A 57,671-nucleotide genomic window follows, 5' to 3' on the forward strand; every position below is an offset into this window, starting at 1 on the left:
CCGAAAGATTATGACCATCCTCAGCGCCATGCTTCGACACAACCAACCCTGGTATCCAGACAAAGCCTGAAAACACAGTTGCTCATCCGTCGCCTTCGGCGACACCTTCTCCCACAAGGGGAGAAGGGAAAGGGCAGCCTACGCCGCCTTATCTCTCACCTGATAATCCTTGATCGTGGCGAAGCGGATCGCCTTCCAGCGCTCGGCTTCGTAGTTCAGCGAGAAGGCGTGCTGGGCGAGGAACACCGGGTCGTTGTCCAGGTCGCGGGCGATGTCGCCGCGATGCGCTTCGATGAAGCGAAGAACTTCGGCCTTGTCGTCGGCCGAGATCCAGCGGCAGACCGAAAAGCGCGACATTTCGAACTCGACGGGCAGCGTGTATTCGAAGTTCAGCCGCTCTTTCAGCACATCCAGCTGCAGGGCGCCGACGACACCGACGATGGCCGGCGAACCATCTTCCGGCGAAAACAGCTGCACGACGCCTTCCTCGGCCATCTGGTGCAGCGCTTCCTTCAACTTCTTGGCCTTCATCGCGTCGCCGAGGCGCACGCGGCGCAGGATTTCCGGGGCGAAATTCGGCACGCCGCGAAACAGGATTTCCTCACCCTCGGTCAACGTGTCGCCGATGCGCAGCGTGCCGTGGTTGGGGATGCCGACGACATCGCCGGCGAAAGCTTCGTCGGCGGTGACGCGGGTGCGGGCGAAGAAGAATTGCGGCGCCGAGAGTGACATCGGCTTTCCCGTGCGCACCAGCTTGGCCTTCATGCCGCGCTCGAGCTTGCCCGAGCAGACGCGCACGAAAGCGATGCGGTCGCGATGGTTGGGATCCATGTTGGCCTGGATCTTGAAGACGAAGGAGGTCATCTTCTCCTCCGTCGCCTCGATAGTGCGGGTGTCGGCCTCCTGCGCGCGCGGTGGCGGCCCGAAGGCGCCAAGCGCCTCGATCAGGTCGCGCACGCCGTAATTGCGCAGCGCCGAGCCGAAATAGACTGGTGTCAGATGGCCTTCGCGAAAAGCGTCGATGTCGAGCGGACGGCAGGCTTCGCGCGCCAGTTCGAGTTCCTCGATGAAGGCCTCGCGCTCATTTTCCGGCAGAAGGCCGGCAACGCGGTTGGAATCGGGACCGTTGACCGGCGTGCGCTCCTTCTCGTCGTCGCCCTTGCGCACGGCGTTCAGCGCCAGGTGATAGGTGCCGGAGAAGGTCTTGCCACGGCCGATCGGCCAGGTGATGGGCGCGGTGTCCAGCGCCAGCTTCTGCTCGATCTCGTCCAAAATCTCGAACGGATCGCGGCTTTCGCGGTCCATCTTGTTGACGAAGGTGATGATCGGGATGTCGCGCAGCCGGCAGACCTCGAACAGTTTCAGCGTGCGCGGCTCGATGCCCTTGGCGGCATCGATGACCATGACGGCCGAGTCGACCGCCGACAGCGTGCGATAGGTATCGTCGGCGAAGTCCTCGTGGCCGGGCGTGTCGAGCAGGTTGAAGACGTTGTCCTCATATTCGAAGGTCATCACCGAGGTGACGACCGAAATGCCGCGCTCGCGCTCGATCTTCATCCAGTCGGAACGCGTCTGGATACGGTCCTTCTTGGCCTTGACCTCGCCGGCAAGCTGGATGGCGCCGCCGAACAGCAGCAGCTTTTCGGTCAGCGTCGTCTTGCCGGCGTCGGGGTGGGCGATGATCGCGAAAGTGCGGCGGCGCGCCACTTCCTCTGGTATTGTATCGGGCATTCTGTTGGGATTTCCGTGTGACAGGCCGGGCTTCTAGCAGCGCTACGCCGGGCTGTCGACCGTTCCGGCGGCACGGATGCCGCCGGATGCCGTCTCTCTGCTGAAGCCAGCAATGGCCGGGAGCCGTGTATTTCAACATTGGCAAGCGGCCATAGGAATGCCACTTGGATGAACATCCCTTGGAATCAGGAGACAGAGGAGTGACCATGGCTGCGTCGAAACAAGTGATCGTCATCGGCGCCGGCATTATTGGTGCCTCGGTTGCCTGGCATCTGACCAGAGCTGGCGCGCAGGTGACGGTCATTGCCGACAGCGCGCCGGGCGGCGTGGCGACGCCGAACTCGTTTGCCTGGATCAACGCCAGTTGGGGCAATCCGGAAACCTATTTCCGGCTGCGCATCCGTGCCATGGCCGAGTGGAAGCGACTTGCAAATGATTTGCCCGGCCTGCCGCTGGCCTGGTGCGGCGGCCTGAACTGGGACCTGCAGGCGGAGAGGCTCGAAGCCTATGCGGACGAGCATTCGGCCTGGGGCTACGGCATCGAACGGGTTGGCCGAGAGCAGGTGGCACGCATTGAGCCCAATCTCGCCGAGCCTCCAGATTTTGCCTTGCATATCGCTGAGGAAGGTGTCGCCGAGCCCGCGGCCACAGCGAAGGCGCTGCTGGCGGATGCAGCGCGGCAAGGCGCGCGCATCCTCTCCGGCACGGTGACCGCGCTGGCCCAGAGCAACGGCAGGATTACCGGCGTGGACACATCACATGGGCTCGTTGCCGCCGACGAGGTGGTGATCGCCGCTGGCGTCGGCTCTCCGGATATTGCGGCGACGGCCGGCATCACCTTGCCGATCGAGACGCCGCCCGGCCTTATCGTCCATTCGCGGCCTTACAGGAAATTGCTCAACGGACTGGTGCACGCCGAGAGGCTACACATGCGCCAGACCGCCGAGGGCCGCATCATCGCCGGCTCGGATTTCGCCGGCGGCGATCCCGGTATGGACGCCGAAGCGACCGCCCGCGCGCTGTTCGCGGTCACGAAAGCAGCATTGCGTGGCGCCGAGGGGCTGGAACTCGATTTCCACACCATTGGCTACCGCCCCAATCCGATCGACGGCTTTCCGATCATCGGCCGCGCCGAGGGCCTGGATGGGCTCTACGTCGCGGTCATGCATTCCGGCATCACGCTGGCACCAGCCGTCGGCCTGTTTGCCGCGCGGGAGATTCTTGAAGGCGAGCGCGATGCATTGTTGGCGCCTTACGGGCTGGCGCGGTTTGCGCAGTAGCAATGGCTGCTTCCGAGGCGGCACTCTACGGCGCCCCCCTCTGTCCTGCCGGACATCTCCCCTACAAGTGGGAGACGTCAGCTTCGCCGGCGGCTTCGCTCTTCAACGTTCGAGATTGGGAAGGCCATCGCGACATCTGGCCTCCCGCTCTGGGGGAGATGTCCGGCAGGACAGAGAGGGGCGCGGAGGAACTCGACCGAAACGATTTGCTATCCAACCAGCGCCAGCTTCGCCGCGACCGGAACGAATGGACTTATGTCGATGCCATCCCTGGTCATGGTGACGAAGCTCGATGGCGGGATCGCCTGCCAGTCGCCGCCCTCGCGATCGAAGGGCTCGGAGACGATGCAGCGGCCAGCGCCCTTGCGGAAGATGGACGTGTAGAGCGTGGGCGCGTGGGCGTCGGTGGCGTAGCGGACCGCATACAGCGCCTGTCCGTCGGAGAAAGCGGCGGTGAGTTTAAGCGCCGGCTCGAGACCGGCGCGGCGAGAGGCTTCCAGCACGCGGCTGGTGGCACGCGAGACGGCGCCTTGCGGGTCGGCCGAAAGGCCCTCGTCGATCATCAGGAGAAAAAACAGTTCGGAATCGGTGGTGCCTTCGCGCTGGTCGAAGACAGCGTCGGACAGCGAGTTCTCCAGCGCGCGGCGAATTTTCTCGAAACCGCCGATCTGGCCATTGTGCATGAACGACCAGCGGTCGGAGATGAACGGATGGCAGTTCATGCGGCTGGTGGCGCCGCCGGTCGAGGCCCTGACATGGGCGAGGAACAGGCCGGACTTGATCTGCCGGCACAGGCTTTTCAGATTGGGGTCGGACCAGGCCGGCAGGATGTCGCGGTAGAGGCCGGGCTCGGGCCTCTCGCCATACCAGGCAAGGCCGAAACCGTCGCCATTGGTCGGCGACTTGGCTTCCTGGGCGCAGTGGCTCTGGGCGATCAGCGAGTGACAGGGCGCCGTGAGGATATCTTCGAGAACGACCGCTTCACCGAGATAGGCCGCCCATCGGCACATCGCTTTGTCGTCCCCTAGGCACGATCCGCAAGCGCCGCCGGCGCATCGACCGTATGATTGCCTCTGTTGTGCGTCCGCTCGTAGAGCTCGCGAATGATTCGGCTGGCGGTAGTCTCGAAGAGAAATGGCAAGAAAGCGTGAACGAGCGCTGCTCCCGCCGCCATCAGCAGGCGCGACGAGAACCAGGCGGCGAAGGCCATATGGCCGAAATAGGTTTCGCCGACCTTGGCCGGATGAGAGGTGAAAATGCTTGCGAGCGACATGCTGGTTCCCCTTCAGCGCTGGAGCTTCCTGATATGAGTATCCTGACACGTCTCACCGGTTCATTGGTCCCAAAATATCCTTGTATTTTGCCACTTCATGGGACAAACATCCCAAATGACACTGGAAATCGATGAAATCGACCGAAAATTGCTTGCCGAATTGCAACGAGACGGCACGTTGTCGGTCGACCAGCTGTCGGAGCGGGTGGCATTGTCGCGCAATGCCTGCTGGCGTCGCGTCAAGCGGCTGGAGGAAGATCGCGTCATCACCGGCCGCGTGGCGCTGGTCGATGCCGAAAAGCTCGGGCTTGGCCTTTCGGTGTTCATCCTGATCCGCACATCCAACCACGACCCGGACTGGCTGCAGAAATTCCGCGCTGCGGTAAGCGGCTTGCCAGAGATCATCGGCGTCTATCGCATGTCTGGCGATCTCGATTATGTACTGCGCGCCCGTGTCGCCGACGTGAAGGCCTATGACCGGCTCTACCAGCGGCTCATCGCCAAGGTGGCGCTGTCGGATGTTTCCGCCTCCTTCGTCATGGAGGAGATCAAGGAGACGACGGTGGTTCCGATGGAAGTGCGTTGAGCCGCCCTCAGGCCATAGTGATGCCCGAAAGAAAGCCGTTGATAGCCCTGCGGGCGAATTGACCGAATCGGCAATCGCGCCGATAGGATCGATTTTATGCGCGCAGCCCTTCAAACACCCTCCGTCATCGGTCCCACCGTCGGCTTCGTCAGGCTGCCGCATGGCGAGGGACTTCCGCTTCCCGCTTATGAAAGCACCGGCGCCGCCGGCATGGATTTGCGCGCAGCGGTGCCCGAAGACCGGCCGCTTCTGATCCTGCCGGGCAAGCGCGCTCTGGTGCCGACCGGGCTGATCCTGGAAATTCCCGAAGGGATGGAAGGCCAGGTGCGGCCACGCTCGGGCCTTGCCTTCAAACACGGCCTTACCGTCCTCAATTCACCCGGCACGGTCGACAGCGACTATCGCGGCGAAGTGAAGGTGCTGCTGGTCAATCTCGGCGACGAGGACTTTGCCGTTACGCGCGGCATGCGCATTGCCCAGATCGTTTTCGCCGCCGTGACGCAGGTGGCGGTTGAAGAGCGTTCGCTCGCCGGCGGCACGGCGCGCGGCTCGGGCGGATTCGGATCGACCGGCACCGCCTGATAGCGAATCCAATGCCCTTGCCGAAACTTGTCATCTTCGACTGCGACGGGATCCTGGTCGACACGGAGAACCTCGCCAACCGACGCCTGGCCGAATGGCTCAGCGCGAGCGGCTATCCAACGACCTTCGAATATTGCCGCAAGAACTTCTCCGGCCGCAGCATGGTCTCGGTGCAGAAGGAGATCGAGGAGACGACCAGCGCCAGGCTCGGCGCCGATTTCGTCGAGCGCTGGAATGCCGGCCTGCCGGATCTGTTCGCTCATGGCGTCGAGGCGATCCCTTATGTCCGGGAGTTCATCGAGGCGGTCCGCGCCGCCGGCCTCGCCTACTGCGTCGCCACCTCGGCCAGGATCTCGAAGATGCACATAACGCTTGGCCAGACCGGGCTGTTGCCGCTGTTCGAACATGCGATGTTCAGCGCCACCATGGTCTCGCGCGGCAAGCCGTTCCCCGACCTGTTCCTGCATGCGGCCAAAGCCATGGGCTTCGAGCCGGCCGACTGCATCGTCATCGAGGACAGCGTCGCCGGCACGCAGGCAGGCATCGCTGCCGGCATGCGGGTGTTCTCCTATCATGGCGACCCCTATTCCGACCGCGACGGCCTGATCCAGGCCGGCGGCATCCTGTTCGACGACATGCGCGAACTCGCCGGGCTGGTGCCGATCCACTGATTTTGCCGGCCGGATGGGCTAATGCATGTCGCCCGGAAGTGTCAGCTTCGCGGTGCTTGCGGTGAGGGGACGATATCAAGCATGTCGGGATTTTTGCATCGGCTCGTCTTTGCCTGCCTGTTGCTGCTGCCATTGCTGGGCGGCGCGGCCGGCGCCCAGGACGCGGCCAGCCCGGACCTCGGCAAACCCATCGATGGCCACGCCGGCACGACCTATGCCGATCTCATCAGGATGGTCATTCCGGATCTGACGGCGAAGGGCGACTACTATGTCGGCTCCTCGCCGATCGAGATGCGGCACATTGCCGGTCCCGACAATGACAGCTCGCCACCAGAAGCACCGAGCGTTTTCAGCGCCGGCGTGCTTGGCATCAAGGCCGGAGGCAAGGAGCGGCTGGCCATGCTTTTCGATCTCGGCGAATCGCCCGACAGCGCGGAGGGCTATGCGGTGCTGGCGCTTTACGATCTCACCGGCAAACCGAGGTTGCTCGATGCCGTCAATGTGGCGACCGACCGTTTCACCTTCTTTCGCCACCCCGGCAAACTTTCGCTCGGCGCCAGCGACGATGCGCTGATGATCTCCAGCACGCATTTCAACTCGAACCAGGGCTACATGTCGACGCCGCTTATCCTGGTGCGAGACGACCGTTTTGAGCTGATCGACCTCATCAACACGTTCGACGAAAATGTCTGTTCCTATCGGCGCTCCCAGGACCTGACCTTCCAGGCCGTGAGCGATGGCCAGCCCTACGCCGCGATCAAGGCGACGATAACCGACAAGACGGCACCTGGCGAAGAGACGTGCGACGAACCCGCCCCCAAAGCCGTCTCGAACGACATTTCCGTAACCTACCGCTGGGACAAGAAAACAGCGGGCTACGTCGCCGATTCCGATGCCTTCGAAAAATTGGCAGCAGACAACGAGAAACGCTTCTGAACCAACCGCATTCGTTTGCCCGGCCGGAAACGGCGCGCTAGCATCCGCTCCGACACTCGTCATGGGGAACATTCATGGACAAGGGCAAGATCTTTCGCGACCTGCATGCCTCGACCTTCGTCATGCCCAATCCCTGGGACCCGGGCACGACGAAGCTGCTTGGCTCCTTCGGCTTCAAGGCGCTGGCCACGACCAGCGCCGGCTTTGCCTTTTCGCGCGGCCTGCCGGACGGGGCCGTGAGCTTCGACCAGATGATCCATCATTGCCGCGAGGTGACGGCCGCGACCGAACTGCCGGTCTCGGCGGATCTCGAAAAAGGCAAGGGCGACAGCCCCGAGCAGGCCGCCGAGACCATTTTCGCAGCGGAGGCCGCCGGGCTTGCCGGCTGCTCGATCGAAGACCATACCGGCGATCCGGAAAAGCCCATCTACGAGTTTTCGCATGCGGTCGAGCGCGTCGCCGCCGCGGTGGAGGCGGCGCGGGCGCTGAAGCGCGATTTTGTCTTCACCGCGCGGGCCGAGAACTTCCTGTGGGGCAAGTCCGACCTCGACGATACGATCAAGCGGCTGCAGGCCTTCGAAAAGGCCGGCGCCGACGTGCTCTATGCGCCGGGCATCGGCGACGTCGAGATGGTGCGCACGCTCTGCTCGGCGGTGACCAAGCCGGTCAACGTCATGGCGAGACCCGGCTTCACCATCGCCGACCTTGCCATGGCCGGCGTCAAGCGGATTTCGCTCGGGCCGTGGCTGACCAATTTCGCCTACGGCATGCTGGAGACGGCGGCGCGCGAGATCCAGCAGGACGGAACGTTCGGCTTCACCCGCGCTGCCATGCCGTTCGGCAAGTTGCAGGCGCTGTACGGCAAATCCCAGGGTTAGACGCCGCATGAACCTTACCGTCGTCGACATGCATACGGGCGGCGAGCCGCTGCGGATCGTCACCGGGGGTTATCCCGCTATCCCCAAGGGCACCATCCTGGGGAAGCGCGCCTATGTGCGGGACAACCTCGACCATTTGCGCAAACTGCTGATCTTCGAGCCGCGCGGCCATTACGACATGTATGGCGCCTTGCTGGTCGAGCCCGATTTGCCCGGCGCCGACCTTGCCGTGCTGTTCATGCACAATGAGGGCTATTCCACCATGTGCGGCCACGCCATCGTCGCGCTCGGCCGTTATGCCATCGATGAAGGCCTGGTGGCGAAACAGGAGCCGTTCACCACCGTCAACATCGAGGCGCCTTGTGGCCTGGTCGTCGCCTCGGTCGAGGTCAGCGACGGCAAGGCCGGTGCGGTGTCGTTCGAGAGCGTGCCTGCCTTCCTGTTCGCCCGCGACCAACAGATCGAGCTGACAGAGTATGGCAAGATCGGTTTCGATATCGCCTATGGCGGGGCTTTCTACGCGCTGGCCGACTGCCATCAGTTCGGGCTGGAATTCGGCCGCGACCGCGTGCGCGATTTCGTCGATGCGGCAACGGCGCTGACGAACCGGCTCAAGGCCGAGTTTGCGCTGTCGCATCCCGATCATGACGACCTCGCCTTCCTCTACGGCACCATCCTGACCGACGGAAAGGACGCCTTTTCCGGGGAAGTCACCAGAAATGTCTGCGTCTTCGCCGAGGCGGAAGTCGACCGATCGCCGACCGGTTCCGGCGTGACCGCCCGGCTGGCGGCCATGCATGCCAAGGGTGAGATCGCCATCGGGCAGACGCGCAGTTTCGAGAGCATCGCCGGCTCGCGCTTTTCCGGGGCGGTCGTGCGAACGGCACAGGCCGGCCCGCACGAAGCGATCGTCGCCCGCGTCGGCGGCCGCGCCTATTATTCCGGACGAGCCGAATTCATTGTCGAACCGGACGACGAGCTGGGGCGTGGTTTCCTCTTGCGCTGAAGGCTCAACCGTTTGCGGAACGGACCGCTTCCCGCGCCGAGACCGCCTTGTGCAGATGCACCATCATGGCGGCGGCGAAGAGCGGCGTCAGCAGGTTGAGCAGCGGCACGGCAAGGAATGCCGCGATCACCAGCCCGGACAGAAACACCGTACCGGCATAGCGCCGGCGCAGGGCCCTCGCATCTTCCTCGGGGCGAAAGCGCATGGCGGCGAATTCGAAGAATTCGCGCCCCAGCAGGTAGCCGTTGACAATGAAGAAGGCTGCGATGTTGATGCCCGGCACCAGCAGAAGCATGAGCGCCACGATGTTGCCCAGGATGACGACGCCGAAAAACTTTATCGCCAGCACCATCGAGCGCAATGCCGGCATGGCCCGTCCGGCCGGGTGGCTTGGGTAATCGGTGCGCTCGACCACTTCGGCGACATCGTCGAGGAACAGGCCGGCGATGACGGCCGTGACCGGCGCAACAAGCAGCGCCATGCCGAAGGCCAGCGCGATGGCCGCGACAATGCCGCGCAGCCAGCCGGCCCAGGACGGTATGCCGGGCAACACGGTCTGGAGCCACGGCAGGGCCAGCCATTCGACAAGGCTGGTCAGGCCGAACCACAGGGCGACCAGCGCCAGCAGGGTTAGGCCGAGCGTCTTGATGAACACGGCGCGGAACGGAGGCGAGAGCAGCTCCAGGGCCGCGGTGCGGGCAGCGTCGAAAATCACCGTGCTTCAACCCCAGGTCAGCGGACACAACCACAGAGCAATTCCAGGAAAAGTGCGTAGCGGTTTTCCGCCCGGGATTGCGTAAAAACGAGAAATTACAGCGGGTCAGAGATTCCATCAAACACTGAACCGCTCAAGGCAGGACGTCTCCGAGATAGGCAGTGCGGCCCGCGAGCACAAGCGCGGGCCTTTGCTTGTCTTTGGACGCTGCCGAAATCTGGCTACCGGGCGAAGGCCGGTTTGCGGACCGGTATGGTCATGGCCGCCACGCCTGCAACGACAAAGCCCATGCCGAGCCATGCCGTCGGACCCAGGCTTTCGCCGAGGAAGATGGCGCCGATGCCGACACCGATCGGCACCCGCAGATAGGCCTGCGACGTCGTGCCGACCGAACCCAGCGAGTGGATGAGGCGAAAATAGATGACGAACGCCAGTGCCGTCGAAAACACGGACAGGCCGAGCAAAGCGAGGATGGAAGCTGCCGAAGGCGTCAGCGTCCATGGCTGGTCGACCACCAGGCTGAGCGGCACCAGCATGACGGCGCCGCACAGCATGGAGCCAGCGGCGGGAAGCATCGGATCGAGGCCCTTGAAGCCACGGCCGAAGATGGCGGCGCCGGCATAGCACACGGTTGCCGCGACGATGGCGATCTGTGCCCAGAGCTGGTGGCCGATGCCGCCAAGCGCCTGCGTGCCGACGATGAGGCAGATGCCGGCAATGCCGGCGCCGACGCCGACCAGCTTGCGTGGGGTGACCGGCTCATGGCGGGTGATCAGCGCGGTGAGCAGGAAGGTGAAGATCGGCGAGGTGGCGTTGAGGATGGTGGCAAGGCCGGCGTCGACCGAGCGCTCGGCCGCGGCGATCAGCGTGAACGGGACGACGCTGTTGAGGCAGGCCTGGAAGGCGAAGCGGCGCCAGCTAGCCGCGTCTCCCGGCAAGGCAAGCCCACGCCAGCGGATGATGGCGAACAGGATGGCGCCGGCGATCAGGGTGCGGGCGGCGATGAAGGTGATGGGCGGGATGGTCTCGACGCCGATCTTGATGAAGGTGTAGGAGGCGCCCCAAAGGACAGCCAGTACGCCAAGCAGCGCCAGGTCGGTAGCCGTGTCGTTTTTGGCAGGCATGGGCTCGCGCCTTCGGACCGTGATCTCAGGAGCGCAGATGTAGGCGACATCGCGACGAAATGTTTCGGCCACGGTCGAATTGTCGTAGCGCCTGGCTGGCGCGGCAAGGACAGAAAATCGGTTGCCTGTTTTCAGCGTCATGCTGTAGACCCGCGCGGGCATGGCAAGAAGCCGGCTCGGGTTTTTGGCGGAGACATTGATGCCGGATTATGACGTGCTTTGCATCGGCAATGCGATTGTCGACATCATCGCCCAGTGCGAAGAGGACTTCCTCCAGACCAACGGCATCATCAAGGGCGCGATGAATCTCATCGACACCCATCGCGCCGAATTGCTCTACAGCCGCATGGGTCCGGCAATCGAGGCCTCCGGCGGCAGCGCCGGCAACACGGCGGCCGGGGTCGCCTCCTTCGGCGGACGCGCCGCCTTCTTCGGCAAGGTTTCCAACGATGCGCTGGGCGAAATCTACGCGCACGATATCCACGCGCAAGGTGTCGCCTTTGACACCAAGCCGCTCGAGGGCGAGCCGCCGACGGCGCGCTCGATGATCTTCGTCACCCCCGATGGCGAGCGCTCGATGAACACCTATCTCGGCGCCTGCGTCGAACTCGGGCCGGAAGATGTCGAGGCCGACAAGGCGTCGGGCGCCAAGGTGACCTATTTCGAAGGCTATCTGTGGGACCCGCCGCGCGCCAAGGAAGCCATCCGGCAGACGGCCAGGCTGGCGCACGCTGCCGGCCGCGAAGTGTCCATGACCTTGTCGGATTCGTTCTGCGTCGACCGCTACCGTGACGAGTTCCTCGACCTGATGCGCTCGGGCACGGTCGATATCGTCTTTGCCAACAGCCACGAGATCAAGTCGCTTTACCAGACTTCGTCGTTCGACGAGGCGCTGGCGCAGATCCGCAAGGATTGCAAGATCGCGGCGGTGACCCGCTCCGAAAAGGGCTCGGTCATCGTGCGCGGCGACGAGACCGTGGTCATAAAGGCGACCGCCATCAAGGAACTGGTCGACACGACGGGCGCCGGCGACCTCTACGCCGCCGGTTTCCTGCATGGTTATACACAGGGACGCGACCTCCAGACCTGCGGCGACCTTGGCTCACTGGCAGCCGGATTGGTGATCCAGCAGATCGGCCCGAGGCCACAGCAGAATCTGCGCAAGGAAGCCAAGCAAGCGGGGTTGTTGTAGGGGGGCTTTTCCCTTCTCCCCCTGTGGGAGAAGGTGGATCGGCGCGCAGCGCCGAGACGGTTGAGGGGTGGGTGACGGATCGCCGTTTTTGCCAAGCTGGAACACCCCTCATCCGACCTCGCTTCGCGAGGCCACCTTCTCCCACAAGGGGAGAAGGAAAAGACCGTCGCGCGGTTGTCACACACCGCTCCTACAGGAAATTGCGAGCGTCCCGTGACTGGCATTTCGGGATGCTCGCAGTCAGTTGGGGTGTCGTAAATGCAAGACAGCAACCTGTCGGGTTCGCTGCATCTGTTGCCGTTCGGAGTCCCGCTTTTCCCTTAGCCGTTGACAAACGGCCGCAGTCGGGGAGGAGCGCGGCCAGAAGACAGATGCATGACCAGATTTCCAATCCAGGCGACCGGCATAAACCAGGACGACTTCGCGGAGTTGGTCGCCGACAAGGTCGAGCGCGCGCTCGCCCATTATGACGAGGCGATCAACCAGTCCACCATGGTCTCGGTCGGCAAGATCGCCGGCAGCATAGCGTCCGCCGTTACCTTGCTGTCGCCCAAGCACCAGCGCGCCATCGACGCCATCCATGCCGACCTTCCCGGCCTTGCCTCGAAATTCGTGCGTGCGCTCGCGGCCGAAGCGGCGCGCCGCAGCGAAGCCGGCACCACCGGCACGACGACGCTGTCCGCAGAGGCCGAAACGCTGGCCGGGCTCCCCCAGTCCGACGACCTCGAATCGATGCTGATCGAGGACTGGGCCGGCCGCGTCGCCGGCTCGACCTATCTGGAAGAGAACCTGCGCATCGCCCGCTCCACCTTGCACCGCTGGCAACAGCGCGGCGACGTCATCGCGTTGCGCAAGGGCGGCCGCAAGCACGTCTTCCCGCTGGCGCAATTCGTCGACGGGAGGCCGGTGGCGGGCATAAGCGACGTGCTGGAGCTGATCGGCAACCCGAGGCTCGCATGGCTATGGTTGACCCGCCCAGCGGCACAGCTCGACGGCCGCATCCCGATTGACCTGCTGCGGCAGGACCAGGCGGAAGAGGTGGTCGAGGCGGCGCGGGTGTTTGCGCCGGGGTGAAGTCGGCGCGAGAAGGTGCCCGCGGCGCGCTTCGGGCTTGTCTGATGCAGAAGCTTTCGTCCGCTAGGCGGGACGCTCCTCAAGTCCCCGCCGTGTACGCCGCGATCGCCGCCATGTTGACGATATCGCTGTCCTTGGCGTTCAGCGAGACGATCTGCACCGGCTTGTTCAGGCCGACCAGCAGCGGGCCGATGACGGTCGAGCCGCCGAGTTCCTGTAGCATCTTGGTCGAGATCGAGGCCGAGTGGAACGCCGGCATGATCAGCACGTTGGCCGGGCCGGTCAGGCGGATGAACGGGTATTGCGCCATGGCGCGGGCGTTGAGCGCCACGTCGGCGGCCATTTCGCCGTCATATTCGAAATCGACGCGGCGCTTGTCGAGGATGCGCACGGCTTCCTGGATGCGCTCGGAACGCTCGCCCTGCGGATGGCCAAAGGTGGAATAGGCGAGCATGGCGAGCCTCGGCTCATAGCCCATGCGGCGGGCAAAGCCTGCCGCCTCCTCGGCGATGTCGGCGATCTGCTCGGCGTTGGGCATGTCGTGGACGGCGGTGTCGGCGACGATCACCGTGCGGCCGCGCGCCAGCACGATCGAGGCGCCGATGACGCGGTGGCCGGGCTTGGCGTCGATGACGCGCCTGATATCGTCGAGCGCGGTGGAATAGTTGCGGGTGACGCCGGTGACGATGCCGTCGGCGTCACCCAGCGCCACCATGCAGGCGGCGAAATGGTTGCGATCGTTGTTGATCAGCCGCTGGCAGTCGCGGAACAGGAAGCCTTTGCGCTGCATGCGTTCGTAGAGATAGTCGGTGTAGATCGAATTGCGGCGCGACAGGCGCGCGTTGATGATCTCGATGCCTTGCTTGTTCAAGTCGATGCCGGCGTGCCTGGCGTTCTCCTTGATGACATCGTCGCGGCCGAGCAGGATGGCCGTGCCGAGCCGCTGGTTCACATAGGAGACGGCGGCGCGCATCACCTGCTCCTCCTCACCCTCGGCGAAGACGATGCGCTTGGGCTGGCGGCGCACGCGATCGTAGATGCGCTGAAGGGTCGAGGCGATCGGGTCGCGGCGAGCGGAAAGCTCCTGCGCGTAGCGGTCGAGATCGAGAATCGGCTTGCGGGCGACGCCCGAATCCATTGCCGCCTTGGCCACGGCAATCGGGATGGCCGAGATCAGGCGCGGGTCGAAAGGCACCGGGATGATGTAGTTGGGGCCGAATTTCGGCCGGTTGCCCTGATAGGCGGCGGCGACGTCGTCGGGCACGTCCTGGCGCGCCAGTTCGGCGAGAGCGCGGGCGGCGGCGATCTTCATGTCGTCGTTGATGGTGGTGGCCCTGACATCCAGCGCGCCGCGGAAGATATAGGGGAAGCCGAGCACGTTGTTGACCTGATTGGCGTAGTCCGAGCGCCCGGTGGCCATGATGGCGTCGGTGCGGATTTCGGCCACTTCCTCCGGGGTGATCTCGGGATCGGGATTGGCCATGGCGAAGATGATCGGGTTCTTGGCCATCGACTGCACCATGGCGGTGGTCAGCGCCCCCTTGGCGGAAAGGCCGAGGAAGACGTCGGCGCCGTCGAGCGCTTCGGCCAGAGAACGCGCCTCGGTCTTGACCGCGTGCGCCGATTTCCACTGGTTCATGCCCTCGGTTCGGCCCTGGAAGACCACGCCCTTGGTGTCGCACAAGGTGATGTTTTCAGGGGAAAATCCCATCGCCTTCATCAGCTCGATGCAGGCGATGCCGGCGGCACCCGCACCATTGCAGACCAGCTTCGTGGTCTTCATGTCGCGGCCGGTTACCTCCAGCGCATTGATCAGGCCGGCGGCCGAGATGATGGCCGTGCCATGCTGGTCGTCATGGAAGACCGGGATGTCCATCAGTTCGCGCAGGCGCTGCTCGATGATGAAGCATTCCGGCGCCTTGATGTCTTCCAGGTTGATGCCGCCGAAGGAGGGACCGAGGAAGCGCACGCAGTTGATGAACTCGTCGGCATCCTCGGTGTCGACCTCGAGGTCGATCGAATCGACATCGGCGAAGCGCTTGAACAGCACCGCCTTGCCTTCCATGACCGGCTTCGAGGCCAGCGCGCCGAGATTGCCGAGGCCGAGGATGGCGGTGCCGTTGGAGATGACGGCGACCATGTTGCCGCGCGTCGTATAGTCGAAGGCTCTCGAAGGATCCTCGGCGATGGCGCGCACGGGCACGGCGACGCCCGGCGAATAAGCGAGGCTGAGATCGCGCTGCGTCGTCATCGGTTTGGTGGCGACGATCTCCAGCTTGCCCGGCCGGCCCATGGCATGGAATTCGAGCGCTTCCTGTGCGCTGACGGACGGACCGTTGTTCTCGGTTTTCCTGGCCATGATGCTTTTTGATTTCCTCGCCGGTGCGGCACCTCCTTGAAGCGGGTGCCTGTGTCCTTGCGAATTAAGACCACGGGCCGCCGCGTGTAAACCACGAAGCTCTGCAAAGCTGCTTCAAAGCGGACGCGCTCGGTCAGGGACTGGGCTGCGCTGGCTTGAATGCGGTGATTTCATGCGCATGCTGGCGGGCCGTTGCCCATCGCCGCAGCGTCCTGGTTCCGGGGAACGGCCATTGCGACAAGGGCGGCCGTCGGCTTCCCATCCGCTCGAACAGCTCCGACAGGAATTCCATGAGTTGCCGCCGTTGCGGCTCGACCCTGGCCATCGTGCGGTTACGGATATCCTCGCGCGGTATGGCGCGGTCGCGCAGCGTCTCGACAGCCCGCCGGATCGCCGCCGGATCGGGCTCGGCGATGATGCAATAGTCCGGATCGAAGAAGACATCCCGGCCGCCAAGACTGGGCGTGCTGACCACCGGCAACCCGGCCATCAGATATTCCATGCTGGAACACATCGCCCCTTCCGCCGCCGACAGACAGAGCCCAACCGCGGCCTGGTTGTAGACGCGATTGACCTCCTGCGGCGCCAGCCAGCCGGCCAGGCCATCGATAATCGGGTTGGCGATACGATGCAGCGGCGATTGCGCCTGCAGGCGACGGATGAAGGCACGGTCGCCGGCCCGGGGCAGCTCGCCGATCGAAAAGGTGATGTGGGCGAGCCTTTCGACGTCGAAGGCGAGGTAATGACGCTTGGTGTACGAGATGCGGCCGTTATAGACGGCGTCGAATTCGACGGGGACATCCGGCAATGGCCGAAAGATGTCCTCTGAGACCATCAGATTGTGGTTGGAGACGATCGCGGTTCCTCCGACAGCGGTGACCAGACGACGCTCCTCCGGCGTGTTGCAAAGAAAAATCAGTTCGTGAAGCGGAAAGTTCTCACGGTACCAGGCGAGATCCCGGCCCAGCTTTGCGACGACGTGCGGCCGCTCGAGCGTCCAACTCGGCATCAGCAGGAACACGGCGCGCCGCGAGGCCAGGCGACGGCCGATTGCGACGATCGAGTTGAGGGGACGAGCGCCGCCGATCGGCGTGTAGATCAACAGCGGATCGTGGCTGAGAACGTAAACCGCGAGCCGAATGCCGCCGTCCAGATGGGACAACGGACCGCTGAGCGGCAGCGCGAAAGGGAGGCGCTTGGCCGCCGAAAACTTAAGCCAGCCCAACCTTTGACTGGCATGCCGAACCGTCATGAGCCAGAGCCGTTCGAGGGCCGAGTCGATCGGCCCTACCATCTCCTCGAACGTTTCGTGCCCATCCCTGTCCATGACCATTATACCCCCAAGACGACAGATATTCGCGATCACGGCATCGGGCAATGCCGCTGAATAGCCGGCCATGGACGATGGCTTGCGATCTTCCCCTGCTTTTCGATGGCCCGGCATTAAACCCCGCCACCACATCTGCTAGCGTGCCGCGCCATGAACATGCACAGCCCGAACGAGCCCGATGCCGCTCCCGAGTTGACGGCGGCGCCACAGCCAGGCGCCGCCGTCACGCCGATGATGGAGCAATTCATCGAGATCAAGGCGGCCAACCCGGATTCGCTGCTGTTCTACCGCATGGGCGATTTCTACGAGCTGTTCTTCGACGATGCCGAGAAGGCGAGCCGGGCGCTGGGCATCGTGCTCACCAAACGCGGCAAGCACCAAGGCCACGACATTCCGATGTGCGGCGTGCCGGTGCATGCGGCCGACGACTATCTGCAGAAGCTGATTGGCCAGGGGTTCCGCGTCGCCGTCTGCGAGCAGATCGAGGATCCGGCCGAGGCCAAGAAACGCGGTTCCAAATCGGTGGTGCGCCGCGATGTGGTGCGGCTGGTGACGCCGGGCACCATCACCGAGGACAAATTGCTGGCGCCGTCGGAATCGAGTTTCCTGATGGCGCTGGGCAGGGTGAAGGGCGGAGCGGACCACAGCTTTGCAATTGCCTGGATCGACATCTCGACCGGGGCCTTCCGCGTCGCCGAGACCTCCGTCGACCGGCTGATGGCCGACATCTTCCGTGTCGACCCGCGCGAGCTTATCATGGCCGAGCCGGTCTTCCATGATCCCGAGCTGAAGCCGGTGTTCGACGTGCTCGGCCGCATTGCCAGCCCGCAGCCGCCTTCGCTGTTCGATTCGGCCTCGGCCACGGGGCGGATCGCGCGGTTCTTCGAGGTGGCGACACCAGACAGTTTCGGCACGTTTTCGCGCGCCGAACTGTCGGCGATCTCGGGCGCCATCGCCTATGTCGAGAAGACGCAGAAGGCCGAGCGGCCGCCGCTGTCGCGCCCCGAGCGCGAGGAGCAGGGCTCGACCCTGTTCATCGATCCGGCGACGCGCGGCAATCTCGAACTGTTGCGCACGCTGTCCGGCAGCCGCGAGGGCTCGCTGTTCAAGGCGATCGACCGCACGGTGACCGGCGGCGGCGCAAGGCTGCTCGCCGACCGGCTGATGGCGCCGCTGACCGACCCGGCGGCCATTGTCGCACGGCTGGATTCGGTGTCGTTCTTCCGTTCCGAAGTGCGGCTTTGCCAGGCAGTGCGGATGAGCCTGAAGAGCGTGGCCGACATGCCGCGTGCGCTGTCCAGACTGGCGCTCAATCGCGGCGGCCCGCGCGACCTCGGCGCACTGCGCGCCGGCTTCGAGGCGGCTGGCGCCATCGCCGAGACCTTTGCCGCGGCCGCCCTGCCCCAGGAATTGGCCGGCGCGATGGCCGCGATTCAAGCGCTGCCCAAGGCACTCGCCCAGCATCTCACCCAGGCGCTCGGCGAGGAACTGCCGCTGCTCAAACGCGACGGCGGTTTCGTTCGCGGCGGCTATCATGCCGAACTCGACGAGATGCGGGCGCTGCGCGACGAGTCGCGCAGAGTGATCGCCGGGCTGGAGCGCTCGCTGATCGAGGAAACCGGCATCCGTTCGCTGAAGATCCGGCACAACAACGTGCTTGGCTACTACATCGAGGTGACGGCCAACCATCATGCAATCATGACCGGCAGCGATGGCGCCAAGGCGCGCTTCATCCACCGCCAGACCATGGCCAACGCCATGCGTTTCACCACGACCGAGCTCGCCGAACTCGAGACCAAGATCGCCAATGCCGCCGACCGGGCACTGAGCATCGAACTGGCAGCCTTCGATGCGCTGACGGCGGAGGCGGTCGGCGAGGCAGAGGCGATCCGCGCCGGCGCCGATGCGCTCGCCGTGCTCGATGTATCGGCGGCCCTCGCACTGTTGTCGGAAAGCGAGGCCTGGTGCCGGCCGGTGGTGGATTCCAGCCTTGCCTTCGAGATTTCAGGCGGCCGGCATCCGGTGGTCGAACAGGCGCTGCGCCGTTCGGGCGAAGGCCCGTTCGTCGCCAATGATTGCGACCTCTCGCCCGAGGGGACTGCCAAGAACGGCGCGATCTGGCTGCTGACCGGCCCGAACATGGGAGGTAAGTCGACGTTCCTGCGGCAAAACGCGCTGATCGCGATCCTGGCCCAGACCGGCTCCTTCGTACCGGCGGCGTCTGCCCATATCGGCGTCGTCGACCGGCTGTTCTCGCGCGTCGGCGCTTCGGACGATCTGGCGCGCGGCCGTTCGACCTTCATGGTCGAAATGGTCGAGACGGCGGCGATCCTCAACCAGGCCGGGGAACGCGCGCTGGTGATCCTCGACGAGATCGGCCGCGGCACCGCGACGTTCGACGGCCTGTCGATCGCCTGGGCGGCGGTCGAATATCTGCACGAGAAGAACCGCTGCCGGGCGATTTTCGCCACCCATTTCCACGAAATGACGTCGCTCGCCGGCAAGCTGGCGCGGCTTTCCAACGTCACCATGCGCGTCAAGGAATGGGAAGGCGACGTCGTTTTCCTGCACGAGGTCGGCAAGGGTGCCGCTGACCGGTCCTACGGCGTGCAGGTGGCGCGGCTCGCCGGCCTGCCGGGTGCGGTGGTCGAGCGGGCCAAGGCGGTGCTGCACCAGCTGGAGGAAGGCGAGGTCTCCGGCAAGACCAACCGGCTGGTCGACGACCTGCCGCTGTTTTCGGTGGCGGTGAAACGGGAAGCGCCAAAGCCGGTGAAGAGCGACGCGCTGGGGACCGCGCTCGGCGAGATCAACCCCGACGAGATGACGCCGAAGGAAGCGCTGGAGGCGCTCTACCGGCTGAAAGGGCTGGCGAGGAAGTAATTTTGCAATCTGGGCGGCGGAGGGGGAAATTGGCAGCACCGCCGCCTCAGATCATCTCCAGCCCGCGCTTGCGCTTCGGTGGCGGGAATGCACGGTCGAGATCGGCGATGTCCTGCGGCGTAAGCTTTATGTCCAACGCAGCGACATTCTGGCGGACGTGCTCCTGGCTGCCGGCCTTGGGAATGGCGATGACGCCGTCCTGCCGCATCACCCAGGCCAAGGCGATTTGCGCCGGTGTCGCGCCGTGGCGGGCGGCGACGGCGTCAAGCCTGGCATTGCGCGCCAGCGCGCCTTGCTCGACCGGCGAATAGGCCATCAGCGGGATGCCGCGTGTTCGGCTCCAGGGCGCCAGATCGAATTCCGGGCCGCGGCGAACCAGATTGTAGAGCACCTGGTTGGTCTGGACATTGCCGCCGTCGCGCAGGCCAGCCAGTTCCTCCATCTCCTCGGTGTCGAAATTGCTGACGCCCCAATGCCGTATCTTGCCGGCTTTTTTCAGCGCCTCGAAGGCTTCCACCGTTTCCGATAGGGGCACGCTGCCCGGCCAATGCAGCAGATACAGATCGATGCGGTCGGTGGCGAGGCGCTTCAGGCTGTTCTCGCAGGCGCGCTGCACGCCGGCCCTTGAAGCGTTGGAAGGCAAGACCTTCGAGACCAGGAAGACCTCGGCGCGGCGGCCGGCGATGGCTTTGGCCACCACTTCTTCCGCACCGCCGCCGGCATACATTTCGGCGGTGTCGATCAGCGTGACGCCGAGGTCGAGGCCGAGCTTGAGGGCATTTACCTCGTCGGAGCGGCGCCGCGAATCCTCGCCCATTTTCCACGTGCCCTGGCCGAGAACGGGTATGGCCTCGCCGCAGGGTAGCGTGGTGGTTCTGACGCTCGATTCCATGGCATGGCTCCGTCGGTACTCGATCGCATCGAGGCCTCGACGAGACTCCGCAAGGAGTTCTCGCCGGACCCTGCTTAGCGATGCCGGGAAGCTTACTTCACCGGATGGGCGGCGAGCCAGTCCTGCATCTGCTTGATTTCGGCTTCCTGCGCGGCGATGACGCCTTCGGCGAGTTTGCGGATTTCCGGATCCTTGCCGTTGGCCAGCTCGACCTTGGCCATGTCGATCGCGCCTTGATGATGCGGAATCATGCCGCGGACAAAATCGACGTCGGCGTTGCCGGTATATTGCGAGGCCATCATGTCGGTATGCATCTTGTCCATCGCCGCCTTGTAGCCCGCCGTCGAAGGGCTTTCCGCCCCCATGGCCATGGCGCCCATGTCGTGCTTCATCTCCTCGCTCTGCGCCGGCACGCTTTCGAGGAAGACGGCAAGCAGCATTCCGGCCGCCATCAGCAGCAGCACGAGTTTTTTAGCCAAGGTCATTCATGGTCTCCTGTTGGTTGGATTTCGTATCTGGGGGTTAATCTCAGAGTTTCAACGTTCTGAGCCGCAATGCGTTCGCGATCACCGAGACGGAGGACAGGCTCATCGCCGCCGCCGCCAGCATCGGCGACAGAAGCGTGCCGGTGAGCGGATAGAGCACGCCGGCCGCGACCGGCACGCCAAGCACATTGTAGAGGAAGGCGAAGAACAGGTTCTGCCGGATGTTGCCGATGGTCGCCTGGGCCAGGGTGCGGGCGCGGACGATGCCGTTGAGGTCGCCCTTGACCAAGGTGATGCCAGCGCTTTCGACGGCGACATCGGCGCCTGTTCCCATGGCGATGCCGACATCGGCGGCGGCAAGCGCCGGCGCATCGTTGACGCCGTCGCCGGCCATGGCGACGCCGGCACCCCTGCCGCGCAGTTCGTCGACGAGCGCTGCCTTCTGTTCCGGCAATAGACCTGCCCGAACCTCGTCGATGCCGAGACGTCCGGCGATCGCCTTGGCCGTGCGCTCATTGTCGCCGGTCGCCATGATGATCCTCAGCCCACTGTCATGCAGCGCCCTGATCGCCTCCGCCGTGGTCGCCTTGACCGGATCGGCGACGGCGACGATGCCGGCCAGCTTGCCGTCGACAGCGACGAACATCGCCGTCTTGCCATCGCCCTGCAATGCTTCCACGCGGCCCAGGATTGCGGAAACGTCGATGGCGAGATCGGCCATCATCGCGGCATTGCCGAGCGCGACCTTCTTGCCCGACACCGTGCCGGAAACGCCCTTGCCGGTAACCGCCTCGAAGCTGCTGGCCTCGGCGATCTTCACGCCGCGCTGGCCCGCCCCATCGACGATGGCCTCGGCCAGCGGATGCTCCGACCCCTTTTCCAGGGTCGCGGCGTACACCAGCAATTCGTCCTCGGAAAAGCCCGCGGCCGCGACGACGTCGGTCAGTTTCGGCCGGCCCTCGGTCAGCGTGCCGGTCTTGTCGACGATCAACGTGTCGACGGCGGCGAAGCGTTCGAGCGCGGCCGCTTCCTTTATCAGCACGCCGGCATGCGCGCCGCGCCCGGTGGCGGTCATGATCGACATCGGCGTGGCGAGGCCCAGCGCACAGGGACAAGCGATGATCAGCACCGAAACCGCCGAGACGATGGCAAAGATCAGACTGGGCTCGGGGCCGAAGATCGCCCAGGCGATGAACGCGGCGACGGCGACCAGGACGACGGCCGGCACAAAGTAGAAGGAAACGCGGTCGGCCAGGCCTTGGATCGGGGCGCGCGAGCGCTGTGCCTTGGCGACGAGTTCGACGATGCGCGACAGCGTCGTCTCGGCGCCGATCCGCTCGGCGCGCATGATCAGCGAGCCGTTCTTGTTGAGCGTGCCGCCGGTCAAGGCGTCGCCTTCGGCCTTCTCGACCGGCAAGGGTTCGCCCGTGATCATCGATTCGTCGATGGAGGAGCGGCCTTCCAGCACCGTGCCGTCGACCGGGACAGCATCGCCGGGACGGATGCGCAGGCGATCGCCGGCCTTGACGTCGTCCAGCGCTACATCGGTCTCGGCGCCGTCCTCGGCGATCCGCCGCGCGGTCTTCGGCGCGAGATCAAGCAGGGCGCGGATCGCCGATCCGGTCTTTTCGCGGGCGCGCAGTTCCAGCACCTGGCCGAGGAAGACCAGCGCGACGATGACGGCGGCTGCCTCGAAATAGACCGGCACCGTACCGCCATGGCCGCGGAACTGGTGCGGAAAGATGTCTGGAAAAAACGTGGCGACGACGCTGTAGACATAGGCGGCGCCGACGCCGAGCGAGATCAGCGTCCACATGTTGGGGCTGCGGTTGAGGATCGAGTCCCAGCCGCGATGGAAGAACGGGAAGGCAGCCCAGAGCACCACAGGGCTCGCCAGGACCAGTTCGATCCAGACCTTTGCGCGATCCTCGACCAGGCCCTCCAGCGACAGGCCGACCATCGGCGCCATGGCGACGACCAGCAGCGGGACCGACAGCACCGCGCTCACCCAGAGCCTTCTTGTGAAATCGACCAGTTCGGGATTTGGCCCTTCATCGCCTGTCGGCACGCCCATGGGCTCGAGCGCCATGCCGCAGATCGGGCAGGAGCCGGGCTTGTCACGGATGATCTCGGGATGCATGGGACAGGTGTATTGCGTGCCCTTGGGCATCGGCGCCGGTGCCGGCCTGTCGCCGAGATAGGTCTGTGGCGCCGCCTCGAATTTCGCCTTGCAGCCGGCGGAACAGAAGTAGAAACCTTGGCCTTCATGGCGGACGAAATGTTTCGCCGTCGAGCGGTCGACGCTCATGCCGCAGACAGGGTCGGTGGCCGTCAGGTAGCTTTCCGGCTCGGACTGGAACTTCGAACGGCAGTGCTCGCTGCAGAAATGATAGAGGCGGCCGCCATGCTCTGATGTCGGCTTGCCGGCGGCCGGATCCACGGTCATGCCGCAGACCGGGTCGCGCGGCACCGCATTCGCGGCGCCTTTGGGCGCGCAACAGCCGCCATGCGAGCCATGCGTGTGATGATGGTGATCTGAATGCGTCATTTCGAAAATGCCTTGATGTCACTGCTTCGAGGTCGAGGTAGTGCTTCCAGTAACTGGAAGGTCAAGGGCTGTTTTGATTTTCCGATTCGGGCGCCGTGAAATCGATCGAACACCCCCTGCGCAAAGGTACATCTCGTGCTAAAACTTTGCTTGCTAATATTACTCGCCGCATCACGTTCATCTCGCTAGATTTCGGTCGACAATGAAGTGCCTGGTCATAAACCTCGATCGGTCCTCGGACCGACTTGCCCATATGAGAGCAGAATTCGGCCGTATCGGCGTCGCGTTCGAGCGCGTCGTGGCGGTCGACGGACACAGCCATCCCGAACTCGAACAGCAACCTCAGCATCCAATGTATGGACCCCGGCAACTATCGAGCAGCGAAATCGCCTGCCTGCACAGCCATCGTGCCTGCTGGTCGATCCTGGCGCGGGGCGAGGCGCGCTACGGCGCCATCTTCGAGGACGACGTGGTCTTTTCCGCGAATGCCAGTTGTTTGCTTGCCGACTGCGGCTGGATCCCGGCCGACGCCGACATCGTCAAGCTGGAGACGTACTTCAGCAAGACCATAATCCAGCGGATGAGCATTTCCGCCGGTCATGGTTTTTCCGTGTCAAGGCTCTGCAAGTTCCATCCGGGAACCGGGGGCTACATCATCTCCAGGCAGGCCGCGCGCGATCTTCTCGAGGCGACCGAAAGGATCAACCTGACCGCCGATGACCTGATCTTCAACCCGGCGTTCGCGACATGGTCGAGCAACGCGATCTACCAACTTGTCCCGGCACTGTGCGCACAGGATCAAGTCCTCGGCGACAGGGCGCTGGGGATGCCAAGCCTGCTCGACCACGGACGCGAATGCAAATGGCTCGCCAGCGGCTTGATGACAAAACGCCGGCGGCCGATGACCGAGAAGATCAGGATCGAGATCGGGCGGGTCGTGGAATGGATCGTCGATTTCTGCAAGTTGCGGCGACGGACCGTCATCCCTCTCGCTTCGCCGGGGCCAAGGGATTAACCAGGCTTCTCCGGGACCCACTCACAGCGCCGCCGAAACCGGGCGTAAATGCCGCCACAGGGCAGCTCCACCCAGCTCGCCAAGATGCTGTCGAGCAACCGAATCGAATTCCGTTTCGCGTCCGATGTCACGAAATAGAAACCCTGTCCTGCGTCCAGAAACGGGTCATCGATCTAGTAACCGGAAGCTCAAGAGCCGCTTCGTCGCTGCTCGTTGCATTGCTCCTTCGGGATTCCTGACGAAATAATCATGCGACCGGGCACCATCTGTGCTAGAGGGCGGCGACAGTCTCCTGGAAGTATAGATTTTATCCGAAAATGAAGTACCTGGTCATCAATCTCGATCGATCCCCGGATCGACTTGCCCATATCACCGCCGAGTTTGCCCGCATCGGCATCGCGTTCGAGCGCGTCGCGGCGGTCGATGCAAGACAACATCCCGACCTGGTGCTGCAGCCCCAGCATGCCCGGTACGCCGAGCGACGCCTATTCGGCAGCGAGATCGCTTGCCTGCACAGTCACCGCGCCTGCTGGACCATCATTGCGCGGGACGACGCGCCCTACGGCGCCGTGTTCGAGGACGACATTGTGTTTTCCGCGAAAGCCGGTGTGCTGCTTGCCGATACGGGCTGGGTTCCGGCCGACGCCGATATCGTCAAGCTGGAGACATTCTTCCACAGAACGGTCATCCATCGGGCCGGCATCTCCGTCGGCCCGGGATTTTCCGTGTCCAGGCTGCGCAAGAACCACATAGGATCCGGAGGCTACCTGCTTTCCAGGCAAGCGGCCCGCGCCCTTCTGCGGGCAAGCGCGGAGGTCAACGTGGCGGTGGACAGCCTCATCTTCGACCCCGCATTCGCAACGGCAGCAGGCAAGACGATCTACCAGCTTGTTCCCGCGCTCTGCGCGCAGGACCAGTTCCTGCGCAACAGATTGCCAAGCCTGCTCCATCAGGAACGGCAAGCCGAGTGGACCGCGAGCGGGCAGGCCGAAAAACGCCGAAGGCCATTGTCGAAAAAGGTAGCGGTGGAGACCAGGCGGGTCGCCGAGTGGATCCTCGACTACTGCCAGTTGCGGCGACACGCGGTTATCCCGCTCGATCCGCCCGAAGCCGGACGTTAGATCTCTTGCCGCTACCGCCGGCGTGCCCGTGCCCACGCCGCGAAAGCAGGAGGCAGGCCTTTCGGTGCCCGTGTCGAAATTCCTGCTGAAGCTCGCCAGGATTGATCTCTGACGCTGCTTCGAAGGAAGGCTCACGCCCTGTTTTAGCCGCGCTCATTTCGTCGAACCGCAAATTAGCCCCAGAAATGATCAGCAATCCCTAGACCTTCACGTGCTAGACGGCTCTGGCGATCCGCTGAAGGTAAAGCCTGCGTGCGATATGAAGTGCCTTGTCATCAATCTCGATCGTTCTCCCGAGCGGCTTGCCCATATGACCGCCGAATTTGCCCGCATCGGCATCGGGTTTGAGCGAGTCGCCGGGATCGATGCCAGGCAACATCCCGACCTGGTGCTGCAGCCGCAGCACGCGATACACGCCATCCGGCCTCTTTCCGGCAGCGAGATCGCCTGCCTGCACAGCCATCGCGCCTGCTGGACGATCATTGCCAAGGGCGACGCCCCGTACGGTGTTGTGTTCGAGGACGACATGGTCTTCTCTGGCAAAGCCGGTGCATTGCTTGGCGATACGAGTTGGGTGCCAGCAGACGCGGACGTCGTGAAGCTCGAGACGTTCTTTTCCAGAACCGTCATTCAAAGGAGAAGGACTTCCGCCAGGAACGGTTTTTCCATGGTCCGGCTCCGCAAGGGCCATCCCGGGGCCGGGGGTTATCTCCTCTCGCGGCAAACCGCATGCGACTTCCTGGAAGCAACGGCGCAGGTCAACATAGCTGTCGATGATCTCATCTTCGACCCCACTATCTCAGCCGGCAAGACTGTCTACCAACTCGTTCCAGCGCTCTGCGCGCAGGACCAGTTCATTGGCGACGGGCTGCCAAGCCTGCTTGCCCCGGAACGGGACGCCGCGCGGACCGCGAGTGGACTTATGACAAAGCACAGGAAGCCGACAACCGCGAGAATCAGCAGGGAAGCCGGGCGGGCAGCGCGGCGGATCACCGATTTCTTTAAGCTGCGGCGGCGGATTGTCGTCCCGCTCGCTCCAGTCGAGGCAAACGACTAGAGCGTTTGCCGGATTGACAGCAGGCCATACCCAGCGCCGAGAAAACACGCTATAGACGCCGCCCAAAAGGCAAGGCCGACCGGTATCCATGGCGAAAATCTCCCTGAAGCTCGATGAACTGATCGACGGCGACGCTTTGCGCCGCGAGATGACGGCGCTGACCGCGGCCAGCGCCGGCGACGGTTCCAGCCAGGCCATCCGTGCCGCCGTTCTTCAGCTTCTCAAGGGGCGCCTCGCCGAGGGCCGCAAGACAGCCGAGGCCATGCTGATGCAAGATGGCGGCGGCAACGCCTGCGCCGAACGGCTGTCGCACCTGATGGACGAGCTGATCCGGGCGCTCTACGATTTTGCCGCGACGCATGTCTACCGGGTGAAGAACCGGTCCTCGGCCGAACGCATGGCGGTCGTTGCCGTCGGCGGCTATGGCCGCGGCACGCTGGCGCCGGGATCCGACATCGACCTGTTGTTCCTGCTGCCCTACAAGCAGACGCCGTGGGGCGAACAAACGGTCGAGTACATGCTCTACATGCTGTGGGACATGGGGCTGAAGGTCGGCCATGCCACCCGCAACATCGATGAGTGCCTCAGGCTGTCGCGCACCGACATCACCATCCGCACCTCGATCCTGGAGGCGCGATTCCTGTGGGGCGAACGCAAGCTCTATGATGAGCTGATGCTGCGCTTCGACCACGAGGTGGTGCGCACGACCGGCCCGGAATATGTGCAGGCCAAGCTCGCCGAACGCGACGAGCGCCATGCCAAGGCCGGCGAAAGCCGCTATCTGGTCGAGCCCAACGTCAAGGACGGCAAGGGTGGGTTGCGCGATCTGCAGACGCTGTTCTGGATCGGCAAGTATTTTTACCGCGTGCGCACCGGCGAGGAACTGGTCGAGAAAGGCGTCTTCACCGAGGCCGAGTATCGCGAGTTCCAGAAGGCCGAGGATTTCCTGTGGGCGGTGCGGTGCCACATGCATTTCCTCACCGGGAAGGCCGAGGAGCGGCTGCATTTCGACATCCAGCGCGAGATCGCCGAACGGCTCGGCTATACGACCCATCCCGGCCTGTCGGCGGTCGAACGCTTCATGAAGCACTATTTCCTCGTTGCCAAGGATGTCGGCGACCTGACCCGCATCTTCTGCGCCGCGCTGGAAGAGGAGCAGGCCAAGCACGTTCCCGGCTTCAACCGCATCTTCCTGACCTTCCAGCGCCGCAAGCGCAAGCTGGCCGGGACGTCAGACTTCATCGTCGACAACCATCGCATCAACATCGCCGACGACCAGGTGTTCGAGCGCGATCCGGTCAATCTTCTCAGGCTGTTCTGGTTCGCCGACAAGCACGGGCTGGAATTCCATCCCGATGCGCTGAAACTGCTCACCCGTTCGCTCGGCCTGGTCAACAAGTCGCTCAGGCGCGACGAGGAAGCCAACCGGCTGTTTCTCGACATATTGACCTCGGACCGCAACGCCGAACTCAACCTGCGGCGCATGAACGAGGCGGGGCTGCTGGGCCGGCTGATCCCGGATTTCGGCAAGATCGTCGCCATGATGCAGTTCTCGATGTACCACCACTACACGGTCGACGAGCACCTGATCCGCTGCATCGGCGTGCTGGCCGAGATCGAGCGCGGCGATGGCGAGAAGGTGCATCCGCTGTCGCATTCGCTGATGCCGGGCCTGAAGAAGAGCCGCGAGGCGCTTTATGTCGCCGTGCTGCTGCACGACATCGCCAAGGGCAGGCCTGAAGACCATTCCGAGGCCGGCGCCAGGATCGCAAGGCGGATCTGCCCGCATATGGGGCTTTCGCCGGCCGATACGGAAACCGTCGCCTGGCTGGTCGAGAACCACCTCGTCATGTCGATGACGGCGCAGACCCGCGACCTCAACGATCGCAAGACGATCGAGGACTTCGCCTCGATCGTGCAGTCGGTCGAGCGGCTGAAGATGCTGTTGATCCTAACCGTCTGCGACATCCGGGGCGTCGGACCGGGCGTGTGGAACGGCTGGAAGGGCCAGTTGCTGCGTACGCTCTACTACGAGACCGAACTGCTGCTGACCGGCGGCTTTTCGGAAGTCTCGCGCGCCCAGCGCACGGCGGCGGCACGCGAACGCCTGGCGGAGGCGCTCGCCGACTGGCCCGACAAGGCGCGCAAGCGCTATGTCGGACTGCATTATGAAAACTACCTGCTGACCGTGGACCTGCCGGACCAGCTTCGCCACGCCGAATTCATCCGCGAGGCGGACGCGGCGGGCAACAAGCTCGCCACCATGGTCAAGACCCACCAGTTCGAGGCGGTGACCGAAATCACCGTGCTGGCGCAGGACCATCCCCGTCTTCTCTCGGTCATTGCCGGGGCATGCGCCGGCGCCGGCGGCAACATCGTCGACGCGCAGATCTTCACCACGTCGGACGGCCGCGCGCTGGACACGATCCTGATATCGAGGGAGTTCGACCGCGACGAGGACGAGCGCCGGCGCGCCGAGCGCGTCGGCAAGCTGATCGAGGACGTGCTGTCGGGCAAGAGCTGGCTGCCGGAAATGATCGAGAAACGGACCAAGCCAAGGCGCGGATCCAAGGTGTTCAAGATCCCGCCGCGCGCCGAAATCCGCAACGCGTTGTCGAACCGGTTTTCGGTCATCGAGGTCGAGGGGCTCGACCGGCCCGGCCTGCTGTCGGAAATCACCGGGACGCTGTCCGACCTGTCGCTCGACATCGCCTCGGCGCACATCACCACTTTCGGCGAGAAGGTCATCGACACCTTCTATGTCACCGACCTCACCGGCCAGAAGATCGACAGCCCGGCCCGCATCGCCACCATTCGCAACAGATTGATAGCGACGCTCGAAGGCGCGGCACTCGAACGCGGCGGCAAGGCCAGGGCAGCCGCCGAGTGACGGCCATCATCTCCTTCTTCCATTCCCACAGGCAGTCTGCGAACGCATGAGTCTCGTCAAGAAATTCGCTACCGTCGCTTCCGGCACGTTGATGAGCCGTGCGCTCGGTTTCGGCCGCGAAATGCTGATGGCAGCCGCTCTGGGCACCGGACCGGTCGCGGACGCCTTCAACGCCGCCTTCCAGTTCCCCAACACGTTTCGCCGGCTGTTCGCCGAGGGCGCCTTCAACGCCGCCTTCGTGCCGCTGTTCGCCAAGGAAATCGAGACGCACGGCACCGACGGCGCCAAGCGTTTCTCGGAAGAAGTGTTCGGGGTCCTGTTCTCGGCGCTCTTGGTGCTGACCATCGCCATGGAACTGGCGATGCCGCTGATCGTGCGCTACCTGGTGGCGCCGGGCTTCGCCGACACGCCGGGCAAGTTCGAGACGACCGTCACGCTTGCGACGATCATGTTCCCCTATCTCATCTGCATGTCGCTCGCCGCCATGATGGCGGGGATGCTGAACTCGCTGCGCCGCTATTTCGCGGCGGCGATCGCGCCGGCTTTCCTCAACATCATCCTGATCAGCGTGCTTGGCTACGCGTGGTACCATGGGCTTGATGCACATGCTGTCGGCTTCGCCCTGTCCTGGGGCGTACTGGCGGCGGGCATGGTGCAACTCGCCATCGTCTGGGTGGCGGTGCGCAATGCCGGCATCTCGATCGGCTTCCGCCGGCCGAAGATGACGCCGAACGTGAAACGGCTCCTGATCCTGGCGCTGCCGGCGGCGATCACCGGCGGCATCACCCAGATCAACCAGCTGATCGGCACGGCCATCGCCTCGGCGCAGGACAGTGCCGTCTCCTCGCTGGCCTATGCCGACCGCGTCTACCAGCTGCCGCTCGGTGTCGTCGGCGTCGCGGTGGCGATCGTCCTGCTGCCCGAGCTGTCGCGGGCGCTGAAGTCGGGCAACCTGATCGAGGCTGCCAATCTGCAGAACCGCTCCGTCGAATTCACCCTTTTCATGACCTTGCCTGCGGCGGCGGCGCTGTGGGTGATGTCGGAGCCGATCGTGCGGCTGGTCTACGAGCGCGGCGCCTTCGCCGCCAACCATTCGACCCCTGTCGTGGCGGCGATCCTTGCGATCTTCGGTCTCGGCCTGCCGGCCTTCGTCCTGATCAAGGCCTTCACCCCAGGCTATTTCGCCCGCGAGGACACGCGCACGCCGATGATCTTCGCCGCAATCTCCGTGGCGGTGAACGTCGCCACCGCGCTGACGCTGTTCCCGAGGATGGGCGCGCCCGGAATCGCCGTGGCGTCGGCCGTCGCCGGCTGGGTCAACGCGCTGATGCTGCTTGCCGTGCTGATCCGGCGCGGCCATTGGGGTCGCGACGTTCCGCTCTTGAAACGCATTCCGCGCCTCGTGCTGTCAGCGGTGGTAATGGGGGTCGCCCTCTATTTCGCCGAGCATTATTTCGCCGTCAGGCTCGGACCGGGCTCGCCGCTGGTGATCAAGGCAACGACCGTGCTGGCGCTGGTGGCCGGCGGGGCGACGCTCTATTTCGTCACGGCGTTCGCCACGGGCGGCGCCGATTTCGGCATGATCCGCAGGAATGTGAAACGTGGCTCAGGCAAGGCGGCGGTCAAGGACCCGTCCCAGGATTTATAGTGTCTGCGCCGCCCCTCATTGCCCTGCCGGGCATTTCTCCCCGTAGAACGGGGAGAAAGAGGCTGAGCGGGCTACGGCGCTTTTTCTCCCCGTCACTATACGGGGAGAAATGTCCGGCAGGACAATGAGGGGCGGCGCGAACCTGTCAGGACGAAGTCATCCGCCCAGCGGCCCAACTTCCGCCTCTTGATCCCGTCCGCCCCTTCGTTCATAAGCGCGCCGTCGAAAGACTTTCGCCGCGTGCGAAACGGCCCTCCACAAGCCACGGGGAAAATCCATGTCCGCCTTCAAGCCACTCGTCTTCTCCGGCGTCCAGCCGACCGGCAATCTGCATCTCGGCAACTATCTCGGCGCCATCAAGAAATTCGTCGCCCTGCAGGATACGTCGGACTGCATCTACTGCGTCGTCGACCTGCATTCGCTGACCGCGCAACTCGTCCATGACGACCTTGCCGACCAGACGCGGTCGATCACCGCGGCGTTCCTCGCCTCCGGCATCGACCCGAAGAAGCACATCGTCTTCAACCAGTCGCGGGTGATGCAGCATGCCGAGCTCGCCTGGATCTTCAATTGCGTCGCGCGCATCGGCTGGATGAACAAGATGACGCAGTTCAAGGACAAGGCCGGCAAGGACCGCGAGAATGCCTCGCTGGGCCTGCTCGCCTATCCCTCGCTGATGGCGGCCGACATCCTGCTTTATCGCGCCACCCATGTGCCGGTGGGCGAGGACCAGAAGCAGCACCTGGAATTGACCCGCGACATCGCCCAGAAATTCAACAACGATTTCTCCAACCGCATCGCCGGTCTTGGTGTCGGCGTCGAGATGCAGGTCGGCGAGGAGACGGTGAACGGCTTCTTCCCGATCACCGAACCGGTCATCGGCGGCCCGGCGGCGCGCATCATGAGCCTGCGCGACGGGTCGAAGAAAATGTCGAAGTCGGACCCATCGGATCTGTCGCGCATCAACCTGACCGACGATGCCGACACCATCTCGAAGAAGATCCGCAAGGCCAAGACCGACCCGGAGGCCTTGCCGAGCGAGGTCGACGGACTGGAAAGCCGGCCCGAGGCGGAGAACCTGGTCGGCATCTATGCGGGCCTCGCGGAAATGTCGAAGGCCGATGTGCTGAAGCAATTCGGCGGCCAGCAATTCTCCGTGTTCAAGCCGGCGCTGGCCGATCTCGCGGTGGAGAAACTGGCGCCGATCGCCAGCGAGATGCGCCGCATCCAGGGCGACCGCGCCTATGTCGACGCGGTGCTCCGGGATGGCGGCGAACGCGCCGGCGTGCTCGCCGAGACGACTATGAAGACGGTGCGCGACATTATCGGGCTGCTGCAGGGCTGAGCCCGATCGTCAATGCGCCGCCTCGTACCGGCCCAAGACATACTGGCCTATGGCCGGCGGCTTGCCGCCGGCCTGCCGCGGTGGCAGATTGCGGCCGAAAAGATACCGAGTAGATAGACATGGTCTCCAAACGCCTCAGCCGCGAAGCCGGTCATCGCAGGAAATTCCTGACGATCATCGATGACACGCCGGAATGCGAACGCGCCGTCGCCTACGCTTCGAAGCGGGCGCAGAGCACCAGCGGCACGCTGGTGCTGCTCTATGTCATCGTGCCGGACGACTTCCAGCACTGGCTGGGCGTCGAGAAGATCATGCGCGAGGAGGCGAACGCCACGGCGCGCGCGGCGCTGGACGGCTACGCCAACAAGGTGCGCCAGAAGCTCGGCATCGAACCGGAGATGGTCGTGCGCGAAGGCAAGCCGACCGAAGAGATCCACAAGCTGATCGAGGAAGACCAGGACATCGCCATTCTCGTGCTGGCGGCCGGCGCCGGCAAGGAAGGGCCGGGCCCGCTGGTCGGTGCCGTGGCCGGCAAGGGTGCCGCTTTCCCCATTCCGGTCACCGTTGTACCGCAGAATCTGTCGGATGAGGAAATCGACAGCCTGGCCTGAGGCCCGCCCGGGATTCAGCTCCCCAGCCAGCAAAAACATTCCGCCGGCCGGCCGTTCCGGCGATGCGTTTCGCTTGAATGTCCCGCCGATAGAGCCTATTTAGAACTATTCCAAACTAGTTGCCCAAAACGGGCATGGAGACGGCCATGTTCATCCAGACCGAGTCGACGCCCAATCCGGCGACGTTGAAGTTCCTGCCTGGCAAGGAAGTGCTGCTCGAAGGCACCGCCGATTTCCGTGATGCCGACAGTGCGGCGACGGCCTCGCCGCTGGCTGGGCGGCTGTTCGAAATCCCTGGCGTCACCGGCGTGTTCTTCGGCTATGATTTCATCACCGTGTCGAAGGATGGTCCGGACTGGCAGCACCTGAAGCCGGCGATCCTCGGCGCCATCATGGAGCATTTCATGTCCGGCGCGCCTGTCATGGCCAAGGCCGGCCCCGCCGCCGAGACCAGCCAGACGGGCGAATTCTACGACAAGGCCGACGAGGAGCTCGTCATCACCATCAAGGAGTTGCTCGACACGCGCGTGCGCCCGGCGGTCGCCCAGGACGGCGGCGACATCACCTTCCGCGGCTTCGAGAACGGCACCGTGTTCCTGCACATGAAAGGTGCCTGCGCCGGTTGCCCGTCGTCGACGGCGACGTTGAAGCACGGCATCCAGAACCTGCTTCGCCATTTCGTACCGGAAGTGCAGCAGGTCGAGCAGGTTTCCTGATTCTTCTTCCGCGCCGCCGTCGATCTGCGAGCGCGGCCTGAAACATCCTATCCGCGAACAACAAAAAACCGGGCCGAATTGCCCGGTTTTCTGTTTGGGACGTCCGTTGTTGCCTAGACGGTCCGCGTATGAAAGGCGACTTCCAATTTAACCACGATATGCCGAAAAAGCGGACAGGCTTCCCGGCATCATGGCCTAAAGAACGATGACCTTGGCGCCGACCTCGGCGCGATCATAGAGGTCGATGACATCCTGGTTCATCAGCCGGATGCAGCCCGACGACATCGCCTTGCCGATCGAGTTCCATTCCGGGCTGCCGTGCAGGCGGTAGCCCATGTCGCCGCCCTTGTTGAACAGGTACATGGCGCGCGCGCCGAGCGGGTTCTTCAGGCCAGGATCCATGCCGCCGGCGAACTTGGCGAGCTCGGGCTGGCGCTTGATCATCTGTGAGGGCGGCGTCCAGGTCGGCCATTCGCGCTTGATGGCGATATGGGCGGTGCCGTGCCATTCGAAGCCCTCGCGGCCGACGCCGATGCCGTAGCGGATGGCCCGGCCGTCACCCTCGACGAAGTACAGAAACTTGTTCTGCGTATCGACGATGATGGTGCCCGGCTTTTCCTTGGTGTCGTAGCTGACTTCCTGGCGATGGTACTTCGAGGGAACCTTCTCGATCGGGATGCGCGGCAGCTGGTAGCCGGCATCGGTCACCGCGCCATAGTCGTTGGAAAATATCTGCCCGCCGATGGTGCTGCAACCGGCAATAGCGGTGGACAGCGCCAATGCGGCAATTATTGCAAGCGACTTCATGCGCATGTGGTGATCGGTGCCCCGCCTGAACCAGAGCGGCACGAGTCGGCCGCTTTCTTGCCATCATTCATGCTGGCATTTGCTTTGCTTGCCAAGCACACGATGCCTATATGCGGGGACTTACGTGCTGGTATGCGTATCACTATGGCATTTCGGCAACATACTTCACCGGATTGTGAAGGAAATTCAATGAGGCCTGAATCACGGGCCCCGCAAAATCGAGGACCCGCCATGAATGTCGGCGACGCCGCCCACCGCTCAGGCCTGCCGGCCAAGACCATCCGTTACTACGAGGAGATCGGCCTGATCGCGCCCGCGCGCGCCGCCAATGGCTACCGCGATTATTCGGGCGACGACATCCACCGGCTGGCCTTCCTGCGCCGCGCGCGCAATCTCGGCTTTTCCATAGACGATTGCCGCCAGTTGATGGCGCTCTACAAGGATCGCGGCCGCGCCAGCCACGACGTGCGCGCGATCGCCGCCGCCCATGTCACGGCCATCGAGGAGAAGGTGCGCGAATTGCAATCGATGCGCTCGACACTGCAGAAGCTCGTCCACGCCTGCCATGGCGACGAGCGGCCGGACTGCCCGATCCTGGATGATATGGCGGGGGCGTTAGTCAGCGACAAACCCCAGCGCAGGATCGATGGACAGCGTATTGAAGACGGTGGTCAACGCCAGGGTGCGACGGGCGACAAGCCGGATAGGCCGAGATCCTCAAAGCCTGGTCCCGCCTCATGACCGATTGGCTGGATTCCGCCGTGGTTGTTGGCGGTGCGAGCGACCTTGCTGTCAGCATTGGTTCGTGTGGTATATTGCACGCTCTAATATGAGCGTAGGATATAAGCACTGCAGCTGTCCCACTGACCGGTGACCCCGGTGATCGGAGAGACCGCATGACCCGCGACCAGATGCTCGCCCACCTTCGCGCCGCCGATGCGGTCGCTCGCGAGGCTGCCGCGCACGGCCACCATCCGTTCGGTGCTGTTCTAGTCGGCCCCGATGACGCGATCCTCATGCGCCAAGGCAATATCGACACCGTGCATCATGCCGAGACCGAACTTGCCCGGCGCGCGGCGGCAGCCTATTCGCCGGAGTTTCTCTGGACATGCACGCTGGTCTCGACCGGCGAGCCCTGTGCGATGTGCACCGGAACGCTCTACTGGGCAAATATCGGCCGGCTGGTCTACGGCTTCGAGGAAACCGAACTCCTCGCGCTGACTGGCGACCATCCCGAAAACCCGACGATGAGCCTGTCCTCGCGCATTGTGCTCGGCTCTGGACAGAAGAAGATCGAGGTTCACGGCCCCTTCCCCGAAATTGCGGACGAACTGGTCTCGGTGCACCGTGGCTTCTGGCAGCGGTAGTGGTTCTTCGCGCCCAAGGGGGTGGGTTGTCAAATATCCAATCGGGCGATTGTATATTTGACAGACCCATTGGCGAATTGCGCCGGAACTCTGTGACGGCAGGCTCCCATTCATTTATGTTTCTGGTTAAGCTTATCCCAGCCGAAAACGAGAAGTTCGTGAGCTTCCACCTCGGCCATACGGGCGCAGTCGAGAGCTGCAGCTGCACATTCAGCGTCGAAGAGTTCGGTTCTTTCGTTAGTGCGGTTTTGAAGACAAAGGAAGCGCTGGAATAACCGAATTTGCCGGGGCGCAATCGGACCCCTCCATCCGCGCGGTAACACAATGACAGCCTTCGGCACATGGGGAAGAAGACAAAACGGAAGGCCAATCAGGCGATTGAAGAGCCGATAGAAGTCGATCTTGAAGCGGAAGCCGCCTACTATGCCCGCAAGGTTGGCATAACGGTTCAGGAAGCCGCCAAGATCATCCGGGAAGCCCGCGCGCCCAAGCTATCGATAGTCCGTAAGGACGGGCGACAAGCGCCGTTAGGGCCTACTTCGACCCGGCCCCAAACCACCGGAATCCGCCACCCTGCGGTAACTTGCCAGCGCATTCTCGCGGAGCCTTCGGATTGACTAAAACGGTGATAATCGAGCCAGCCTTCGCAGCGCCGATGGGAAATAGCCATGGGCTCGTTTCGATGCGATAAACCTCTCCGTCAAACGAGTATTGCAGCAGATAACTGTCTGACCCGTCGCCCCCATCAATAAATTTCAAGACCTCTGCGGTTGTCGGAACCCAGTCCTTTGTGTGGTCCCGCAACCAGTTTTGATGAATGATTGCGGCGGCAACTAATGCTGCCCCGCAAAGTATGAAGGCCAGAAGGAACGCCATCAAAGCCGCTCAGCTTGAGTCTTTGCCGCCCTTTTCGGTATCCGCCTTCGGCGGCGGCGCTTTCGCCACCTTCCTAATCGCTGCGTTCAACGGCTCTTCGGAATCGACGGTTTCGATCTTGCGCGCCAGTTCGCGGAACTTCTCTACTTGACTCTTGGGGGGCTTCTCTGATTCCGTTTTATTCATGGGGCTGGAACTTTCTCAGATATATGAACTTCTTGCCGGCAGGATCGATCCAATTGAGGTAGGTAAGTTGCCAGAGCCGGTGGCGGATTTTATTTGTGCCTCCTTGCCCATTGTCTACCTGTCGAACTACTCACTCAAGCACGTAATGGAGGAACATCCAGACGTTACGTTTATCGACCTGCTTTGCATCCCCCTTATGCTTACATTTGGCCTTTGGGTAGGCCAGTCCGATAGGGTTGGAGCAAATCAAAAGCCCAATTCTGGCTGCGTTAGCTACGTCCATCCCGAGACCCTGGTACGATACATAGGCGCGGTGAAGTCGGCGGCATCTGGTTTTGAGATCTATCTCACCACGTTCCACAGGTCTCGGGCTCGGCAGACTACATCAATCCTGCGGCGCGGCCCGCTCTTGCAGACCCACAAATAATGAGGGGACGGCCTAGGCAGCCGTCCCCTTCGTCAACTGGCATGATAGGGCCTGCCTGAGAACCCTATAAGTCGCTCCCATGGCCTAACATGGTGCTACGGCAGGCAGAATTTCACCGTGTCGCACGCCAGAACGGCCTAACATAGTGCTTATCCCTCCCTCGGGAAGTGCGGACCTCGCTAAGCATGGTGATTTTAGCAAATCGGAAGAGGTCTGTGAATCCCGTAAATAAATTGTCCACTAGAGCCTTAGTTCTCAACGCTTGTATCGTTTCCGAAACGGTTCGCCCTTCCAAAGCGGCAACTTTAGCTGCACCGGTTTTCGGTAGTGGTCCTTCTTGGCATCAAGCAGGTTGACGATACGTCAGGCGCTTGCCCTTGGCGCCCTTCAAGGCGATCAGCGAACGAACGTTGTCGTCAATGCCCAAGCGACGCGGTTGCTGTACCGGAAATCGAACTCGGCCAGATAGCGGTGCAGATGGTGTTCGGCGCAATGCTGATAGACGCCCTTCATGCCGCGCTTGAAGATCGAGAAATAGCCTTCGATGGTGTTGGTGTGGATATTGCCGCGAACATATTCATCCTTGGAATGCGTGACGAACTCGTGCGAGGCGAAATCCTGGCCCGCGCGGCGATAGATGCCGCTTTCGTCGGTCATGAGCGCGCTTTCCTTGGCGATGTTGGCGCGGACGATAGGCATGACATTGCCCATGCGGGCGGTATCGACGTGGAAGGAACGGGCCTTGCCGCCGCGCTCGACCAGCGTAACGACCGTATTCTTGTGAGCGCTGCCGCCCTTCTTCACAGGCATACCGGCGAGACGGCCAATGTAGGTTTCGTCCACCTCAACAAACTTGCCTGCCCCGCCCATGGGCGTGAAGTCATCAGAGCGCATGGCTTCGCGGATGCGATGGCAGAGGAACCACGCCGTCTTGTAGGTGATTTCCAGAGCGCGGTGCAGTTGATGGGCCGAAACGCCCTTCTTGCTGGCGCACATGGCGTGCAACGCCTGTAGCCAGATATGCAGCGGGAGCTTGGACTCCTCGAAGATCGTGCCCATGCGAACGGTGAACTTCTTACGGCAATCCGAGCACTTATAGAGGCCGTGGATTTCCAAGCCATGCGGGTTCTTCTTGGAGGGCTTCGTGCGGCCACCCTTCAAGGCGTAGTGCTTTTCCATCGAACCGCAATGGAAGCAAACCGGGCCCTGCGGCCACAGCATACCCTCGACATGCTCAAAGGCGGCGGCTTCATCGTGGAAGTAGGGGCGTGACAGAACGGACATAACGATAACTCCTTGGATTCGTTATCGCATATCCGTTTGGGTCTGTCAAATATATAATCGCCTCCAATCGCCGGGTTCAAACCGTGAACAAAATCTGGCATGGTGCCTGGCATGCCAATCATCTCCCCGATTCCCCTGAATCCTCTGATCGACGGCCGCCAGTCCGAGCGCGCCATGCTGGTGCGGCGCGGCGTGCAGCGGTTGCTGATGCAAATGGGCGCGCATGTGCTGCCTGAACTGTCACTGGCCACCGGCCGCCGAGCCGACCTCGTGGCGCTGACCCGGCAGGGCGACATCTGGATCATCGAGATCAAATCCTCGATCGAGGATTTTCGCGTCGACCGCAAATGGCCTGATTACCGGCTACATTCCGACCGTTTTTTCTTCGCCACCCATCCCGGTGTGCCGGCGGAGATTTTTCCGGAAGAGTGCGGGTTCATCCTCTCCGACGGCTATGGCGCTGAAATCCTGCGCGACGCACCCGAACACCGCATGGCGGCGGCAACGCGCAAGGCGCTGATGCTGCGCATCGCGCGCGCCGGTGCTTCGCGGCTGCTGGCGGCGGAGCTTGCGGGTGTCGCGGTGCCGGTGCTCGAGGGGGAAAGCGAGTAGCGGCTGGCAATTGCGCCAAGAGTCACATGCGGCAGCCTCGCAGAACATGGGTTCCTCGCCCCACGAAAGTGGGGCGAGGAACCGAGGTCTGCAAAACCCGTTCTACTCTTCCACTTCCACTCCACGCGCAGCCGGAGCCATCAGCAGCACCGCGGCACCGAGCAGCGCGGCGATGAAGGAGCCCGCGAGGATGCCAACCTTGACCGCGTCCTGCAGCGCCACGTCGCTGGCGAAGGCGAGCAGGCCGATGAACAGGCTCATGGTGAAGCCGATACCGCACAGCAGCGAGATGCCGAGCATGTGCACCCAGCCGGCATGGGCCGGCAGGTCGGCAAGGCCGAAGCGGATGGCGAGCGCGGAGGAGCCGAACACGCCGACCAGCTTGCCGACGACGAGACCGGCCGCGACGCCCAGCGTCAGAGGTTCGATCAGGGCGCCGAAACTCAAGCCGGCGAGCGAAACGCCGGCATTGGCAAAGCCGAAGATCGGGATGACGATGAACGCCACCAGCTTGTGCAGGCCATGCTCAAGCCGGTGCAGCGGCGAATGGTCGAGATCGTGGCCGATCCCGGCGGAGCGTTCGAGCGGAATGGTGAGCGCCAACGCAACGCCGGCGAGTGTGGCATGGACGCCCGACTTCAGCACCAGCACCCACAGGATGGCGCCAAGCACGAGATAGGGCACCAGGCTCATCATCCGCATGCGGTTGAGCACGACAAGCACGGCAATGACGGCGAAGGCCGCGCCGAGATAGGCTAGCGACAGGCCGCTGGTGTAGAATATGGCGATGATGATGACCGCGCCGAGGTCGTCGATGATGGCAAGCGCGGTCAGGAAGACCTTCAGCGAAGCCGGCACGCGGCTGCCGAGCAGCGACAGCACGCCGAGCGCGAAGGCGATATCGGTGGCGGTCGGGATCGCCCAGCCGGACAGTGCGGCCGGATTGTTGCTGTTGACAGCGACATAGACCAGCGCCGGCACCACCATGCCGCCTGCCGCGGCGATGCCGGGCAGCACCCTGCGCGGCCAGGTCGAGAGCTGGCCATCCAGCATCTCGCGCTTGATCTCCAGCCCGACGAGCAGGAAGAACACCGCCATCAGCCCGTCATTGACCCAGTGCGAGACACTGAGCGGCCCGAGATAGGCGTGGAGAACGGCGAAATAGGTTTCGGCGAGCGGCGAATTGGCGACGATCAGGGCAAGGGCGGCCGCTGCCATCAGGATGATGCCGCCGGCCGCCTCGCTGTCGAGGAATTCGCGGAAGACGGAAACCGGCCGCTGCTTCTGATCCTGCATGTCGCCTCCGTCATGCCGCCTGCTCGGCGGAGTTTCATTGTCCAAGCGTCGGCGCTGCCCCTCACCTGCCTGCCGGCATCCTCTCCCCGTATAGTGACGGGGAGAGGGGCGCTGTTATCGCCGATTTCGCCAACCGCCGATGTCGCAACATGGCGCCGCGTTGCGGCGGGCCGCTTTCTCCCCGTACGGGGAGAAAGCCCGGCAGGGCAATGAGGGGCGGCACTGACCTGTCTAATAGGCGGTCTCCGCTGCGCGTTGTAAACTGGTATTGGTCTGATGCTCCGCGTGGTTGACGCGCCTCAGCGCGGCGCGCGCTTGGCCAGGATCCGCTGTAGCGTGCGGCGATGCATGTTGAGCCGGCGCGCGGTCTCGGAGACGTTGCGTTCGCACATTTCGTAGACGCGCTGGATATGTTCCCAGCGGACACGGTCGGCCGACATCGGGTTTTCCGGCGGGGCGGCGCGCTCGCCGGTGGTGCGGGTCAGTGCGGCAAAGACATCGTCGGCATCGGCGGGCTTCGACAGATAGTCGACGGCGCCGAGCTTCACCGCGGTCACCGCGGTGGCGATGTTGCCGTAACCGGTCAGGATGATGGTGCGGGAATCCTCGCGCTTCTCGCGGATGGCGGCGACCACGTCGAGGCCGTTGCCGTCGCCGAGCCGCATATCGACCACGGCATAGGCGGGCGGATTGGCGCGGGCCTTGCCCACGGCCTCCTCGACGCTCTCCGCCGTCTCGACCACGAAACCCCTGGTTTCCATGGCACGGGCCAGACGGGTCAGGAACGGCTTGTCGTCATCGACGATCAGAAGCGAGGTGTCCTCGCCTTCAACCATGGGCCCACTGTTTTCATCGCCTGTCATCGTCTTGAAAAATTCCTGCTGCCTTATTTTTACGCAGATATAGTTTTGCGGGGCTATTGTCCAATTTACGCAGTGTCAAACATGGTCGCCGGGGCCGATTGCGGGTTCAGGAAGACAGTTCTCGGCCACGAAATCCGCACCACCGCCCCTTCGCCGAGGCCGCTCGAATTGCGAAAATCGAGCGTGGCGCCAGACCGTTCGAGCAAAGTCTTGGCGATGAACAGGCCGAGCCCGAGGCCGCCGCCAGCTTCCGTACCCTGGCGTGTCGACATATAGGGCTCGCCAATGCGGTCGATGATCTCGGGCGGAAAACCCGGGCCGTCATCGGTGATGGAGAAGGAGACCATCGCCTCGTCCCAGCTCCAGCGCACGGTGACGCTGTTGCGGGCGAAATCGACGGCATTCTCGACCAGGTTGCCGAGGCCGTAGATGACACCCGGATTGCGCCGCCCGACAGGCTCCGGCCCGGTCCGGTCGCCGGGACGAAGCTTGATCGAAATGCCGAAGTCGCGATGCGGCGCGGTGACCTCCTCGACCAGCGAGGTCAGCGGCAGGCGCGACAGATGCGCCTCGCCCTCCGACGACAGGCTGGTCAGGCGCTTGAGGATTTCGCGGCAGCGCTCGCTCTGCGAGCGCAGCAGCTTCACGTCTTCCCCGTATTTCGGATCGGTGCCGAGCGCCTTCTCCATTTCCTTGGCGACCAGCGTGATGGTGGCGAGCGGCGTGCCGAGTTCGTGCGCGGCGGCGGCCGCCAGGCCGTCGAGCGCCGAAAGGTGCTGCTCGCGCTGCAGCACCAGTTCGGTGGCGGCCAGCGCGTTGGCCAGAAGCCGGGCCTCGGCGGCCACCCGGAAGGCGTACATGGCGGTGAAGGCGATGGAGGACAGCACCGCCATCCACATGCCGGCGACATAGATAAAGGGCATCACCAGCGGCGCGCCTTCGTACCAGGGCAGCGGCAGATGGCGAAAGACCAGCAAGGTCGCCGCTATCATCACCAGCCCGCCAAGGATGGCGGTGAGCCGGAGGGGCAGCGACGTCGCCGAAATGACCACGGGCACGGTCATCAGCAGCGAGAACGGGTTGGTCAGGCCGCCGGTCATGTAGAGCAGGCCGGCAAGCTGCAGGCTGTCGAAGATCAGGATGCCGAAGGCGGCGAACGGGGTAAGCCTATGCGCGGCCGGGAACCGGAAGGCCAGAAACAGGTTCATCCAGGCCGAACAGGCGATAAGCGCAAAACACAGGCTGACCGGCAGCGGGAATTTCAGGCCGTAGGCGACGACAAGAACCGTAACGCTCTGGCCGACAATGGCAAGCCAGCGCAGCCGGATCAGCGTGTTGAGGCGCAGCCGCTGGCTCTGCTGGAAATCGGGTGTGTTCAGGATGTTGATCATGGCCATGGATTACAGCCGCGGGATGGACAGCGCTAGTAGCGGTGCAAAGGGACATTCGGGATTGGCCGAGGCCTCAAAACTTCGTCATCCCAGGGCGGAGCAGGAGCGTAGCTCCGTCGCGGAGACCCTGGGATCCATTCCGTGACCTTGGCCATAGAGCGCAGCGGAGCAGAATTCTGCACCGTGGCGGAGCTCGAAGGTCGCGGCATGGATCCCTTGGGCTGCGAAGCAGCTCCAGGGGTCTGCGCCGCGTCGCTTCGCTCCTTGCTCCGCCTGTGGATGACGAAATGACGGGTGTTTTACGCCAATCACCAATGTGTGCCGTTCGCCATATAAGCGGCTAGCCAAGCGTCGGCCCCAAGGTTACGTGCCTCTCGGCTTCGCTCTTGCGGTCGCTAAGGCGAGCAGTGGGTTTTCCGGCCAGACATGCCTGGGATAGCGGCCGCGCATGTCGGCGCGCACATCAGCCCAGGAGCCGCGCCAGAAGCCCGGCAGGTCACGCGTCGTCTGGATCGGCCGGTGCGCCGGCGATAGCAGTTCGAGTGTCAACGGCACGGTACCGTTGGCGATCGAAGGATGGCGGTCGAGGCCGAACAGTTCCTGGACGCGGACCGCCAGAACCGGCCATTCGCCGTCATAGCGGATCGGCACGTGACTGCCCGACGGGACGTCGAAATGGGTCGGCGCCAGCGCATCGACCTTGCGCTGCAGGTCATGCGGCACGTGCGAAGCCAGTCCGGCCGGGATCACACCGGGATCGATGGCGGCCAGGGACGCCGCACCGGACAGAAACGGCAGCAGCCAGTCGTCGAGGCGCTCGATGAGCGCTTCTTCCGACATGTCGGGCCAGGGCGCGCCTAAACCCTTGTGCAGCCAGGACAGCCGCTGGCGCAGCGTCTGAGCCTCCTTGCTCCAGGTCAAGAGGGAAAGCCCATGCTCGCGCAAGGCCTCAACAATAGCGCGGTCGGCATCGGTGCCGGCCGGCGGAGGCAGCATGCGTTCGGCGAGTGTGACGGCGCCGAGGCGCACGGTTTCGCGCACCCGCACGGCGCGGCGCTCGCGGTCGAAACTCGTCTGCCTGCGCGTTTCGATCTTGCCGCCAAGTGCTGACCGGATGTCCTCCTCGCTGATTGTCGCCGCGGCCGTGATGCGGGCATTCTGCGCCTTGCCCTGCAGGTCGGCGACGACCAGAAAGGGTTCGCCCGCCAGCGGATCGGCGGCGTCGAGCATGGCGCCGGAGCCATTGGCCAGCACGAAACGGCCGCGCTCGCCGCGCGCCTTGGCGACCCGATCCGGCCAGGCATGGATGAGCAGGGTTCCGGCTGGAACAGCTCCGCTGGTCTTCGCACCGCCTGCCTGCCTGGCCAGGCGCTCGGCAAGCTGGCGCGCCGACGTGGCACGCGGCGATTTCTCGCCGCGAAAGCGCATCAGCCGCCGTTCGAGATCGGCACCGTCGCCGCCAAGGCCGCGTTCGGTGAGCAGCACCGCAAGCATGGCCGCCTCGCCGGCATGACCGCTGCCAGCCGCCTCGGCGACCATATGCGCCAGCCGCACCGGCAAAGCGAGCTTGCGCATCGAGGCGCCGGCTTCCGTCAAGCGCCCGGCCTCGTCGATGGCCTCGAGCGCGCGCAACAGCGCCCTTGCTTCATTGAGCGCCGGCGACGGCGGCGGATCGAGGAAGGCAAGCCTGGTTGGATCGGCGACGCCGAAGGCGGCGCAGTCGAGCAGCAGGCCGGAAAGATCTGCTTCGAGGATTTCCGGCGGGGCGAAGGCAGGAAGCGCCGCCGTCTGCTCGGCGCGCCACAGCCGGATCGCGACGCCGGCCTGCGTACGACCGGCGCGGCCGGCGCGCTGGTCGGCGGAAGCCTTGCTGACACGAACTGTCTCCAGACGTGTCAGGCCGCTGGCCGGCTCATAACGCGGCAGCCGCGACAGGCCAGAATCGATGACGACGCGCACGCCATCGATGGTGATCGAGGTTTCGGCGATCGAGGTCGCCAGCACCACCTTGCGGCGGCTCGCCGGTGCCGGCTTGATCGCCGCGTCCTGCGCCTTGCCGTCGAGCTGGCCATAGAGCGGGACGATGTCGGTGTCGGCGCCGACCTTGCCGGCCAGCCGCTCGGCGGTGCGCTCGATCTCGCGCTGGCCGGGCAGGAAGGCGAGCACGCTGCCGCTCTCCTCGGCAAGCGCCGTTCGGATCGCCTTGGCCATGGCATCCTCGATGGCGATGCCGGCCGGCCGTTCGTCATACCTGACATCGATGGGGAAGGCGCGGCCCTGGCTTTCGATCACCGGCGCGCCCGACAGGAGTTTCGCGACCCGTGCGCCGTCGAGCGTCGCCGACATCACCAGCAGGCGCAGATCCGGCCGCAGTGCGCCCTGGACGTCGAGGGCGAGAGCGAGACCGAAATCGCCGTCGAGCGAGCGCTCGTGGAATTCGTCGAAAATGACCGCCGAAACGCCGGGCAGTTCAGGGTCGTCAAGAATCATCCGCGACAGAACGCCCTCGGTGACGACCAGGATTTTCGTCCGTGCCGAGGTGCGGTTTTCCATCCGCATGGCATAGCCCACCGTAGCGCCCGGCTCCTCCCCAAGCAGTTCGGCCATGCGGCGCGCGGCGGCGCGGGCGGCGAGCCGGCGCGGTTCGAGCAACACGATCTTGCCCGTGCCCGCCCAGGGCGCATCGAGCAGCGCCAACGGCACCAGCGTGGTCTTGCCGGCGCCGGGTGGCGCCACCAGCACGGCGCTGTTGCCGGAGCCGAGCGCCTCGCTCAGCGCCGGCAGCACGGCGGATACTGGAAGCTCCGGCAAGGACTTGGTCGTCATTGCGCCCGCATATCAGCCGTCACGGGGGCGGTGCAACTTATCGAATTGCGGCGACTCAAAGCCGGGTGCGCGAAAACGGGTTCCAGCGCACCGTACCCAGCCGCACTTCTTCGCGCACCATGGTCAGCAGGCCGGAGCCGCCGACGACCGCGAGGCCGACAAGCGACAGCCAGTCCGGGTATTCGTGGAAGAACAGCGCGCCGAGGATCACCGCCCAGACGATCTGCGAATAATGCGTCGGCGCGATCCGGTTGGCGGGGGCGTATTTGGCGGCCAGCAATTGCAGCAATTGTCCGCCTGCGGTGAAGGCGCCGGCCATCACCAGCCAGACCAGCTGCTTTCCATCCGGAACGGTGAACGAAGTCACGGCGGCACCGATGCCGTTGAACAGCAGTCCGTACCCGATCAGTACGCCGAGAATGGTTGTGCGTTTTTCCCGCTGCGCCAGCGAACGCATCAGGATGACGTTGGTGGCGGCGAGGAAAGCGATGATGAAAGCGGCAAGGTGGCCTAGGTGCAACTCGCGAAAGCCCGGCCTGACCACCAGCATGACGCCGGCGAAGCCGGCGACCACCGCCAGCCAGCGCCAGGGGCCAACCTTCTCCTTGAGGATCACGGTGGAAAGAATGGTGACGCAGTGCGGCGCCAGAAAGATAAGCGCATAGGCCTCGGCCAGCGGAATGGTGGTGAAGGCATAGACGCTGAGCACGCCTGATGCGATGCCGGCCCAGGCCCGCGCCTGCACCGCCCAGGGACGTTTGGTGCGCCAGAAATCACGCCAGCGCTCGCTGGCCGGCCGGCTGAAGAAAAGGAAGCAGCCGGCGAGAAGAAGCCGATCTCGAACACCGTGAATTGGCCGCCCAGGCTCTTGATAACGGCATCGCTGCACGAATAGCTTGCATAGGCGATCAGGGCGAGCAGGATTCCGTTCGGCACGTTTTTTCATTTCCGGGAGAGAATAGTTGAAAATACTGGCGCTCGGTGCGCATCCGGACGACATCGAGATCTTCATGTTCGGTACGATGGCCGCCTATGCCGCGCAAGGCGCAGCACTCACTTTTGCCGTGGCCACCCATGGTGCCAGGGGCGGCAAGAGCGATCCCTCCGTTCTGGCTCGTGTCCGCCGCGAGGAAGCGATGGCCTCGGCCGCGCTGCTCGGGGCCGCGCCGCGCTTTCTCGACTTTCCCGATGGCGGCCTAGTGGCGGATGCCGCCCTGATCGATGCGCTGAAAACGCTGATCAGCGAAATCGGGCCGGACCTCGTGATCACGCACGCGCCCAACGACTACCACGCCGACCACCGCGCATTGTCGGACGGGGTGCGCATCGCGGCGTCGTTCGGCGTCCCCGTGCTGCATGCCGACACGATGGGCGGCACCGGATTCTCGCCGACGCACTATGTCGATGTTTCCGCCCATGCCGAGATCAAGGCCAGGGCAATCCGCATGCACCAGTCGCAGGACCCGGATCGCTTCGTAGATATCGCCCGGACGCAAAACCTTTTTCGCTCAGGCCAATGCAATGGCGCACCGGGGTCGCAGGCTGAAGCCTTTCGCTTCGAACCGATGTTTCCCTTCGGGGATATCCGCGCGCTGCTGCCGCCGGCGCCCCCGATCCGGACGGTGATGATGAGCACCAGGCGGGTCGACTGACCCCTCGGAGCACGTCCACACTCCGCGATCATCCGACCGGCGCTCGGCGCTTTTCCCAACGTTTTCAGATACCGGCGCAGACATGCTGCGGCGCAGCAACGAATTCGCTTGCGTTGTTTAGTAAAAAGAGCATCACTAAACAAATTACTAAACATCTGCGGCGCGACGATGCCGCCATGTTTGGGCCTCTGAGGAGAGAGGTTGAGAGTTCTTGAAACCGTCATCCGGACGTGTTTCACAAATGGGAGGAAGGCATGAAATCGAGCTTTAAACTGGCTTTGGGACTGACCTCTGCGATTGCAGCGTCGACAGCCGTCTCGAACGCCGCGCACGCTGAAGACCTGACGCTGTGCTGGGCCGCCTGGGACCCGGCCAACGCGCTTGTCGAACTGTCGAAGGATTTCACCAAGGAAACCGGCATCGGCATGAAATTCGAATTCGTGCCGTGGACCAACTATGCAGACCGTTTCCTCAATGAGCTGAACTCGCACGGCAAGCTCTGCGACCTGATCATCGGCGACAGCCAGTGGATCGGCGGCGCGGCCGAGAACGGCCACTACGTCAAGCTGAACGACTTCTTCGACAAGGAGAAGATCAGCATGGACGACTTCGTACCGGCGACCGTGGTGGGCTATTCCGAATGGCCGAAGAACACGCCGAATTACTGGGCGCTGCCGGCCATGGGCGACGTCGTCGGCTGGACCTATCGCAAGGACTGGTTCTCCAAGCCCGAACTGCAGAAGGAGTTCAAGGAGAAGTATGGCTGGGATCTCGGCCCGCCTGCCACCTTCGACCAGTTGAAGCAGATCGCCGAATTCTTCCAGAAGCGGCAGATCGACGGCAAGACGGTCTACGGCGCCTCGATCTACACCGAGCGCGGTTCCGAAGGCATCACCATGGGCGCGATGGACGTGCTCTACAGCTATGGCTTCCAGTACGAAAACCCGAAGAAGCCCTACGAGATGGAAGGCTTCGTCAACTCCGAGAAATCGGTCAAGGGGCTGGAATTCTACAAGGCTCTCTATGACTGCTGCACCCCACCCGGCGCCTCGAACAGCTACATGGGTGAAGGCGTCGATGCCTTCAAATCCGGCCAGGTGGCGATGCACATGAACTTCGCCTTCACATGGCCGGGCCTGCAGAAGGACGAGAATGTCGGCGGCGACAAGATCGGCTATTTCGTCAACCCGAAGGGTCCTGACGGCGACCAGTTCGCCCAGCTCGGCGGCCAGGGCATTTCGGTGGTGTCCTATTCCGACAAGCAGGAAGCGGCGCTGAAATACATCAAGTGGTTCGCCAACAAGGACGTGCAGGCCAGGTGGTGGTCGCTCGGCGGCTATTCCTGCCTGAACGCGGTGGTGAAGGATCCGAAATTCCCCGCAAGCCAGCCCTATGCTCAGACCTTCCTCGACTCGATGGCCATCGTGAAGGACTTCTGGGCCGAGCCGAGCTACGCGCCGCTGCTGCAGGCCTCGCAGAAGCGCTTCCACGACTATGTCGTCGCCGGCCAGGGTTCGGCCAAGGATGCGCTCGACGGGCTGGTCAAGGACTGGACGCAAGTGTTCCAGGACGATGGCAAGATGTAACTGGGGCAAGATGTAACTGGGGCAAGATGTAACCGGCTCCTCCCGAGCCAGGCCCAAGCGTCCCGTGCCGCCCTTGGCACGGGACGCAGTTCAGATAAATTCCATGATAGAGACGACCCAAGTGACCGAAGCAGGACTTACCATGCTCAATCGGACCGCGGAGAACGTTGCCCGGGCGACCCCGGAACCGTTGGCGCGCAAGGTCCGGGGCATCAGCGACAAGGGCCTCGCCTGGCTGTTCATCTCGCCGACGATCCTGTTGCTGCTCGCCATCAATATCTTCCCGCTGTTCTGGGCGATCTATCTGTCGTTCACCAATTTTCGCGCCAACCGCCCGAACGAGGTGGTGAAGAACCTCGGTTTCGCCAACTACCAGCGCATCCTAGGCGACCAGGACATCTGGATCGCCATGCAAACGACAGCGCATTTCGTGTTCTGGACCATCCTGTTGCAGACGCTGATCGGCTTCACGCTGGCCTGGCTGATCGACAGGAAGTTCCGCGGCCACGCTTTCTGGACGACGCTGATCCTGGTGCCTATGATGCTGTCGCCCGCAGTGGTCGGCAATTTCTGGCGCTTCCTCTACGAACCCCAGATCGGCCTGTTTTCCTATGTCATCTCGTTCGTGTCGGGCATCCCGCCGACAAGCATCCAGATGCTCTCCAATGTCTCGCTGGCACCGTGGTCGATCATCATCGTCGACACCTGGATGTGGACGCCCTACGTGATGCTGATCTGCCTGGCGGGCCTGCGCTCGATCCCCGAATACATCTATGAGGCGGCCGAGGTCGACCGCGCCTCCAACTGGCGGCAGTTCTGGTCGATCACACTGCCGATGGCGCTGCCCTTCATCATGCTAGCGGTGCTGTTTCGCGGCATCGAGAACTTCAAGATGTTCGACATGGTCAATCTGCTGACCGGCGGCGGGCCGGGCTCGACCACCGAGGTGGCCTCGATCACGCTGAAACGGCAAGCCTTCGAAAGCTGGCGCACCGGCTATTCCTCGGCCTTCGCCATCATCCTGTTCGTCGCGGTGTTCGGTCTCGCCAACATCTACGTCAAGGCGCTCAACAAGGTGAAGCAGAGATGAGCCTGACCACAGCCCATTCGGTCGTCGCCCCCTCGGCAAGTTCGAAGCGCATCGCCGGCGCGATCATCATCGCCTATGCGCTGATCTCGATCGTGCCGCTCTTGTGGATCTTCGCCACCAGCTTCAAGACGCCGCCGGATTCGATCGCCTATCCGCCCAAGATCGTGTTCCCGCCGAGCATCGAGGGCTACTGCAACCTGTTCACCACGCGCACGAGGCAGACGCCGGAATACATCAATTCGCTGGGGCCAGCGACTGGCTTCTGCGACGAGACGGTGCGCAAGCGCAACATGGTGATCGCCGGACCATCCAACTTCCTGCCGCGCTTCATCAATTCGCTGGTCATCGCCTTCGGCTCGACCTTCTGCGCCGTCTTTCTCGGCACATTGTCGGCCTATGGCTTCTCGCGCTTCAAGGTGCCGCTCGCCGACGACCTTCTGTTCTTCATCCTGTCGACACGCTTCATGCCGCCTATCGCGGTCGCTATTCCCATCTACCTGATGTACCGCGAACTCGGCCTGTCCGACACCGCGCTCGGCATGATCCTGCTCTACACGGCGGTCAATGTGTCGCTGGCGGTATGGTTGCTCAAAGGCTTCATCGACGAGATCCCGCGAGAATACGAGGAAGCGGCGATGATCGACGGCTATACGCGGCTGCAGGCCTTCTGGCGCACCGTGCTGCCGCAGGCCACGACCGGCATCGCCGCGACCGCCATCTTCTGCCTGATCTTCGCCTGGAACGAGTATGCGTTCGCCGCGCTGCTGACCTCGGGCACGGCACAGACCGCGCCGCCCTTCATCCCGACCATCATCGGCGAAGGCGGCCAGGACTGGCCGGCGGTGGCAGCCGGCACGACGATCTTCCTGGTGCCGATCCTTGTCTTCACCATCCTGCTCCGCAAGCAATTGCTGCGCGGCATCACCTTCGGCGCGGTGCGCAAATGATGGACTTGGCACAAAGTCTACCCCCACTCCGTCGAGCTTCGCTCGACACCTTGCCGGGGCGAGCCACGGGTCTCGCCCGTCCTTCGGACCCCCCGATCGACGGGGGAGAGGAAGGGCGCGAACTTCATTCAGCCAGGCTCCCTTCCTCTCCCTCCGGAGGGGGCAGAGGTGGCGCTGCAAAGCAGCGACGGAGTGGGGGAACCACCTGGCAACCATCTCTCCCCCTGAACGGGGAGAAGGAGGGGAGGAACGCATGAGCCGCTCGGTTATCTCCAAGCGCCCATCTTGGCCACGCTGGGCAAGGCGCGGGCTGATGGAAAACATAGCGACGGCACTGATCGCCATCGGCTTCCTGATGCTGTTCCAGCCTTTCGCGCTGTCGCTCTACACCTATTCCTTCATCACCATGCTTGCCGGCACGGTGATGTTCATCATCGTCTCCAAGTTCCCGGAATAATCATGGCCGAAATCCGCGTCCAGCATCTGAGAAAGGCCTTCGGCGATTTCGTCGCCGTGCAAGACTCCAACTTCGTCGTCGAGGATGGCGAGTTCTTCGTCATGCTCGGACCGTCCGGTTGCGGCAAGACCACCACCTTGCGCATGATCGCCGGGCTGGAGCTGCCGACCGGCGGCCAGATCCTGCTCGGCGGCGACGACGTTACCATGCTCAGGGCGCGCGAGCGCGACATCGCCTTCGTCTTCCAGCTGTTCGCGCTCTACCCGCACATGAATGTACGCAAGAACATCGGCTTCCCGCTGCTGGCGCAAGGCATGCCCTCCGCCGAAATCCGCAGCCGCGTCGAGGAAACCGCGAAGTTTCTGCGCATCGACCATCTGCTCGACAAATCCGTCTCCGGCCTCGCCGGTGGCGACCGCCAGCGCGTCGCGCTCGGCCGCGCCATCGTGCGGCGGCCAAAATGCTTCCTGATGGATGAACCGCTGGGGACGCTTGATACCGAATTCCGCGATTTGATGGTCCATGAATTGCGCGAACTGCATAACCGCATCCACGCGACGACCGTGTACGTCACACATGACCAGATGGAAGCCATGTCGATGGCCGACAAGATCGCTGTCATGAACCACGGCGTCATCGAGCAGTTCGGCACGCCACGCGAGATTTACGACCGCCCGGCGACCATGTTCGTCGCCGACTTCATCGGCTCGCCGCCGATGAACTTTCTGGGCTTCGGCGGCGGGATCGCCAAGGGCGCGAGGGAGATCGTCGTGCAGGGCGCCAAAGTCACGGTGCCGGAGGTACGCGAGGATGTCGCGCCGGCCGACATGGCGCTCGGCATCCGCCCCGAACACATCCGCTTCGACGACGCATCGAAACTGCGCGGCGCAATCTACGGCACCGAATATCTCGGCACCACGCAGATCGTCGCGGTGGAGACATCGGACGGCATCATCAAGGCGCGTGTGCCGGCCGAAATCCGGCTCAACGCCGGCGACCATGTCGGCCTGACGCTGAACAGCGCGCGGCTGTCGCTGTTCGAAAAAGGCTCAGGGCGCGCGGTGAAGACGGCGATCCACGATACCGCCTCTCAGGGGAGAGTGCAGCATGGCTGATGTGCGCATCAAAGGCGTGACCAAGAGTTTCGGCGAGCATGTCGCCGTCAACGGTCTCGACCTGCATATATCAGACGGCGAATTCGTCGTGCTGCTCGGGCCGACCGGCGCCGGCAAGACGACGACATTGCGCCTGATCGCCGGACTGGAGCGGCCGGATACCGGTACGATCGAGATCGGCGGCCACAATGCCACCAGCCTGTCACCGGCCGAGCGCGACACCGCTTTCGTTTTCCAGCAATATTCGCTCTATCCGCATCTGTCGGTGTTCGACAATCTCGCCTTTCCCCTGCGCTCGCCGGCACGAAAAATACCGGAAGACCAGATTCGCCGCCGGGTCGAGGAGGTGGCGAAGATGGTGCGCATCCATCACAAGCTCGCCAACCGTTCGACCAAATTGTCGGGCGGCGAAATGCAGCGCGTCGCCATCGGCCGCGCGCTGGTCCGCAAGCCGTCCATCTACCTGATGGACGAGCCGCTGTCGTCGCTGGACGCCAAGCTGCGCGCGGATCTGAGGCTCGAGCTGAAGCGCATCCAGTCCGAACTCGGCGCCACCATGCTCTACGTCACCCACGACCAGATCGAAGCCATGACCATGGCCGATCGCATCGGCATCCTGGCCGATGGCGTGCTGGTGCAGATCGGCACGCCGCGAACCATCTACTCCGAGCCGGCAAATCTGCACGTCGCGGCAAGGCTCGGCCAGCCCGCCATCAATCTTCTACCGACGGGGCTGCTGCCGGATGGCAGCGCGCCGGCCGGCACCAAGACGATCGGCGCGCGGACCGAGCACCTGGCGATCGAGAAAGCCGTGAATGGCCATGCCGACGGCGTCGTCGACTGGGTCGAGCATCTCGGCGACCAGAACCATCTGCATGTGACGGTGGGGCCGAAGAAACTGGTGACGCTGACCGATCCCGACACGGATCTGGGGCAAGGCGACAAAGTGGTGATCCGCTATCGCTCGCCGCTCTATTTCGGCGCTGACGGACAACGACTGACGTGAATGGTTTTTCGGCGTCCCTCGCCAAGGTGATGCCGGCTTCTGATTGACGAAATACGGGACCAATTCGATGAAGCACTTTTTCAACCGCAGGGCAACGATCGTCACCGAGGCGCTGGACGGATTGTTGCGCACCATTGGCTCAGGCAACCTCGCGCGCCTCGACGGCTATCCCGAGATCAAGGTCGTGCTGCGCGCCGATTGGGACAAGTCCAAGGTCAGCGTCGTCTCCGGCGGCGGCGCCGGGCACGAGCCGTCGCATGCCGGCTTCGTCGGCAAGGGCATGCTGACAGCTGCCGTCTCGGGCGAGATCTTTGCCTCGCCGAGCGTGGAAGCGGTGCTGGCGGCCATTCGCGCGGTCACCGGACCGGCCGGCTGCCTGCTGATCGTCAAGAACTACACCGGTGACCGGCTCAATTTCGGCCTCGCTGCGGAAAAGGCGCGCGCCGAAGGCTTTCGAGTCGAGATGGTGATCGTCGCCGACGACATCGCGCTGCCTGACATCGCCCAGCCGCGCGGTGTCGCGGGCACCCTGTTCGTGCACAAGATTGCAGGCCATCTGTCGGAAGCCGGCCAGGATCTGGCCGAGATCGCGGCCGCGGCGCGGACGGCGGCGAAGGATATCATTTCGCTCGGCATATCGCTGTCGTCCTGTTCGATCCCGGGCCAGCCGCATGAAGACAGGTTTGGAGCCGATGATGGCGAACTCGGCCTTGGCATCCATGGCGAGCCTGGCGTCGAGCGCATCGCGGTGCAGAGCGTCGACCGGCTGGTGGCGATCATGGCGGAGCGCTTGGCAGTGCGGCTCGACCCGAAGGCCACCTATGCCTTGCTGATCAACAATCTCGGTTCGGTGCCACCGCTCGAAATGTCCTTGGTCGCCAATGCGGTACTTGCCTCGCCGCTCGCCAGGGCCGTCAAGTTGACGATCGGTCCCGGCCCGCTGATGACGGCGCTCAACATGAACGGGTTCTCGCTGTCGCTGATCCGGCTCGATGCGGCGCGCCAAGCGGCCCTGCTGGCGCCGGTCGGCCCGCACGCCTGGATGCCGGCAAAGCCGGTCGTGGAGCCTTATGTCGTGCCGCTGGTCAAACCAGCGCACGAAGGCGCGGCACGCAAGGCCAGCCACGACGCAGGCACAAGGCGCTTGATCGTGACGGTCTGTGAAAAGCTGATTTCGCTTGAAGCGACATTGAACGGCCTGGACGCCAAGGCAGGCGACGGTGACACCGGCTCGACGGCAGCGACCGGCGCACGCAGCATCCTCGAACGGCTCGATACGCTGCCGCTTGCCGACCCCGCAGCGACGCTTGGCGCCGTCGGCGACCTTCTGAGCGCCTCGATGGGCGGCTCCAGTGGGGTGTTGTTGTCGATCTTCTTCACAGCGGCGTCGCGGGCCCTCGATGGCGGCACTGATGTGCCCAAGGCCCTGCTTGCCGGGCTTGAACGAATGACCTTCTACGGCGGCGCAAAACCCGGCGATCGCACTATGGTCGACGCGCTGGAGCCGGCCCTGAGGGCGCTCGACGCCAAGGGCCTGGAGGAAGCCGCGATAGTGGCCGCGCGCGGCGCCGAAGCCACGGCCGCGATGGAGAGGGCGAAGGCCGGCCGGTCGGCTTATGTCGGCACCAAATTGCAAGGTGTGGTCGACCCCGGTGCTCATGCCGTGGCCGAAGTGTTCGCGGCCGCCGCCGCGCAGCATGCCACGGCCTGACGCATGCTCCAGTTGCCGAACGACCGTTCTTTCGCTACTGCCGGCAAGGTGCAAACCGGGAATTCGGGCGACATGACGGCGCTGAATCTTTCGAAGCTGATCACGGCCGCCGCGGATACGATTGCCGAGCACGCCGAGGAATTGACGGCGCTCGACCAGGCGATCGGCGACGGCGACCATGGACTGAACATGAAGCGCGGCTTCGAGGCCGTGCGCGCCGAGGCGGATGTGTTCGCGGCAAAGCCGCTGCCAGACACACTGAAGGCGATCGGCACCAAGCTGGTGATGACGGTGGGCGGTGCGTCCGGCCCACTCTTCGGCACGTTGTTCATGGCGCTCGGCAAGGAGATTTCGGCGGAACCTGATCGCGCCAACCTGACGACTGCCTTCGGCAAGGCGATCGAAGCGGTGGCCGCGCGCGGCAAGTCACAGGTTGGCCAGAAAACCATGCTCGATGTGCTGCAACCGGTGCATGACGCGTTAGCCGGGGGAAAGACGGTAGCTGAAATAGTCGACATCGCCGACGCCGCCGCCGAAGCGACCGTGCCGATGAAGGCGCTGCGTGGGCGTGCCTCGTTCCTCGGCGACCGCTCGATCGGCCATATGGATGCCGGCGCGCGCTCGACCGCGCTGCTGGTGCGCACGGTGGGACAGGCGATCGGGGAAAGCGCATGAGCAATGTCGGGATCGTGATCGTCTCGCATTCGCCGCTGGTCGCGGAGGGCACAGCCGACATGGTACGCCAGATGGTGGGCGACGAAGTGCCGCTTGCATGGTGCGGCGGAAACGGCCATGGCGGGCTCGGCACCAGTGTCGAGGCGATCATGGGCGCCATCGACAAGGCCTGGTCGGAAGCCGGTGTCGCCATCCTTGTCGATCTCGGCGGCGCCGAGACCAATTCGGAGATGGCGGTGGAGATGATCGGCGAACCGCGCGCGCAGAAGATCATCGTCTGCAACGCGCCGATCGTCGAGGGCGCGGTAATGGCGGCGACCGAGGCCTCCGGCGGCGCCTCGCTCCGGGAAGTGGTGGCGACGGCGCACGAATTGTCGCCGTCGTGAGTGAACGGGGTTTTTGAAGACATGTCCGCAACCGCAGAAGCGACCGTCCTGATCACCCACGATGTGGGCCTGCATGCGCGTCCTTCGGTGAAGTTCACCAAGCTGGCCAAGAGCTTTGCCGCCGATGTGGAAATTGCACTCGCCGCCAACGGCCCGTGGTTCGACGCAAAAAGCATCGTCAAGGTGATGGCAGCCAAGGCGCCGAAGGGCACGGTGCTGCATATCAGGGCCAAAGGCGATGGCGCCGATGATGCGATCCGCGCGCTGATCGAACTGGTGCAGCGCGATTTCGACGAGGACGCCGGCCATGTCCGCTCGGCTTGAGGCCGTTGCATGCCTTGGCCGGCCCGCAGGGAATGCGGGCCATGCGCATTGAAGGTGTTCCGGCCTCGGCCGGCTATGCCGAGGGGCCCCTGTTCGAACTGGACCGGCCTGCCGGCGTCTATGCAAGCAAGGCAAGCTCCGCCGAGGAGACGTTGTCGCTGGAAGCCGCGATCGGCAAGGCGGTGAGCCGGCTCGTGGCCATGGTCGGGACCGCCGACAGCGATGCCGCCGGCATACTCGAATTCCACATCGCCATGCTGGAAGACGATGCGCTGAGCAGGCCGGCCTTCGCATCGATCGCTTCCGGAAAAACCGCCGACGCGGCCTGGCGGCAGGCACTCGATGCCGAGATCGCCGGTTACGACGCCTCGGACCAGGATTATTTCCGCGCCCGCGCCGCGGACCTGCGCGATATCAGGGACCAGGTGCTGCGCGCGCTCACCGAGGACGGTGACAGCACGGCACCGGCCGGCGCCATTCTCTGCGGCGAGGATATCGCGCCGACGCGGTTTCTCGAAACCGACTGGAGCCATGGCGGCGGCATCGCGCTGAAGGCAGGCAGCACTGCCAGCCACGTCGCCATGCTGGCGCGCTCGCGTGGCGTGCCGATGGTCGTGGGTCTGCGCGAGCCGCTCACCGCTGGTGCCGGCATGGCGCTGCTCGACGCCGAGCACGGGACTATCGTTCTGACGCCCTCGCCCACGGAGATCGGCTCGTTCCGACAGGCGTCGTCTTCCTTCGCGGCTCGACAGGGCAAGGCACAGACATTTCTGGCGCGGCCGGCAGCGACGAAGCGCGGCACCGCGGTGCGCGTGCAGGTCAACATCGCCGACCCCCGCGAT

Annotated in this window: 50 protein-coding genes and 2 pseudogenes (1 of these 52 running past the window's edge); 33 read left to right on the forward strand and 19 right to left on the reverse strand. The window is 63.8% G+C overall.

Features of this window, described 5'->3' with window-relative positions:
* Positions 1-138: 138 nt before the first annotated feature.
* A complete protein-coding gene (locus EN804_RS24880) occupies positions 139-1,731 on the reverse strand; it encodes a peptide chain release factor 3 (RefSeq protein ID WP_135862259.1) in 1,593 nt (530 codons plus the stop codon).
* 206 nt (positions 1,732-1,937) lie between these two features.
* On the opposite strand from EN804_RS24880, the gene EN804_RS24885 reads away from it, so the two are divergent.
* Entirely contained in the window at positions 1,938-3,011 is a 1,074-nt protein-coding gene (locus EN804_RS24885) for an FAD-binding oxidoreductase (RefSeq protein ID WP_135862262.1), read from the forward strand.
* A gap of 209 nt (positions 3,012-3,220) precedes the next feature.
* Here the strand turns inward: EN804_RS24885 and EN804_RS24890 are convergent, their stop codons facing one another.
* Entirely contained in the window at positions 3,221-4,021 is an 801-nt protein-coding gene (locus tag EN804_RS24890) for a class II glutamine amidotransferase (protein WP_135862264.1), read from the reverse strand.
* A 14-nt stretch (positions 4,022-4,035) separates the two neighbouring features.
* Positions 4,036-4,284, reverse strand: a complete 249-nt coding sequence (locus EN804_RS24895; protein WP_127278798.1) for a DUF6356 family protein — start codon at positions 4,282-4,284, stop codon at positions 4,036-4,038.
* 115 nt (positions 4,285-4,399) lie between these two features.
* On the opposite strand from EN804_RS24895, the gene EN804_RS24900 reads away from it, so the two are divergent.
* From EN804_RS24900 to EN804_RS24925, 6 genes are all read left to right on the forward strand, one after another.
* The gene (locus EN804_RS24900) at positions 4,400-4,870 is read left to right on the forward strand and encodes an Lrp/AsnC family transcriptional regulator (RefSeq protein ID WP_127278799.1); all 471 of its coding nucleotides are present in this window, start codon (positions 4,400-4,402) and stop codon (positions 4,868-4,870) included.
* A 96-nt stretch (positions 4,871-4,966) separates the two neighbouring features.
* Positions 4,967-5,452 (forward strand): dUTP diphosphatase, encoded by a 486-nt coding sequence (dut, locus tag EN804_RS24905; RefSeq protein WP_127278800.1) that lies wholly within the window; start codon positions 4,967-4,969, stop codon positions 5,450-5,452.
* 11 nt (positions 5,453-5,463) lie between these two features.
* Positions 5,464-6,123, forward strand: coding sequence for an HAD family phosphatase (locus EN804_RS24910; protein ID WP_127278801.1), 660 nt, complete (start codon positions 5,464-5,466; stop codon positions 6,121-6,123).
* 81 nt (positions 6,124-6,204) lie between these two features.
* Positions 6,205-7,059, forward strand: coding sequence for a hypothetical protein (locus EN804_RS24915; protein WP_127873030.1), 855 nt, complete (start codon positions 6,205-6,207; stop codon positions 7,057-7,059).
* 74 nt (positions 7,060-7,133) lie between these two features.
* Complete coding sequence (locus EN804_RS24920) at positions 7,134-7,937, forward strand: oxaloacetate decarboxylase (protein WP_127278803.1); 804 nt, start codon at positions 7,134-7,136, stop codon at positions 7,935-7,937.
* A gap of 7 nt (positions 7,938-7,944) precedes the next feature.
* Positions 7,945-8,943: a proline racemase family protein gene (locus EN804_RS24925; RefSeq protein WP_127278804.1), complete on the forward strand. Its 999-nt coding sequence runs from the start codon at positions 7,945-7,947 to the stop codon at positions 8,941-8,943.
* Positions 8,944-8,947: 4 nt separating this feature from the next.
* On the opposite strand, the gene EN804_RS24930 is transcribed toward EN804_RS24925, so the two are convergent.
* Entirely contained in the window at positions 8,948-9,658 is a 711-nt protein-coding gene (locus EN804_RS24930) for a sulfate transporter family protein (RefSeq protein WP_135883665.1), read from the reverse strand.
* A 221-nt stretch (positions 9,659-9,879) separates the two neighbouring features.
* Positions 9,880-10,782, reverse strand: coding sequence for an EamA family transporter (locus EN804_RS24935; protein WP_135883738.1), 903 nt, complete (start codon positions 10,780-10,782; stop codon positions 9,880-9,882).
* A gap of 199 nt (positions 10,783-10,981) precedes the next feature.
* On the opposite strand from EN804_RS24935, the gene EN804_RS24940 reads away from it, so the two are divergent.
* A complete protein-coding gene (locus EN804_RS24940) occupies positions 10,982-11,974 on the forward strand; it encodes an adenosine kinase (protein ID WP_135921594.1) in 993 nt (330 codons plus the stop codon).
* Between the two features lie 375 nt (positions 11,975-12,349).
* A complete protein-coding gene (locus EN804_RS24945) occupies positions 12,350-13,048 on the forward strand; it encodes an antitoxin Xre/MbcA/ParS toxin-binding domain-containing protein (protein ID WP_135921595.1) in 699 nt (232 codons plus the stop codon).
* Positions 13,049-13,127: 79 nt separating this feature from the next.
* Here the strand turns inward: EN804_RS24945 and EN804_RS24950 are convergent, their stop codons facing one another.
* Entirely contained in the window at positions 13,128-15,407 is a 2,280-nt protein-coding gene (locus EN804_RS24950) for an NADP-dependent malic enzyme (RefSeq protein ID WP_127873024.1), read from the reverse strand.
* 133 nt (positions 15,408-15,540) lie between these two features.
* Entirely contained in the window at positions 15,541-16,734 is a 1,194-nt protein-coding gene (locus EN804_RS24955) for a glycosyltransferase (protein ID WP_135921596.1), read from the reverse strand.
* A 153-nt stretch (positions 16,735-16,887) separates the two neighbouring features.
* On the opposite strand from EN804_RS24955, the gene mutS reads away from it, so the two are divergent.
* A complete protein-coding gene (gene mutS, locus EN804_RS24960) occupies positions 16,888-19,617 on the forward strand; it encodes a DNA mismatch repair protein MutS (protein ID WP_135921597.1) in 2,730 nt (909 codons plus the stop codon).
* Positions 19,618-19,663: 46 nt separating this feature from the next.
* Here mutS and EN804_RS24965 read toward each other — a convergent pair whose 3' ends face one another.
* From EN804_RS24965 to EN804_RS24975, 3 genes are all read right to left on the reverse strand, one after another.
* Positions 19,664-20,509, reverse strand: coding sequence for an aldo/keto reductase (locus tag EN804_RS24965; protein ID WP_135883669.1), 846 nt, complete (start codon positions 20,507-20,509; stop codon positions 19,664-19,666).
* A 92-nt stretch (positions 20,510-20,601) separates the two neighbouring features.
* Positions 20,602-20,994: a DUF305 domain-containing protein gene (locus EN804_RS24970; RefSeq protein ID WP_127277847.1), complete on the reverse strand. Its 393-nt coding sequence runs from the start codon at positions 20,992-20,994 to the stop codon at positions 20,602-20,604.
* Positions 20,995-21,037: 43 nt separating this feature from the next.
* Positions 21,038-23,542 carry a heavy metal translocating P-type ATPase gene (locus tag EN804_RS24975; RefSeq protein WP_135921598.1) on the reverse strand — a complete coding sequence of 835 codons (2,505 nt, stop codon included), beginning with the start codon at positions 23,540-23,542 and terminating at the stop codon, positions 21,038-21,040.
* Positions 23,543-23,744: 202 nt separating this feature from the next.
* Between EN804_RS24975 and EN804_RS24980 the strand changes: the two genes are divergently transcribed.
* The 8 genes from EN804_RS24980 to EN804_RS25020 all read left to right on the forward strand — a co-directional run bounded on the left by EN804_RS24980 (position 23,745) and on the right by EN804_RS25020 (position 33,945).
* The gene (locus tag EN804_RS24980; protein WP_135862286.1) at positions 23,745-24,557 is read left to right on the forward strand and encodes a glycosyltransferase family 25 protein; all 813 of its coding nucleotides are present in this window, start codon (positions 23,745-23,747) and stop codon (positions 24,555-24,557) included.
* Positions 24,558-24,874: 317 nt separating this feature from the next.
* Positions 24,875-25,678: a glycosyltransferase family 25 protein gene (locus tag EN804_RS24985; protein ID WP_127277845.1), complete on the forward strand. Its 804-nt coding sequence runs from the start codon at positions 24,875-24,877 to the stop codon at positions 25,676-25,678.
* A 259-nt stretch (positions 25,679-25,937) separates the two neighbouring features.
* A complete protein-coding gene (locus EN804_RS24990) occupies positions 25,938-26,735 on the forward strand; it encodes a glycosyltransferase family 25 protein (protein ID WP_135862964.1) in 798 nt (265 codons plus the stop codon).
* Between the two features lie 88 nt (positions 26,736-26,823).
* A complete protein-coding gene (locus EN804_RS24995; protein WP_127277843.1) occupies positions 26,824-29,625 on the forward strand; it encodes a [protein-PII] uridylyltransferase in 2,802 nt (933 codons plus the stop codon).
* Positions 29,626-29,671: 46 nt separating this feature from the next.
* Complete coding sequence (gene murJ / locus EN804_RS25000; RefSeq protein WP_127873018.1) at positions 29,672-31,273, forward strand: murein biosynthesis integral membrane protein MurJ; 1,602 nt, start codon at positions 29,672-29,674, stop codon at positions 31,271-31,273.
* A 277-nt stretch (positions 31,274-31,550) separates the two neighbouring features.
* Entirely contained in the window at positions 31,551-32,618 is a 1,068-nt protein-coding gene (gene trpS, locus EN804_RS25010; protein WP_127277841.1) for a tryptophan--tRNA ligase, read from the forward strand.
* Positions 32,619-32,737: 119 nt separating this feature from the next.
* The gene (locus EN804_RS25015; RefSeq protein ID WP_010913128.1) at positions 32,738-33,229 is read left to right on the forward strand and encodes a universal stress protein; all 492 of its coding nucleotides are present in this window, start codon (positions 32,738-32,740) and stop codon (positions 33,227-33,229) included.
* A 146-nt stretch (positions 33,230-33,375) separates the two neighbouring features.
* Positions 33,376-33,945 (forward strand): NifU family protein, encoded by a 570-nt coding sequence (locus EN804_RS25020; protein ID WP_027142904.1) that lies wholly within the window; start codon positions 33,376-33,378, stop codon positions 33,943-33,945.
* Positions 33,946-34,140: 195 nt separating this feature from the next.
* Here EN804_RS25020 and EN804_RS25025 read toward each other — a convergent pair whose 3' ends face one another.
* Positions 34,141-34,758: a L,D-transpeptidase gene (locus EN804_RS25025; protein ID WP_127873017.1), complete on the reverse strand. Its 618-nt coding sequence runs from the start codon at positions 34,756-34,758 to the stop codon at positions 34,141-34,143.
* A 225-nt stretch (positions 34,759-34,983) separates the two neighbouring features.
* Here EN804_RS25025 and cueR point away from each other — a divergent pair, with 225 nt between their 5' ends.
* Positions 34,984-35,493 carry a Cu(I)-responsive transcriptional regulator gene (gene cueR / locus EN804_RS25030; protein ID WP_127873016.1) on the forward strand — a complete coding sequence of 170 codons (510 nt, stop codon included), beginning with the start codon at positions 34,984-34,986 and terminating at the stop codon, positions 35,491-35,493.
* 155 nt (positions 35,494-35,648) lie between these two features.
* Positions 35,649-36,119, forward strand: a complete 471-nt coding sequence (locus EN804_RS25035; RefSeq protein ID WP_127873015.1) for a nucleoside deaminase — start codon at positions 35,649-35,651, stop codon at positions 36,117-36,119.
* Between the two features lie 534 nt (positions 36,120-36,653).
* On the opposite strand, the gene EN804_RS37330 is transcribed toward EN804_RS25035, so the two are convergent.
* The 3 genes and pseudogenes from EN804_RS37330 to EN804_RS25045 form a co-directional block, all read right to left on the reverse strand.
* Positions 36,654-36,995 carry a DUF3592 domain-containing protein gene (locus EN804_RS37330; RefSeq protein ID WP_189524567.1) on the reverse strand — a complete coding sequence of 114 codons (342 nt, stop codon included), beginning with the start codon at positions 36,993-36,995 and terminating at the stop codon, positions 36,654-36,656.
* Between the two features lie 9 nt (positions 36,996-37,004).
* Entirely contained in the window at positions 37,005-37,181 is a 177-nt protein-coding gene (locus EN804_RS37335) for a hypothetical protein (RefSeq protein WP_189524568.1), read from the reverse strand.
* 770 nt (positions 37,182-37,951) lie between these two features.
* Positions 37,952-38,892: pseudogene (locus EN804_RS25045) on the reverse strand (IS1595 family transposase).
* A gap of 111 nt (positions 38,893-39,003) precedes the next feature.
* On the opposite strand from EN804_RS25045, the gene EN804_RS25050 reads away from it, so the two are divergent.
* On the forward strand, positions 39,004-39,504 hold the full coding sequence (locus EN804_RS25050; RefSeq protein WP_167531471.1) for an MmcB family DNA repair protein: 501 nt from the start codon (positions 39,004-39,006) through the stop codon (positions 39,502-39,504).
* 102 nt (positions 39,505-39,606) lie between these two features.
* Here the strand turns inward: EN804_RS25050 and nhaA are convergent, their stop codons facing one another.
* The 5 genes and pseudogenes from nhaA to EN804_RS25080 form a co-directional block, all read right to left on the reverse strand.
* Entirely contained in the window at positions 39,607-40,800 is a 1,194-nt protein-coding gene (gene nhaA, locus EN804_RS25055) for a Na+/H+ antiporter NhaA (RefSeq protein ID WP_135921601.1), read from the reverse strand.
* Between the two features lie 299 nt (positions 40,801-41,099).
* Positions 41,100-41,663 (reverse strand): ActR/PrrA/RegA family redox response regulator transcription factor, encoded by a 564-nt coding sequence (locus EN804_RS25065; RefSeq protein WP_015314185.1) that lies wholly within the window; start codon positions 41,661-41,663, stop codon positions 41,100-41,102.
* 65 nt (positions 41,664-41,728) lie between these two features.
* Positions 41,729-43,060, reverse strand: a complete 1,332-nt coding sequence (locus tag EN804_RS25070; protein WP_135921602.1) for an ActS/PrrB/RegB family redox-sensitive histidine kinase — start codon at positions 43,058-43,060, stop codon at positions 41,729-41,731.
* Positions 43,061-43,417: 357 nt separating this feature from the next.
* Positions 43,418-45,880, reverse strand: a complete 2,463-nt coding sequence (gene hrpB / locus EN804_RS25075) for an ATP-dependent helicase HrpB (protein WP_135921603.1) — start codon at positions 45,878-45,880, stop codon at positions 43,418-43,420.
* 55 nt (positions 45,881-45,935) lie between these two features.
* Positions 45,936-46,816 (reverse strand): annotated as a pseudogene (locus EN804_RS25080) (DMT family transporter).
* Between the two features lie 26 nt (positions 46,817-46,842).
* On the opposite strand from EN804_RS25080, the gene EN804_RS25085 reads away from it, so the two are divergent.
* The 12 genes from EN804_RS25085 to ptsP all read left to right on the forward strand — a co-directional run.
* Positions 46,843-47,532: a PIG-L deacetylase family protein gene (locus EN804_RS25085; protein ID WP_127281014.1), complete on the forward strand. Its 690-nt coding sequence runs from the start codon at positions 46,843-46,845 to the stop codon at positions 47,530-47,532.
* A gap of 254 nt (positions 47,533-47,786) precedes the next feature.
* Positions 47,787-49,118, forward strand: a complete 1,332-nt coding sequence (locus tag EN804_RS25090) for an ABC transporter substrate-binding protein (RefSeq protein ID WP_135921604.1) — start codon at positions 47,787-47,789, stop codon at positions 49,116-49,118.
* 142 nt (positions 49,119-49,260) lie between these two features.
* The gene (locus EN804_RS25095) at positions 49,261-50,208 is read left to right on the forward strand and encodes a sugar ABC transporter permease (RefSeq protein ID WP_095771946.1); all 948 of its coding nucleotides are present in this window, start codon (positions 49,261-49,263) and stop codon (positions 50,206-50,208) included.
* Positions 50,205-51,155: a carbohydrate ABC transporter permease gene (locus EN804_RS25100; protein WP_135921605.1), complete on the forward strand. Its 951-nt coding sequence runs from the start codon at positions 50,205-50,207 to the stop codon at positions 51,153-51,155. The genes EN804_RS25095 and EN804_RS25100 overlap by 4 nt, the downstream gene beginning before the upstream one ends.
* A gap of 253 nt (positions 51,156-51,408) precedes the next feature.
* A complete protein-coding gene (locus EN804_RS25105; RefSeq protein WP_127278072.1) occupies positions 51,409-51,612 on the forward strand; it encodes a hypothetical protein in 204 nt (67 codons plus the stop codon).
* Positions 51,613-51,614: 2 nt separating this feature from the next.
* On the forward strand, positions 51,615-52,727 hold the full coding sequence (locus EN804_RS25110) for an ABC transporter ATP-binding protein (protein ID WP_135921606.1): 1,113 nt from the start codon (positions 51,615-51,617) through the stop codon (positions 52,725-52,727).
* Positions 52,720-53,733 (forward strand): ABC transporter ATP-binding protein, encoded by a 1,014-nt coding sequence (locus tag EN804_RS25115; RefSeq protein ID WP_127278070.1) that lies wholly within the window; start codon positions 52,720-52,722, stop codon positions 53,731-53,733. The genes EN804_RS25110 and EN804_RS25115 overlap by 8 nt, the downstream gene beginning before the upstream one ends.
* A 67-nt stretch (positions 53,734-53,800) precedes the next feature.
* Positions 53,801-55,444, forward strand: coding sequence for a dihydroxyacetone kinase subunit DhaK (locus EN804_RS25120; RefSeq protein WP_135921607.1), 1,644 nt, complete (start codon positions 53,801-53,803; stop codon positions 55,442-55,444).
* Positions 55,445-55,516: 72 nt separating this feature from the next.
* Positions 55,517-56,119 carry a dihydroxyacetone kinase subunit DhaL gene (gene dhaL, locus EN804_RS25125; RefSeq protein WP_127278075.1) on the forward strand — a complete coding sequence of 201 codons (603 nt, stop codon included), beginning with the start codon at positions 55,517-55,519 and terminating at the stop codon, positions 56,117-56,119.
* Complete coding sequence (gene dhaM, locus EN804_RS25130; protein ID WP_127278068.1) at positions 56,116-56,505, forward strand: dihydroxyacetone kinase phosphoryl donor subunit DhaM; 390 nt, start codon at positions 56,116-56,118, stop codon at positions 56,503-56,505. Before dhaL ends, dhaM begins: the two co-directional genes overlap by 4 nt.
* 21 nt (positions 56,506-56,526) lie before the next feature.
* Positions 56,527-56,829, forward strand: coding sequence for an HPr family phosphocarrier protein (locus EN804_RS25135; protein WP_127278067.1), 303 nt, complete (start codon positions 56,527-56,529; stop codon positions 56,827-56,829).
* A gap of 41 nt (positions 56,830-56,870) precedes the next feature.
* On the forward strand, positions 56,871-57,671 hold the 5' portion of the coding sequence (gene ptsP / locus EN804_RS25140; protein ID WP_189524569.1) for a phosphoenolpyruvate--protein phosphotransferase. It continues 774 nt past the right edge of the window; only the first 801 of its 1,575 coding nucleotides appear in the window; it begins with the start codon at positions 56,871-56,873; the stop codon falls past the right edge of the window.

It is taken from the genome of Mesorhizobium sp. M8A.F.Ca.ET.161.01.1.1, assembly GCF_004792105.1.
GTDB lineage: Bacteria > Pseudomonadota > Alphaproteobacteria > Rhizobiales > Rhizobiaceae > Mesorhizobium.

Excerpts from the sequence above, each read along its gene's own strand:
- EN804_RS37335 (WP_189524568.1), bottom strand. The coding sequence starts at position 37,181 with ATGAATAAAACGGAATCAGAGAAGCCCCCCAAGAGTCAAGTAGAGAAG.
- EN804_RS24980 (WP_135862286.1), top strand. The coding sequence starts at position 23,745 with ATGAAGTGCCTGGTCATAAACCTCGATCGGTCCTCGGACCGACTTGCC.
- EN804_RS24985 (WP_127277845.1), top strand. The coding sequence starts at position 24,875 with ATGAAGTACCTGGTCATCAATCTCGATCGATCCCCGGATCGACTTGCC.
- EN804_RS25115 (WP_127278070.1), top strand. The coding sequence starts at position 52,720 with ATGGCTGATGTGCGCATCAAAGGCGTGACCAAGAGTTTCGGCGAGCAT.
- EN804_RS24970 (WP_127277847.1), bottom strand. The coding sequence starts at position 20,994 with ATGACCTTGGCTAAAAAACTCGTGCTGCTGCTGATGGCGGCCGGAATG.
- EN804_RS25120 (WP_135921607.1), top strand. The coding sequence starts at position 53,801 with ATGAAGCACTTTTTCAACCGCAGGGCAACGATCGTCACCGAGGCGCTG.
- dhaM (WP_127278068.1), top strand. The coding sequence starts at position 56,116 with ATGAGCAATGTCGGGATCGTGATCGTCTCGCATTCGCCGCTGGTCGCG.
- EN804_RS37330 (WP_189524567.1), bottom strand. The coding sequence starts at position 36,995 with ATGGCGTTCCTTCTGGCCTTCATACTTTGCGGGGCAGCATTAGTTGCC.
- EN804_RS25110 (WP_135921606.1), top strand. The coding sequence starts at position 51,615 with ATGGCCGAAATCCGCGTCCAGCATCTGAGAAAGGCCTTCGGCGATTTC.
- dhaL (WP_127278075.1), top strand. The coding sequence starts at position 55,517 with ATGACGGCGCTGAATCTTTCGAAGCTGATCACGGCCGCCGCGGATACG.
- murJ (WP_127873018.1), top strand. The coding sequence starts at position 29,672 with ATGAGTCTCGTCAAGAAATTCGCTACCGTCGCTTCCGGCACGTTGATG.
- EN804_RS25020 (WP_027142904.1), top strand. The coding sequence starts at position 33,376 with ATGTTCATCCAGACCGAGTCGACGCCCAATCCGGCGACGTTGAAGTTC.
- nhaA (WP_135921601.1), bottom strand. The coding sequence starts at position 40,800 with ATGCAGGATCAGAAGCAGCGGCCGGTTTCCGTCTTCCGCGAATTCCTC.
- EN804_RS25050 (WP_167531471.1), top strand. The coding sequence starts at position 39,004 with ATGCCAATCATCTCCCCGATTCCCCTGAATCCTCTGATCGACGGCCGC.
- EN804_RS25100 (WP_135921605.1), top strand. The coding sequence starts at position 50,205 with ATGAGCCTGACCACAGCCCATTCGGTCGTCGCCCCCTCGGCAAGTTCG.
- EN804_RS24935 (WP_135883738.1), bottom strand. The coding sequence starts at position 10,782 with ATGCCTGCCAAAAACGACACGGCTACCGACCTGGCGCTGCTTGGCGTA.
- EN804_RS24915 (WP_127873030.1), top strand. The coding sequence starts at position 6,205 with ATGTCGGGATTTTTGCATCGGCTCGTCTTTGCCTGCCTGTTGCTGCTG.
- EN804_RS25095 (WP_095771946.1), top strand. The coding sequence starts at position 49,261 with ATGCTCAATCGGACCGCGGAGAACGTTGCCCGGGCGACCCCGGAACCG.
- EN804_RS24965 (WP_135883669.1), bottom strand. The coding sequence starts at position 20,509 with ATGGAATCGAGCGTCAGAACCACCACGCTACCCTGCGGCGAGGCCATA.
- EN804_RS25135 (WP_127278067.1), top strand. The coding sequence starts at position 56,527 with ATGTCCGCAACCGCAGAAGCGACCGTCCTGATCACCCACGATGTGGGC.
- dut (WP_127278800.1), top strand. The coding sequence starts at position 4,967 with ATGCGCGCAGCCCTTCAAACACCCTCCGTCATCGGTCCCACCGTCGGC.
- EN804_RS24955 (WP_135921596.1), bottom strand. The coding sequence starts at position 16,734 with ATGGACAGGGATGGGCACGAAACGTTCGAGGAGATGGTAGGGCCGATC.
- EN804_RS24885 (WP_135862262.1), top strand. The coding sequence starts at position 1,938 with ATGGCTGCGTCGAAACAAGTGATCGTCATCGGCGCCGGCATTATTGGT.
- EN804_RS24900 (WP_127278799.1), top strand. The coding sequence starts at position 4,400 with ATGACACTGGAAATCGATGAAATCGACCGAAAATTGCTTGCCGAATTG.
- EN804_RS24950 (WP_127873024.1), bottom strand. The coding sequence starts at position 15,407 with ATGGCCAGGAAAACCGAGAACAACGGTCCGTCCGTCAGCGCACAGGAA.
- EN804_RS24880 (WP_135862259.1), bottom strand. The coding sequence starts at position 1,731 with ATGCCCGATACAATACCAGAGGAAGTGGCGCGCCGCCGCACTTTCGCG.
- EN804_RS24890 (WP_135862264.1), bottom strand. The coding sequence starts at position 4,021 with ATGTGCCGATGGGCGGCCTATCTCGGTGAAGCGGTCGTTCTCGAAGAT.
- EN804_RS24895 (WP_127278798.1), bottom strand. The coding sequence starts at position 4,284 with ATGTCGCTCGCAAGCATTTTCACCTCTCATCCGGCCAAGGTCGGCGAA.
- EN804_RS24990 (WP_135862964.1), top strand. The coding sequence starts at position 25,938 with ATGAAGTGCCTTGTCATCAATCTCGATCGTTCTCCCGAGCGGCTTGCC.
- cueR (WP_127873016.1), top strand. The coding sequence starts at position 34,984 with ATGAATGTCGGCGACGCCGCCCACCGCTCAGGCCTGCCGGCCAAGACC.
- EN804_RS24995 (WP_127277843.1), top strand. The coding sequence starts at position 26,824 with ATGGCGAAAATCTCCCTGAAGCTCGATGAACTGATCGACGGCGACGCT.
- EN804_RS25105 (WP_127278072.1), top strand. The coding sequence starts at position 51,409 with ATGAGCCGCTCGGTTATCTCCAAGCGCCCATCTTGGCCACGCTGGGCA.
- EN804_RS25065 (WP_015314185.1), bottom strand. The coding sequence starts at position 41,663 with ATGACAGGCGATGAAAACAGTGGGCCCATGGTTGAAGGCGAGGACACC.
- hrpB (WP_135921603.1), bottom strand. The coding sequence starts at position 45,880 with ATGACGACCAAGTCCTTGCCGGAGCTTCCAGTATCCGCCGTGCTGCCG.
- EN804_RS24925 (WP_127278804.1), top strand. The coding sequence starts at position 7,945 with ATGAACCTTACCGTCGTCGACATGCATACGGGCGGCGAGCCGCTGCGG.
- EN804_RS25090 (WP_135921604.1), top strand. The coding sequence starts at position 47,787 with ATGAAATCGAGCTTTAAACTGGCTTTGGGACTGACCTCTGCGATTGCA.
- EN804_RS24945 (WP_135921595.1), top strand. The coding sequence starts at position 12,350 with ATGACCAGATTTCCAATCCAGGCGACCGGCATAAACCAGGACGACTTC.
- EN804_RS24910 (WP_127278801.1), top strand. The coding sequence starts at position 5,464 with ATGCCCTTGCCGAAACTTGTCATCTTCGACTGCGACGGGATCCTGGTC.
- EN804_RS25035 (WP_127873015.1), top strand. The coding sequence starts at position 35,649 with ATGACCCGCGACCAGATGCTCGCCCACCTTCGCGCCGCCGATGCGGTC.
- EN804_RS24920 (WP_127278803.1), top strand. The coding sequence starts at position 7,134 with ATGGACAAGGGCAAGATCTTTCGCGACCTGCATGCCTCGACCTTCGTC.
- trpS (WP_127277841.1), top strand. The coding sequence starts at position 31,551 with ATGTCCGCCTTCAAGCCACTCGTCTTCTCCGGCGTCCAGCCGACCGGC.
- EN804_RS25070 (WP_135921602.1), bottom strand. The coding sequence starts at position 43,060 with ATGGCCATGATCAACATCCTGAACACACCCGATTTCCAGCAGAGCCAG.
- mutS (WP_135921597.1), top strand. The coding sequence starts at position 16,888 with ATGAACATGCACAGCCCGAACGAGCCCGATGCCGCTCCCGAGTTGACG.
- EN804_RS25025 (WP_127873017.1), bottom strand. The coding sequence starts at position 34,758 with ATGCGCATGAAGTCGCTTGCAATAATTGCCGCATTGGCGCTGTCCACC.
- EN804_RS25015 (WP_010913128.1), top strand. The coding sequence starts at position 32,738 with ATGGTCTCCAAACGCCTCAGCCGCGAAGCCGGTCATCGCAGGAAATTC.
- EN804_RS24975 (WP_135921598.1), bottom strand. The coding sequence starts at position 23,542 with ATGACGCATTCAGATCACCATCATCACACGCATGGCTCGCATGGCGGC.
- EN804_RS24940 (WP_135921594.1), top strand. The coding sequence starts at position 10,982 with ATGCCGGATTATGACGTGCTTTGCATCGGCAATGCGATTGTCGACATC.